General features: G+C 68.8%; 32 protein-coding genes (1 of these 32 running past the window's edge). 20 read left to right on the forward strand and 12 right to left on the reverse strand.

What is annotated here, in order from left to right; all coding sequences use genetic code 11:
* On the reverse strand, window positions 1-387 hold the 5' portion of the coding sequence (locus ASC95_RS25370) for an IclR family transcriptional regulator (protein ID WP_235538048.1). It extends 456 nt beyond the left edge of the window; 387 of the gene's 843 nt are visible here — the first part of the coding sequence; its start codon is at window positions 385-387; the stop codon falls past the left edge of the window.
* Window positions 388-489: 102 nt separating this feature from the next.
* Here ASC95_RS25370 and ASC95_RS25375 point away from each other — a divergent pair, with 102 nt between their 5' ends.
* Genes ASC95_RS25375 through ASC95_RS25400 form a run of 6 tightly spaced genes read left to right on the forward strand, consistent with a single transcriptional unit; the run spans window position 490 to window position 6,432 of the window.
* Entirely contained in the window at window positions 490-1,449 is a 960-nt protein-coding gene (locus tag ASC95_RS25375; protein ID WP_057300523.1) for an MBL fold metallo-hydrolase, read from the forward strand.
* A 2-nt stretch (window positions 1,450-1,451) separates the two neighbouring features.
* On the forward strand, window positions 1,452-3,158 hold the full coding sequence (locus tag ASC95_RS25380; RefSeq protein ID WP_057300406.1) for an FAD-dependent oxidoreductase: 1,707 nt from the start codon (window positions 1,452-1,454) through the stop codon (window positions 3,156-3,158).
* An 11-nt stretch (window positions 3,159-3,169) separates the two neighbouring features.
* Complete coding sequence (locus ASC95_RS25385) at window positions 3,170-3,379, forward strand: DUF2783 domain-containing protein (protein ID WP_057300524.1); 210 nt, start codon at window positions 3,170-3,172, stop codon at window positions 3,377-3,379.
* Window positions 3,376-4,668 carry a homogentisate 1,2-dioxygenase gene (hmgA, locus tag ASC95_RS25390; protein ID WP_057300407.1) on the forward strand — a complete coding sequence of 431 codons (1,293 nt, stop codon included), beginning with the start codon at window positions 3,376-3,378 and terminating at the stop codon, window positions 4,666-4,668. Before ASC95_RS25385 ends, hmgA begins: the two co-directional genes overlap by 4 nt.
* Window positions 4,665-5,939 (forward strand): fumarylacetoacetase, encoded by a 1,275-nt coding sequence (gene fahA / locus ASC95_RS25395; RefSeq protein ID WP_057300408.1) that lies wholly within the window; start codon window positions 4,665-4,667, stop codon window positions 5,937-5,939. The genes hmgA and fahA overlap by 4 nt, the downstream gene beginning before the upstream one ends.
* 40 nt (window positions 5,940-5,979) lie before the next feature.
* A complete protein-coding gene (locus ASC95_RS25400) occupies window positions 5,980-6,432 on the forward strand; it encodes a MarR family winged helix-turn-helix transcriptional regulator (RefSeq protein ID WP_057300409.1) in 453 nt (150 codons plus the stop codon).
* Window positions 6,433-6,435: 3 nt separating this feature from the next.
* Here ASC95_RS25400 and ASC95_RS25405 read toward each other — a convergent pair whose 3' ends face one another.
* The 10 genes from ASC95_RS25405 to ASC95_RS25450 all read right to left on the reverse strand — a co-directional run bounded on the left by ASC95_RS25405 (window position 6,436) and on the right by ASC95_RS25450 (window position 20,529).
* Window positions 6,436-7,794: a glycoside hydrolase family 27 protein gene (locus ASC95_RS25405; protein WP_057300410.1), complete on the reverse strand. Its 1,359-nt coding sequence runs from the start codon at window positions 7,792-7,794 to the stop codon at window positions 6,436-6,438.
* A gap of 118 nt (window positions 7,795-7,912) precedes the next feature.
* Entirely contained in the window at window positions 7,913-8,845 is a 933-nt protein-coding gene (locus ASC95_RS25410; protein ID WP_057300411.1) for an alpha/beta hydrolase, read from the reverse strand.
* A 38-nt stretch (window positions 8,846-8,883) separates the two neighbouring features.
* Window positions 8,884-9,987 carry an ABC transporter substrate-binding protein gene (locus tag ASC95_RS25415; protein WP_057300412.1) on the reverse strand — a complete coding sequence of 368 codons (1,104 nt, stop codon included), beginning with the start codon at window positions 9,985-9,987 and terminating at the stop codon, window positions 8,884-8,886.
* Entirely contained in the window at window positions 9,984-11,570 is a 1,587-nt protein-coding gene (locus ASC95_RS25420; RefSeq protein ID WP_057300413.1) for a methyl-accepting chemotaxis protein, read from the reverse strand. The genes ASC95_RS25415 and ASC95_RS25420 overlap by 4 nt, the downstream gene beginning before the upstream one ends.
* A gap of 60 nt (window positions 11,571-11,630) precedes the next feature.
* Window positions 11,631-14,075, reverse strand: a complete 2,445-nt coding sequence (locus ASC95_RS25425; protein WP_057300414.1) for an RND family transporter — start codon at window positions 14,073-14,075, stop codon at window positions 11,631-11,633.
* A gap of 8 nt (window positions 14,076-14,083) precedes the next feature.
* Entirely contained in the window at window positions 14,084-15,109 is a 1,026-nt protein-coding gene (locus ASC95_RS25430; RefSeq protein WP_057300415.1) for a YCF48-related protein, read from the reverse strand.
* The gene (locus ASC95_RS25435; RefSeq protein ID WP_057300416.1) at window positions 15,109-16,467 is read right to left on the reverse strand and encodes a DUF1329 domain-containing protein; all 1,359 of its coding nucleotides are present in this window, start codon (window positions 16,465-16,467) and stop codon (window positions 15,109-15,111) included. Before ASC95_RS25435 ends, ASC95_RS25430 begins: the two co-directional genes overlap by 1 nt.
* A 20-nt stretch (window positions 16,468-16,487) precedes the next feature.
* Entirely contained in the window at window positions 16,488-18,221 is a 1,734-nt protein-coding gene (locus ASC95_RS25440; RefSeq protein ID WP_057300417.1) for a DUF1302 domain-containing protein, read from the reverse strand.
* Window positions 18,222-18,269: 48 nt separating this feature from the next.
* A complete protein-coding gene (locus ASC95_RS25445; RefSeq protein ID WP_057300418.1) occupies window positions 18,270-19,037 on the reverse strand; it encodes a coniferyl-alcohol dehydrogenase in 768 nt (255 codons plus the stop codon).
* 28 nt (window positions 19,038-19,065) lie between these two features.
* Window positions 19,066-20,529: a benzaldehyde dehydrogenase gene (locus tag ASC95_RS25450; RefSeq protein WP_057300419.1), complete on the reverse strand. Its 1,464-nt coding sequence runs from the start codon at window positions 20,527-20,529 to the stop codon at window positions 19,066-19,068.
* Window positions 20,530-20,811: 282 nt separating this feature from the next.
* On the opposite strand from ASC95_RS25450, the gene ASC95_RS25455 reads away from it, so the two are divergent.
* From ASC95_RS25455 to mmsB, 12 genes are all read left to right on the forward strand, one after another.
* Window positions 20,812-22,614 (forward strand): sigma-54-dependent Fis family transcriptional regulator, encoded by a 1,803-nt coding sequence (locus ASC95_RS25455; protein ID WP_057300420.1) that lies wholly within the window; start codon window positions 20,812-20,814, stop codon window positions 22,612-22,614.
* Between the two features lie 212 nt (window positions 22,615-22,826).
* The gene (locus ASC95_RS25460) at window positions 22,827-24,068 is read left to right on the forward strand and encodes a thiolase family protein (RefSeq protein ID WP_057300421.1); all 1,242 of its coding nucleotides are present in this window, start codon (window positions 22,827-22,829) and stop codon (window positions 24,066-24,068) included.
* Window positions 24,065-25,633 (forward strand): acyl CoA:acetate/3-ketoacid CoA transferase, encoded by a 1,569-nt coding sequence (locus ASC95_RS25465; RefSeq protein WP_057300422.1) that lies wholly within the window; start codon window positions 24,065-24,067, stop codon window positions 25,631-25,633. Before ASC95_RS25460 ends, ASC95_RS25465 begins: the two co-directional genes overlap by 4 nt.
* Window positions 25,630-26,445, forward strand: a complete 816-nt coding sequence (locus tag ASC95_RS25470) for a crotonase/enoyl-CoA hydratase family protein (RefSeq protein WP_057300423.1) — start codon at window positions 25,630-25,632, stop codon at window positions 26,443-26,445. The genes ASC95_RS25465 and ASC95_RS25470 overlap by 4 nt, the downstream gene beginning before the upstream one ends.
* Window positions 26,442-28,292, forward strand: coding sequence for a feruloyl-CoA synthase (locus ASC95_RS25475; RefSeq protein WP_057300424.1), 1,851 nt, complete (start codon window positions 26,442-26,444; stop codon window positions 28,290-28,292). The genes ASC95_RS25470 and ASC95_RS25475 overlap by 4 nt, the downstream gene beginning before the upstream one ends.
* Before the next feature lie 5 nt (window positions 28,293-28,297).
* Window positions 28,298-29,071, forward strand: coding sequence for an SDR family NAD(P)-dependent oxidoreductase (locus tag ASC95_RS25480; protein ID WP_057300425.1), 774 nt, complete (start codon window positions 28,298-28,300; stop codon window positions 29,069-29,071).
* A gap of 20 nt (window positions 29,072-29,091) precedes the next feature.
* Entirely contained in the window at window positions 29,092-30,120 is a 1,029-nt protein-coding gene (locus ASC95_RS25485; RefSeq protein WP_057300426.1) for an aromatic ring-hydroxylating dioxygenase subunit alpha, read from the forward strand.
* Complete coding sequence (locus tag ASC95_RS25490; protein ID WP_057300427.1) at window positions 30,117-31,064, forward strand: PDR/VanB family oxidoreductase; 948 nt, start codon at window positions 30,117-30,119, stop codon at window positions 31,062-31,064. Before ASC95_RS25485 ends, ASC95_RS25490 begins: the two co-directional genes overlap by 4 nt.
* 474 nt (window positions 31,065-31,538) lie before the next feature.
* Entirely contained in the window at window positions 31,539-32,051 is a 513-nt protein-coding gene (locus ASC95_RS31250; RefSeq protein ID WP_162250851.1) for an ROK family protein, read from the forward strand.
* 27 nt (window positions 32,052-32,078) lie between these two features.
* Window positions 32,079-33,140 (forward strand): multiple monosaccharide ABC transporter substrate-binding protein, encoded by a 1,062-nt coding sequence (chvE, locus tag ASC95_RS25495; RefSeq protein ID WP_057300428.1) that lies wholly within the window; start codon window positions 32,079-32,081, stop codon window positions 33,138-33,140.
* Window positions 33,141-33,386: 246 nt separating this feature from the next.
* Window positions 33,387-34,931: a multiple monosaccharide ABC transporter ATP-binding protein gene (mmsA, locus tag ASC95_RS25500; RefSeq protein WP_057300429.1), complete on the forward strand. Its 1,545-nt coding sequence runs from the start codon at window positions 33,387-33,389 to the stop codon at window positions 34,929-34,931.
* An 11-nt stretch (window positions 34,932-34,942) separates the two neighbouring features.
* Entirely contained in the window at window positions 34,943-36,112 is a 1,170-nt protein-coding gene (gene mmsB, locus ASC95_RS25505) for a multiple monosaccharide ABC transporter permease (protein WP_082568095.1), read from the forward strand.
* A gap of 74 nt (window positions 36,113-36,186) precedes the next feature.
* Here the strand turns inward: mmsB and ASC95_RS25510 are convergent, their stop codons facing one another.
* Window positions 36,187-36,894, reverse strand: a complete 708-nt coding sequence (locus ASC95_RS25510) for a FadR/GntR family transcriptional regulator (RefSeq protein ID WP_057300431.1) — start codon at window positions 36,892-36,894, stop codon at window positions 36,187-36,189.
* Between the two features lie 129 nt (window positions 36,895-37,023).
* Between ASC95_RS25510 and ASC95_RS25515 the strand changes: the two genes are divergently transcribed.
* Window positions 37,024-37,308, forward strand: coding sequence for a hypothetical protein (locus ASC95_RS25515; RefSeq protein ID WP_057300432.1), 285 nt, complete (start codon window positions 37,024-37,026; stop codon window positions 37,306-37,308).
* A gap of 97 nt (window positions 37,309-37,405) precedes the next feature.
* Window positions 37,406-39,895 (forward strand): glycoside hydrolase N-terminal domain-containing protein, encoded by a 2,490-nt coding sequence (locus tag ASC95_RS25520; RefSeq protein WP_200960199.1) that lies wholly within the window; start codon window positions 37,406-37,408, stop codon window positions 39,893-39,895.
* Window positions 39,896-42,479: the final 2,584 nt, after the last annotated feature.

The following is a 42,479-nucleotide window of genomic DNA, read 5'->3' on the forward strand; positions in this document are numbered from 1 at the left end:
GCGGATAACCGTCGGCCCCAGATTGCCCCACAGCGCCAGCGCCACCGCAAAGCCGGTGGAGGACGCCAGCTCTTCGGCCACCGGCCCGGCCACGCGCACAGGGTCGAGCTGGCTCAGGCTGGCTAGCCCCACCTGCAGCGCAGCGGGCCCGAGCGCATAGCGGCCAGTGGCCTTGTCCTGCTCGATCAGCCCGAGCTTGCCGAAGCTGACCAGGTAGGGATGAGCGCGTGCAGGCGCCAGGCCGCCCTGGGCGGCGAGGTCCTTCAGGTTCATCGGGCCGTGGTGGGCCGCCAGCGCAAGCAGCAGGCGGCCGCCGACTTCGACCGACTGCACGGCGCGTTGCCCGGCGTCTTTCTCTGGCTCGTCATGCATGGGAAGTGAGGCCATCCGTGGAATGGCGAGATTTTGCCTTAGGCAAACTTGTTTGCCAAACGCAAATGGCAGACATACACTGCAAACTCATTTGTCTATTACGAATATGAGGCGATCATGACGACCCCGAAGAAGTTCGCATCCCAGGCCGACCTTGAAGAGAAACAGGTCAGCTTCACCCAGCTTTCGGAGCACGCCTGGGCGTACACCGCCGAGGGCGACCCGAACACCGGCATCGTCATCGGCAACGACGCGGTGCTGGTGGCCGACACCCAGGCCACGCCGGCCATGGCCGCCGACGTGATCCGCCGCATCCGCGAGGTGACCGACAAGCCGATCAAGTACGTGGTGCTGACGCATTACCACGCGGTGCGTGTGCTGGGCGCCTCGGCCTACCAGCCGCAGCAGATCCTCGCCAGCCAGGACACCTACGACCTGATCGTCGAGCGCGGCGAGGCCGACAAGGCCAGCGAGATCGGCCGCTTCCCGCGCCTGTTCCGCAACGTCGAGACGGTGCCTGCCGGCATGACCTGGCCAACGATGACCTTCACCGGCAGGATGACGCTGTGGCTGGGTAAGCTCGAGGTGCAATTGCTGCAGCTCGGCCGCGGCCACACCAAAGGCGACACGGTGGTCTGGCTGCCGCAGGAGCGCACACTGCTGTCCGGAGACCTGGTCGAGTTCGACGCCACGCCGTACGCTGGCGATGCCTACTTCAGCGACTGGCCGCAGACGCTGGCCAACATCGCCGCGCTGCAGCCGCTCGCGCTCGTGCCCGGTCGCGGCCCCGCGCTCAAGGGCGAGGCCCAGGTGCAGCAGGGCCTGGAGGCCACGCGGGCCTTCGTCAGCGACCTGTACGCCAACGTCAAGCAGGGCACCGCCGCCGGCAAGGACTTGAAGACGGTCTACAAGGAAACCTACGCCGCCCTGCAGCCGAAGTACGGCTCCTGGGTCATCTTCGACCACTGCATGCCCTTCGACGTGACGCGCGCCTTCGACGAGGCCACCGAGTTCCGCGACCCGCGCATCTGGACGGCCGAACGCGACCGCCAGATGTGGGAAACGCTGGAGGGTTGAGCATGGCCTGCGCCACCCTTGGCTACGGATCGGACGGCAAGACGATCCAGGCCTTCGAGTTCGACTACCGACGTTCGCCCGACCAGGATGCCGCCGCCCCGGTGCGGCACCGGGTGGTGGTGGTCGGTGGCGGGCCGGTCGGCCTGAGCCTGGCCATCGACCTCGCCCAGCGCGGCCAGCGCGTGCTGCTGCTGGACAACGACAGCCGGCTGTCCACTGGCTCGCGCGCGATCTGCTTTGCCAAGCGCACGCTGGAGATCTGGGACCGCCTGGGCGTTGGCAATGCGATGTGCGCCAAGGGCGTGGGCTGGAATGTCGGCAGAGTCTTTTTCGGCGACGAACAGCTCTACCGCTTCGACCTGTTGCCGGAAGAAGGCCACGAGCGGCCGGCCTTCATCAACCTGCAGCAGTACTACGCCGAGGCCTTTCTCGCGGTGCGCGCCGCCGATTTGGCGAACCTGGAGATCCGCTGGAAGAACAGCGTCGTCGCCCTGGAGCAAGACGCCGACGGCGTGCGCCTCGGCATAGGCACGCCCGACGGCCGCTACACCATCGCCGCCGACCACGTCATCGCCTGCGACGGGTCCCGGTCGCCGCTGCGCGCGCTGCTGGGCCAGGAGAGCAAGGGCCGCACCTTCCGCGACCGCTTCCTGATCGCCGACATCCGCATGCAGGCCGAAGCGGCCGCCTTCCCCGCCGAGCGCTGGTTCTGGTTCGACCCGCCCTTCCACCCCAATCAAAGCGTGCTGCTGCACCGCCAGCCCGATGGCGTCTGGCGCATCGACTTCCAGCTCGGCTGGGACGCCGATCCCGAGGAGGAAAGGAAGCCGGAGAAGATCAAGCCGCGCGTCGACGCGATGCTGCGCCAGGCGCTCGGGCGGGAGGTGCCGTTCGAGCTGGAATGGGCCAGCGTCTACACCTTCGCCTGCCTGCGCATGGAGCGCTTTCGCCTCGGCCCAGTGCTGTTTGCCGGCGACTCGGCCCATGGCGTGTCGCCGTTCGGCGCGCGCGGTGCGAACTCGGGTGTGCAGGACGCCGAGAACCTGGCATGGAAGCTCGATGCGGTGCTGCGCGGCGCCGCCGGCGATTCGCTGCTGGACAGCTATGCCGAGGAACGCGAGTACGCCGCCGACGAGAACATCCTCAACTCCACGCGGGCGACCGACTTCATCACCCCCAAGAGCGAGATCAGCCGGCTGTTCCGCGACGCGGTGCTGCAGCTGTCCAAGAGCCACCCCTTTGCACGCACGCTGGTCAACAGCGGCCGGCTGTCGGTGCCAGCGACGCTGCACGGCTCGCCGCTCAACACGCCGGATGGCGACGCCTTTGCCGGCCTCATGGTGCCCGGTGCGGCTGCAGTCGATGCACCGGTGCGCCTGCCGAACCAGCAGCGCGGCTGGCTGCTGCGCCAGCTGGGCTCGGGCTTCACGCTCTTGCTCGCGGCCGGCGAAGGCAGCGCCGCGCTGGCCGCCCAGCCGTCCGACCGCCAACTGCCGGTGCGACTGGACGTGCTGACGATCGCTCTGCCCGCCGCCGTTGACGGCAGGGCCGCGCTGGCCGACGTGGACGGGCTCGTCGCGCAGCGCTACGACCTGCAGCCCGGCAACGCGGTGCTGCTGCGCCCCGACCACCATGTCTGCGCACGCTGGCGCCGCCCCGACGCCGCTGCCGTCGCGCGTGCCGTCACGCGCGCCCTCGCGAGCCATTAATGGAGCCGGCCATGCCCCTCATCACCACGCCGAACCTGAGCGCGCCCGACGATTTCTACGAGGCCTTGATCGACGCCCACAAGGACTTGCCGAGCGAGGAAAGCCACGCGCTCAACGCACGGCTGATCCTGCTGCTGGCCAACCACGTCGGCGCCATCGACGTGCTGCGCGAAGCGCTGCAAGCCGCGCGACACGGCGCCGACAACCTGACCCAGCCATGAACGACAACGCACGCCCCTACCAAGCCGGCTTCGGCAACGAGTTCGCCAGCGAGGCGGTGCCCGGCGCCCTGCCCGTGGGTCGCAACAGCCCGCAGAAGGTGGCCCATGGCCTGTATGCCGAACTGCTCTCGGGCACGGCATTCACTGCACCGCGCCATGCCAACCTGCGCAGCTGGCTGTACCGCCGCCAACCGTCAGTGGTGGTCGGCGGCTTCGCGCCGCTCGCGCATGCTTGGCTGAAAACCGGCGCCCGCGATGGAGCGGTGGCGCCGCCGAACCCGATGCGCTGGCAACCGATGGCGGTGCCCGACGCGCCGACCGATTTCATCGAGGGCCTGCGCACCGTCATCGTCAACGGCGATGCCGACGCCCAGACCGGCATGGCCGCGCACCTCTACCTTGTGAACCGCTCGATGACCGATCGCGCCTTCGTCAATGCCGACGGCGAACTGCTGCTGGTGCCGCAACAAGGCAGGCTCACCATCACCACCGAGCTGGGTGTGCTGGACGTCGCACCCGGCGAGCTGGCCCTGCTGCCGCGCGGCATGGCCTTCAAGGTGGCCGTCGACGGGCCGTCGCGTGGCTACGTCTGCGAGAACTACGGCGCGCCGTTCCGGCTGCCCGAGCTTGGCCCGATCGGCAGCAACGGCCTGGCCAACCCGCGCGACTTCCTCGCACCCGTGGCCTCCTTCGAGGCCTCGGCCGGCAGCTACGAAATCGTGCGCAAGTTCGGCGGTGCGCTTTGGCAGGGGCGGTCACCAACGACGCCCTTCAACGTGGTGGCATGGCATGGCAACCTGGCGCCTGTGAAGTACGACACCGCGCGCTTCATGACCATCGGCTCGATCAGCTTCGACCACCCGGACCCGTCGATCTTCACGGTCCTCACCAGCCCGAGCGACACCCCGGGCACGGCCAACGTCGACTTCGTGATCTTCCCGCCGCGCTGGATGGTCGCCGAAGACACCTTCCGGCCGCCCTGGTACCACCGCAACCTGATGAGCGAGTTCATGGGCCTGGTGCACGGGCAGTACGACGCCAAGCCCGAGGGCTTCAAGCCCGGCGGCATGAGCCTGCACAACTGCATGGTGCCGCATGGCCCCGACACCGAGGCCTTCGACAAGGCCACGAGCGCCGAACTGGCGCCGCACAAGCTGGACGACACGCTCGCATTCATGTTCGAGAGCCGCTGGCGTTTCCACCCGACCGAGTTCGCGCTGCGCAGCAGTGCCTTCGATGAGGGCTACGCCGGCTGCTGGGGCGGACTGAAGGACCGTTTCGCACCATGACCATCGACGCCAGCCATGACCCGGCGCTGCAAAGCTGGGTCGAGTCGGCCAACGCGGCCGACACCGACTTTCCGATCCAGAACCTGCCCTTCGGCCGGTTCAGGCCTGCAGGCCATGACGAATGGCGCATCGGCGTGGCCATTGGCGACCAGGTGCTCGACCTGCGCGCCACCGGGCTGACGGACCACACCGACATGAATCGCCTGATGGCGCTCGCGCCGGACGAGCGGCGTGCCTTGCGCCGCTCCCTGTCGGCGGGGCTGCAGTGGGGCAGTGCGCAAGAGAAGGCGTGGCGAGCGGCCCTGTTCGTGGCCAGCAGCGTCGAGCTGGGCCTGCCCTGCCGCATCGGCGACTACACCGACTTCTACGTCGGCATTCACCACGCCACCACGGTCGGCACGCTGTTCCGGCCGGACAACCCGCTGCTGCCCAACTACAAGTGGGTGCCGATCGGCTATCACGGCCGCGCGTCGACCATTCTTGCGAGCGGCCAGCCCTTCACGCGCCCTCGCGGCCAGCTCAAGGCGGCCGACGCAGCGCCGCGTCTGGCGCTCACGCAGCGCCTGGACTTCGAACTTGAGCTGGGCCTGTTCATCGGCCGGGGTAACCGTCTGGGCGAGGCCATTCCGATCACCAGTGCCGAGGAGCATCTGTTCGGCATCGCCCTCTTCAACGACTGGAGCGCGCGCGACATGCAGGCCTGGGAGTACCAGCCGCTCGGTCCTTTCCTGTCGAAGAACTTCGCGTCGACGGTCTCGCCATGGATCGTGACGATGGAGGCACTCGCTCCCTTCCGGCGGCCCTTCGTCCGGCCAGAGGGCGACCCGCAGCCCCTGCCGTATCTGGACAGCGAGGCCAACCGCCATGCGGGGGCCATCGACATCGAACTGGAGGTCAGGCTGCAGAGCCGCGCGATGCGCGAGTCGGGTATCCCGGCGCATTGCATCAGCCGGTCGAACTTCGCGGATGCGGCCTACTGGACTGCGGCGCAGCTGGTCGCGCACCACACGGTCAACGGCTGTGCGCTCACCAGCGGTGACCTGTTCGGTTCGGGCACGCTGTCGGGACCACGCCCCGATCAGGCCGGTTCACTCCTCGAGCTGACCCAGGCCGGCAAGCAAACCATCACCCTGCCTGGCGGCGAGGTGCGCAGCTTCCTGGAGGATGGCGACAGCATCGCCCTTGTCGGCAACTGCTCGCGCGCCGGCTTCCGCCGCATCGGCTTTGGCCGTTGCGAAGCCACCGTCGAACCATCACCGGCAATGGGTTGAGCATGCGCGAGCCTGCGGGCCATGGTTATCCTGCGCACCCATGAGCCCGACCCGCGAGAAGTCCCCTCCCCTCGATCAGTCCCGCCTGGCCCACACACTGGGCTACGCCATCGCCCGCGCGGCCGTCACCACCAACCAGTTGTTCAGCCAGGGGGTGGGCGAGCCCTTGGGGCTACGGCCGGTGGAGTTCACGCTGCTACAGCTGATCTTCTCCAACCGCAACACCACACAGAAGCGCCTGTGCGACCTGCTGCGCGTACCGGCGCCGCAGATGACGCTCATCCTCGACCGCCTGCAGGAGCGCGGCTGGGTCGAGCGCGAACGCGACGTCAACGACCGCCGCGCGCTGCACCTGCGGCTCACGCCGGAGGGCGAGCGCCTGGCCGAACAAAGCCTGGCCGCGCTGCGTGAGAGCGAGCAGGCGCTGGACCATGTGCTGAGCAGCGGCGAGCGCCTGCTGCTGCAGGAGCTGCTCGCCAAAGTCGCCCGTTGAACGTCAGCTGAGCCGGTAGAGCCCGGCGCCATGCGACGGCAGGTGCTGGGCGAACCGGCCCGATGCCGTGTCGAGGGATTTACCCGCCCACAGGTCGCGCACCTGGCGCACGCCGTCCAGCCCCAGGTCGCGCAGCGCGATGGAAACCTCGCGTGCCTTGTCCGTGGCGTTGAACAGCGCAACGTAGCGGCCCTTGCCATCACTCGGCCGGGCCGACCAGATGCGTACGAAGTCCTCGACGAAATGCGGCCGGTTGTCCGAACTGGTCTGGTCGACGGCCAGCACCTCGGGGTTGGTCAGCAGCGCCAGCGTTGGCTCGTCCAGGTGGCGCAGGTCGCCACCCATGATCAGCGGCGAGCGGGTGATGGCCCACAGCGTCATCAGTGTGCGCTGCTCGTCGGCGGTGAACTTGGTGTTGCGCTCACCCAGCGCCAGGCGGCCCAGCGGCAGCATGTCGGGGTCCGGCCAGGCGCCGGGCTGACGCCAGGGGTTCCAGTTCTCCAGCCGGGTGAACTGGGCTTCCAGCATGTGCCACTCGTCCCAGAAGTCGTCGGAGATGCGCCACATCTGCGCGAACCGGCGCACATGCTCGGCGCGGCTCACTGGGGTCTCGCCGGGCGACAGGCTGAGTGCCATCGGCCGCTTCGTGCGCACGATGGCGCGGTGGGCGGCCTCGATCTCCGGCGCGTGGGCGTCGTAGGGCCGGCTCATGTCGTCCATCTTGATGAAGTCCACGCCCCAGGAGGCGTAGAGCGCGAACACGCTGTCGTAGTAGGCCTGGGCGCCGGGCTTCGTCATGTCCACGCCGTACATGTCGGGGTTCCAGGTGCAGACGCTGCGCGTGTCGGCGACGTCGGCGGCGTGGTAAGGCGTGCCCAGGATGGGCAGGTTGCGCTTCACAGCCAGGCGAGGAATGCCGCGCATCAGGTGGATGCCGAACTTCAGGCCCATGGCGTGCACGTCAGCCGCCAACGGCGCGAAGCCCTTGCCGCCGGCACTGGACGGGAAGCGGTTCTCGGCCGGGATCAGCCGGCCGTAGCCGTCCATGGCGGGCTCGGGGTTGGCGCTGTAGCTGTAGCTCGACGCCCCGGGCTCGTACCACTGGATGTCGATGGTGAAGATGTTGTAGCCGGCCGGCAGCAACTTGTCCGCCATGATGCGGGCGGTCTCGCGGGCCTGGGCTTCGTTGATGGTGGTGGCGAAGCTGTTCCAGCTGTTCCAGCCCATCGGCGGCGTGGGGGCCAGCAGGCCTTTGGCCGGCCTTACGCTAGCAGTAGCGGTGGTGGCGGCCTCGGCGGGCAGCGTGGACGCCGCGATGCCGGTGAGGCCTGCGCCGATCAGGCCCCTTCGATTCAATGCCATGGGATGTCTCTTGTCTCGTTTGTCGTGGCTACGGGGTGTACGGCATTGCGCGACAACAATCCAATGGCGATTTCCTCTCAATCCATGCCGGTTTCGATATGGCTAGGGCGCCAGCAGGTCACGGCTGCAGGGCCTGCCGCAAGGCCGCCGCCATCTGTCCCAGCGCCAGCCGCGCCGCCGGCACGGCGCCCGCCATGCTGATGAAGCCGTGCGCCAGGCCGTGGTACTCGACGATCGTGACGGCATTGCCGGCCGCGCCGAGCGCCTCGCCGTAGGCCATGCCTTCGTCGCGCAGCGCGTCATGGCCTGCCAGCAGCAGCAGCGTCGGCGGCAGGCCGGCGAGGCTGGGGGCGAGCAGCGGCGCGCCGCGCCAGTCGGGTGCCTTGCCGCTGGCGCCGAAGTAGTGGCGGCTGAAATAGTCCATGGTCCGCTTCGTCAGCGTCGGGCCGGCAGCGTGCTGCTCGCGGGACGGGTAGTCGCCTTCATGGCCACCGGCGGCCGGCGGGTAGACGAGCACCTGCAAGGCAATGGCCGGCCCGCCCGCATCTCGCGCCAGCAAGGCGGAGGTGGCGGCCAGCGCGGCACCGGCGCTGTCGCCCATCACGGCCAGGCGGGTCGGGTCGCCGCCAAAGCCGCGGATGGCTTCGGCCACCCAGCCGAGCGCGGCGAAGCTGTCCTCGATGGCAGCGGGATAAGGATGCTCGGGCGCGAGGCGGTAAGCGGCGCTGACGACCATCACGCCGCTGTCGGCGCAGAGCTGACGGCAGACGGCGTCGTAACCGTCGAGGTCGCCGAGCACGAAGCCGCCGCCGTGGAAGTACAGCGTCACGGGCAAGGCACCGGCCGCGCCGTGGGGCTTGTAGATGCGCACGTCCACAGCCTGGCCGCCAAAGCGGGTCTGGTGCGGCGTCACGCTGACGTCGGCGGGCGGCACTGTGGCCAGCGTGCAGATCTGCCGGTACAAGCCGCGGCAGGCTTCGGGCGGCAGGTCGCAGAGGTCGGGAGCGCCGGCCGCCTGGGCGAGCATGTGCTGGAGGTGCAGGTCGAGCATGGGTATCTCCTTTTGAGGGTCAGGCAAGAAAGGGAAAGTCAGCGGCGCAGGCGCCCGTCGCGGCCGCGCAGGCCGATCTCGACGTGCTCGGAGCCACGGTGCTGGCGGGGGCTGAAGCGCACGCTGAAGCCGCCGAGGTCGAGCAAGCCCAGGTTCTCCAGCGCGGCCGCCACCGCGGGCCCGTCAACCCGGCTGCCGACGCGGCGCAGCGCCTCGACGCAGACGCGCAGATGCAGATAGGCGGCCAGGCCCTCCAGGCTGATGGCCTCGGGGCCGACGTGGCCTTCCGCATCGCGCTCGAACTCGCGCACCAGCGGCAGCTGCGAGATCTCGGGGTTGGGCACGACGCTGGTGAAGCCGATCAGCCGGTCGCGCAGCAGCCGCGTCAGCTGCGTGAGCCCGGGGGACGACAGCGCCGCCACCGTCAGGGGCAGGGCGGCGCGCCAGGCGGCCTCGTGGCGGGTCAGCAGCTCCAGCGACTCGGGGCCGAGATTGAGCACCAGGGCCTGCGGCGAGGCGGCGGCCAGTTCGCGCAACGTGGCCGAGCTGTCCGACTGCATCGCCACCGCGTGGAAGCGGATGCCCGCCGCCTGCAGCGCCGCCGCCAGCGCGTGCTCGCGACCCGGTTCGTCGCCATCGCCCAGCAGCACGGCCTGTTCGATGCCGATGGCCCGCAGTTGCGCGGCGAGCGCCTCGGCCTCGCGCCGGTCATCGGGCCGCAGGCTGAACACCATGGGCTGGGCCGGCTGGTGCAAAGCGGCGGCGCCGGAGAAGGGGCCGACCAGCGGCACATTCAACTCGCGCGCCAGGGCGGCGGTCTGCAGGCAGGCGCGCTCGCCCAGGCAGTTGACGAAGGCGACGGCATGGTGCTCGCGGGCGAGTTTGCGCAGGTTGGCCGCGCGGCGCTGGCTGTCGCCGGCGTCGTCCAGGCTCACCAGCTCCAGCCGGCGCCCTGCTATGCCGCCATTGGCGTTGACCCGCTCCACCAGCGCCTTGGCCCCGGCCTGCACGCGGTTGCTGATCGGGAAGGCGGGGCCGGACAGGGGCAGCGACTGGCCCAGCACCAGCGGCGCCTGCTCGGCCGCCGCGACGGCGCACAGCAGGCCAAGCACCAGAGTGGCCAGTAACCGGAACAAGCTCATGAGTTCGCTTCTAGCCGGAACACCGCCACCAGCGACTTCAACCGCCGCGCCTGGTCACCCAGCGCAACGGCCGACGCGGCACCCTGCTCCACCAGCGCGGCGTTCTGCTGCGTCACCTGCTCCAGCGCCTGCACGGCGCCGTCGACGGCGGCCACCTGGCTGGCCTGGCCGGGCATGGCGGTGGCGATGCCACCGAGGAAGTCGGTGAGCCGCTGCACGGCCGCGACCGTCTCCTGCATGGCGCCACCGGCCTGCAGCACCAGCGCCTGGCCGGCCTTGACCTCGTCGGCTGAAGACTCGACCAGCCGGCGGACGTCGCGCGCCGCGTCGGCCACGCCCTTGGACAGCAGGCGCACCTCGCCCGCCACCACTGCAAAACCTCGGCCATGCTCGCCCGCGCCGGCCGCCTCGACGGCGGCGTTGAGCGCCAGGATGTTGGTGCGAAAGGCGATGTTGTCGATGACGCCGACGATGCTGGCGATGCGCTCGGAGCTGCGGCCGATGGCGCTCATCAGCGCCTGAGCCTGGCCCATCGCCGTGTCGCCGGCCAGGGCGGCCTGCGTGGCGGCGTGCGTGACGGCGCCCGCACTGGCGGCCGAGTCGGCCAGGGCCTGCACGCCGACGGCGAGCTGGGCGGTGGCGGCGGCGGTGCGCTGCAGTTCGGCGGCGGCAAGCTCGGTGCGGTGGGAGAGGTCCGAGATGCCCGACGAAACCTCGCCGGCCGAGACGTCGATCTGCTCCGCGGCATCCCGTGCCGAGGCCACCAGGCGATGCAGGCCGCCTTGCATGTCGCCGAGCGAGCGCAGCAGCTGGCCGATCTCGTCCTGGCCGCCTGGTGGAACAGCCTCGCGCAGATTGCCTTCGGCGACGCGCGAGGCGACGGCCACGGCCGCGCGCACCGGCCGCGTGAGGCTGCGCGCCACGCCGAAAGCCACGGCCAGGCCGATGACCAGGCCCGCCACCACCACGCCCGCCTGCGCCCAGCGCCCCCAGCGCGCGGCGGCCGAGGCCTGCGCGCTGGCCGCCTCGCTGGCCTCGGCGGCTGCGGTGTCCAGCGCGTCGATGGCACGCAGCCATTGATCGAACAGCGGCTTCAGGCTGCTGACCACCAGCTCCTGGATGGCCGAGTCATGCTGGTAGTCGGCCCCCGCGTCGCCCGCCGCCCGCTGCAAGCGGCTGACGGAGCTGGCCAGCATCGGCGCCAGTTCGGTCTCGGTGCGACGCAGTTCGTCGGCGCGCTGTGCCATGGCCTCGGTCGGCTGGTTGAAGACCTCGTCGAACTGCGTCCGGTAGGCGGCCATCGCCTTGTCCAGGCTGCCCAGCTCGAACTTCAGGTCCTCCGGGTCGTCGACCATCGTCGCCAGCAAGGTGGCCAGGTAGGCGTCGGTCACGCGGTCATGCATGCGCCGCCCGGCCGCCGTCAGTCGCTGCGCCTCGGCCTGGGCCGACAGCAGCCGGGTCTCGACGGCCTGCGACTGGTACAGGCCGATGCCGGCGATGACCAGCATCAGCGCGAGCAGGCCACCCATGCCGAGCCAGATGCGGCCGACCAGGCTGGCAAACCAGCGATGCCATAGCCTCATCTCAGTTGTCCAAGGCGACATGCGCCAGGAGAACAGAGCCACAGAGCCACAGAGGGACCTTCATGCCGCTGCCTCTGTGCCTCTGTGCCTCTGTGGCTTTGTTTGGTTTTCACTCAGGCGCTGCGGGGGCGTCGGCTTGAGCAGCCAATGCGCCAGCGCGGGAACCAACACCAGCGCCCCCACCATGTTCCACACGAACATGAACGCCAAAAGGATGCCCATGTCGGCCTGGAACTTGATCGGCGACAGCGCCCAGGTGCCGACCGCGAGTGCCAGCGTCACGCCGGTCAGCATCACGACGCGACCCGTGAACTGCAGCGCTTGCAGGTAGGCGGCCGACAGGCTTTCACCCGCGCGCAGCTTGGCCAGCATGACGCTGAGCACATAGAGCGCGTAGTCCACGCCGATGCCCACGCCCAGCGCAATGACGGGCAGTGTCGAGACCTTGACCCCCATCCCCAGGCCCACCATCAGTGCCTCGCAAAGAATGGACGTCAGCACCAGCGGCAGTACAGCCACGACGACGGCGCGCCAGGAGCGGAAGGTCACCCAGCACAGCACGACGACGGCGCCGTAGACCCACCACAGCATCTGGTTCATCGCCTGCTTGACGACGATGTTGGTGGCCGCTGCAATGCCGGCCGAGCCGGCCGCGAGCATGAAGCGCTCGTCCTTGGTCGAGTTCTTCGCTATGAAGTCCTCGACCGTCGCGACGACCGTGCTCAGCGTCTCGGCCTTGTGATCCTTCAGGTAGACGTAGAGCGACAGGAAGGAGCAGCCCTGGTTGAACAGCTCACGCGGCGCGCGGGTCTGCACGCCGCCCAGGGCGCTGTCGTTGGGGATCAGCTCGTACCACTTCAGCTGGCCCTCGTTGTAGCCCACCATCGCGAGCTTGGAGAGCGCCGCCATGGAGTTGGTGGACTCGACGCCTGGCAACTGCTCCAGCTGCCAGGCGAGCTGGTCGACCTTGGCCAGCGTGCCGTAGCGGGTGCACTGGTCTTCCGGCGTGGAGACCATGACGACCAGGATGTCGCTCGAAGCGGCGTAATGCTGGGTGACGTAGTCGTTGTCGCGGTTGTAGCGCGAGTCGGCGCGCAGCTCGGGCGCGCCGGGGTCAAGGTCGCCGACGTGCAGCCGAGTACTGACGGCATAGCCCGCGACCGCCAGCGCGGCCGACACGCCGAGGGCCACCAGCGCCGGGCCGCGCTGCGTGAAGCGGTCGAGCTGGCGCCACATCCACGAGTTGCCAGCCTTGGGGTTGAACTCGGGGTCGTCACGCAGGCTGCGCTTGGCTGCCGCCGCGCCCACGCCCACATAGGACAGCAGGATGGGCAGCAGCACGAGGTTGGTGAAGATCAGCACCGCCACGCCGATGCTGGCCACCAGCGCCAGGTCCTGGATGGCCTGGATCTTGATCAAGGCCAGCACCGCGAAGCCGACGGCGTCGCACAGCAGCGCCGTGAGGCCGGCGACGAACAGGCGCCGGAAGGTGTAGCGCGCGGCCACCACGCGATGCGTACCGCGGCCGACGTCCTGCATGATGCCGTTCATCTTCTGCGCGCCATGGCTCATGCCGATGGCGAAGACGAGGAAGGGCACGAGCACCGAATACGGGTCCAGCGCATAGCCGAGCAAGGCCAGCAGGCCGAACTGCCACACCACGGCGATGAGCGAGCAGGCGACCACGAGCGCCGTGCTGCGCACGCAGCGCGTGTAGGCCCACAGCACACCGGCGCAGATCACCAGCGCGACCGCGAAGAACACCAGCACCTGCTGCAAGCCCTCGATGAGGTCGCCCATGACCTTGGCGAAGCCGGTCACATGCAGCGCGATGGCGTCGCTGTCGTACTTGGCGCGCAGCGCCTCGACCTGGCGGCCGAGTTCGCCGTAGTCCAGCGCCTGGCCGGTCTTGGGGTTCACGTCCAGCAGCGGCACGAAGACGATGCTGGACTTGGCATCACCGGCGACGATCTGGCCGATCTCGCCGGAGCGCTCGACATTGGCGCGCACCTCGGCCAGCGCGGCGGGCGAGCCGTCGTAGCTGTCGCCCATGACGGTGTTGCCGTCCAGCCCCTCCTCGGTCACGGCGACCCAGCGGGTGTTGGCCGTCCACAGCGACTTCATGAAGGGCCGGTCCACGCCCGGCATCAGGTAGATCTCGTCGCTGATCTTCTGCAGCGTGTCGAGGTAGTGCTTGTCGTAGATCGTGCCCTTGCGGGCCTCGACCACGATGCGCAGCGCATTGCCCTGGCCGCCCAGGTCGGCCTTGTGCGCCAGGTAGTTGGCGATGTAGGGGTGCGACGTCGGGATGGTCTTCTCGAAGCTGGCGTTGAGCGTCAGCTTGAAGGCCTGTTGGCCCAGCCACAACGTGGCCAGCAGGCACAGCAGCATGACCCACGGGCGGTGGTTGAACAGCAGCCGCTCGGCCCAGGAGCCGGATCGGGTGTCGAAGTCGTCGAGCTGGGTGATGACCGGTTGGGCGCCCAGCGTGTCGGTGGCGTGCATGGTGGAGTTCAGGGCTGTGCGTTGGCGCGGCGGGTGCCGCGCAGGCTGGCGATGACCCAGGCGCCATCGGGTGCGGCGGCCAGGCCGGCGGCCGGCAAGGGACCAGCGGGTGGCGGGCGGCGCGTGAAGCTGAGACCGTCGTCGGCGCTGACGAAGAGTTCGCCGGTCTGGGTCAGCAGCGTCAGTTCACCGCGCCGCTCAATACCGGCTTGCAGGCTGAGCGGCGTGCCGAGTTCGACCTTGGTCCAGCTGTTGCCGGCATCGGCCGAGCGGTAGACGCTGCCGCGCAGGCCATAGGCCAGCAGCGTGCCCTTGTCCGACACGAGCAGGCCGAAGAAGCTGCCCTTGTAGGGCGAGGCCAGGGCCGTGAACGTGGCGCCGCCGTCGCTGGAGCGCAGCAGCAGGCCTTGCTCGCCGGCGATCAGCCATTGGCCATCGACAACACGCACGCCGTAGAGATGCAGGCCGCGCGGGTTGGCGGCGCGCGTCGGCAGTGGCTGCCAACTGGTGCCGCCGTCACGGGTGACCATGGCCAGGCCATAGGCGCCGACGGCGATGGCCTGGCGCGCATCGATCACGTCGATGTCGAACCAGGGCTTGTCGGCGCCCTCCTCCACCAAGCGCTGGGCAGCGCGGCGACCAGCGTCATCGGTGGCCGCAGAGAGCAGGGCTTGCGCGGCCTGCAGGCCCTCCATCTGCCTGACCCAGGTCTTGCCGCCGTCGCTCGTCTTCAGGATGACGCCCAGGTGGCCGGCGGCCCAGCCGGTCTGCGCGTCGACGAAGCGCAGAGCCGTCAGGCCCGCACGCACCGGCACCTGCGCCTGCTGCCAGGCCTTGCCGCCGTCGTCGGACCACAGCACCGTGCCGCGCTCGCCCACCGCTACCAGCCGATCCCCGGCGCGGGTGACCGCGAGGGTCGCCGCGCCGAGGGCCTTGGGGCTGATGAGCGCGGACTCGGCCAGCGCGGCCGGCGCGGGCGTGGCAGCCCGGGCGGCGGCCACGCAGGCCAGCGTCAAAGCCGCCAGCCAGCGCATCAACGCGCTCCTTCGTTCGCGAGCTCTTCAGGGCTGAAGAAGTTGCGCGGCAGCGGTGCGACGACCTTGTACTGGCTGGCCAGCTCGTTGCTGGCCATGTTCAGGTAGTAGGCGCCGGTCTGCAGGTCGTAGCCGCCCCAGAACATGCTGCCGATGACGGCCGGGATGTCCGGCGCCAGCAGGGTCAGCGTGTAGTTGGTGCGCCAGAGTTCGCCCTTGGCGTCCCAGCCGTCGAACAGGATGATCTGCCAGCTGTCCTCGTCGATGTAGTACTTGCGCTTGGGCACGACGTGGCGCTTGCCCTCGGCCAGCGTGGCTTCGACTTCCCACACGCGATGCAGCTCCCAGCGCACGACGCTGGGGTTCAGCGTGTTGGGCGTGACGAGGTCGGCCACCTTGGCCGATGCCGCGCGGTTGTTGTTGTAGGGGATGAAGAGCTCGCGTTTGCCGACCAGCTTGAGGTTGTGCTTGTCGCTGGGGCCGAACAGCATGAAGGCTTCGTCGAACAGGCCGATGCCCGAGGTCACCGAGTCGGGCGTGTCGTAGGCCACCGACGGCGCCTTGCGCACGCGGCGCTGGCCCACCAGGTATTGCCACAGACCGCGCGGGTTGCCGGCGTTGAGGTTGTCGTGCGCCAGGATGGCCTCGCCTGCCTTGGAGCCGGGCTCGCTGACGACGAACTTGCCGAGACCCGAATAGCCGTCGAACTTCTCCAGGCTGCCCTCGGGGTCGTAGAACTGCCTGCGAAAACTCTGCGTGCCACCCGAGGCCATCGCGCGCTTGCCGTCGGCCGTGACGACCCAGACCCGCACCGGCGCCTGTGCATAGGTGCCGACCCAGGCGAGGCGGTGGTTCTGGAACACCTCGTAGCCGTCCTTGGGGATGGGGAACGGCGTGCCGCCATAGGCGCCTTCGGTGCCCTGGCCGTTGTCGACGAGCTTGGCGCGCGTGGCGTTCTTGAAGGTGTTGTCGTAGACCCATTGCGGCGCGGCGGCCGTGCGGTGGGTCGGGTAGACGTCGATGCGGAAGTCGGGGTACTTCTTCATCAGCGCCTTGACGCCGTCACTGAGCTTGGCGTCGTACTGCGCCATGTTCTTGGCGTTGATGCTGTACAGCGGCTTCTCGGCGGCGAAGGGGTCCGGCCGGGCATCGCCAGGCTTGAAGCCGGCGGGCGCCTTGGTCAGGCCACCGTCCCACGCGGGGATCGTGCCGTCCTTGTTGGCGGCGCGCTCGGCGCCCAGCGGGGTCAGTGTGGTCTTGAGCTTGGCGGCTTCGTCGGCCGACACGGCGGCGAGGGCCGGGCCAGCGAGCAGCAGGGCGGTGGCCAGCAGCGTGGCCTTGAGATGGGTGCGGTTCATGTGACGTGCTCCGTGGGGCTTCAGAAGGTGCGCGAGACGGTGAAGCTGACGTTGGCGCGGTCGCGCAGCGACTGGCCAAACGTGAGCTGGCGCGGCGAGCCGCTGCCGGCCACAAGGGTCTCGGTGAAGGTCTTGGCGGTGCCGAAGAAGTCGCTGTAGATCAGCGCAAAGGTCCAGGCGTTCTGGTACTTGCCCTTCAGGCCGATGCTGTAGTCGCCCGCGCTGGAGGCGCCGCCCGCGAAGTTGGCGATGGCGGACGAGCGGCCGCCAAAGTTGACCCCCAGGCCGATGGGCACAGAGAGGTCCAGCCCCGCGAGCACCTGGAAGTACTGCGGCTCGAACAGCATGCGCAAGGCGAACGCGCCCTTGGTGCTGTTCGGGTCCAGGCCGCCGATCCCCATGCTGGCGCCTGTCGGCGTCGCGAAGATGTCCTTGCTGATACTGAGCCGGTGGTTGTAGGCCAGCTCCGCCACCAGGGAGCCGCCCTGCCACAGCGCGCCGGGTTGCAGCACATAGATGCCCGAGGCCTGCAGATGGGCCGTGCGGCCGACGGCGAAGCAGGGCTTGTCGCTGCCGCCGCAGGCCAGCACGGGCCCCAGGCCCAGCACGGCGGGGTCGCTGTTCAGCGGCGCGTTCCAGCGCACCGAGCCTTCGACGGCCCAGTTCAGCTGGCCGATCGACGAGGTGACGCTGGCGCCCACCGCCTTGATGTCGTCGCCATAGGCCAGGTGCACATTGCCGTTGACGAAGTCGAACACCGGCACGGCGGGCGTCTTGTCGTGGTACTGGGCGGCGTAGAGGCCGAACTCGTAGTCGCTGCCCGTCGGGCTCAGGCGCAGCTGCACGCCACCCTGCCCCGAGTTGCGTGGCCGCAGGTCCTTGCTCTTGTCGTAGCTCAGCAGGATCGGAGCGCCCTGCGGGGTCTGGCCGAAGTTGACGGTGCCGGTGCCGACGTAGTCCTGGTTGGAGAAGAAGCTGCCGACGCCCGGGATCTTGCTGGGCCGCCACTTGAGCTGGTAATAGGCGCCCAGCGAAATGCCTTCGGCGATCTGCAGCGAGGCCGACACCTGCTCGACCGGCAGTAGCACTTCCTTGAACTGCCAGCCGGGCACGGAGACGACCTTGGCAACGTCGACCGGCCCTTGCGCGTTGGCGATGCCGTTCTGGCCGAAGAACAGGCTCTCGCCCCACTGCAGCGTGTGGCGGCCGATGCGCACGGTGCTCTTCATGCCGCCGACCTCGCCCTTCACGTAGACGAAGGCGTCTAGGAACTCGCCGCTCTGGCCATGCTGGCGGCGGGTGTCGGGCAGGAACTCGTTGGGGGCCTGGCCGCCGAAGGTGTTGGACGTCGGGATCACCGGGCCCAGTGCATTGCCGCCGGCATACAGCGCGGTGCCGGCATAGCTGTTCTTGCGCAGATAGACCGAGTCGCGCCAGGCGTTGCCGCTCACCCGCGCGCCCCAGCCGGGGCCGGCCAGGTCGATCTCGGCCAGCAGGTCGAAGCGGTTGGAGATCTGGCCGCGCTTGAAGTTGTGGTCGCCGTCGTCCTCGTTGACGGTGCCGGGGTCCTTGGCCACGTCGAGCCGCGTCAGCGCGTCGGACGGGCTCTTCGTCCGCACGGCGGTGCTGTATTTGGGCGTCAGGTCCAGGCGCAGCTTGTAGTCGCTGCTGGGCAGCTCGATGTCGAAAGCGTGGGCGGCCGGCAGGGCGAAGGCTGCCGCCACCGCCAGCGCAAGGCGGGTGGGTCTTGTCATGTTGTCTCCTCGGGTTGTGGGTGCGGGCTCGGCGGCCCGCTTCGGAACTCAGTAGTACGTCGAGGCCAGCCCGCCGTCGACCGGCAGGTTGATGCCGCTGACCCAGCGCGACTCATCCGCGCACAGGAAGGCGACGACTGGCGCGACCTCGTCGGCCAGCGCGGGGCGCTTCATGCGGTGGGAGTCCTTCTGCACGCGCTCCTCGCCGAGCATCTGCACGAAGTCGCCCAGGATGGGCGTCAGCACGGGGCCGGGCGCGACGCAGTTCATGCGCACGCCGTTGTTGAGGAACCATTTCTGCGACTGCGTCAGGGTCCAGACGATCAGCGCCTCCTTGAAGTACTGGTAGCAGGTCTCCTGCGCCACCGGCTTCTTCGCGAGGAAGGCCAGGCCGGCCTCGAAGGTGGGCGTCTCGGCCAGAGCCTTGTGTAGGTCCAGCCGCGCCGGCCATTCGGCGCCCAGGATGGAGGCGATGTTGACGATGGCGCCGCCCTGGGGGAGCCGCTCGATGGCGCGCGTGCAGAGGTGGCGGAGGCCCAGGTAGTTGACGCGGGCCACCAGGTCCACCGGCGCCGTGCCGGGCACGCCGGCGATGTTGCACAGCGCATCGAAGCGTTCGGGCAGCTGCTTGAAGGCGGCGTCGACGGCGGCCTGCTCGGACAGGTCGGCCTTGATGAAGCCGTCCAGCGTCAGCAGCGGCTCGTTGCGGTCCACGCCGATGACGCGGGCGCCCTTGAGGCGCAGGAAGCGCGCCGTCTCGGCGCCGATACCGGAGCTGGCGCCGGTGATGACGATGGTCTTGCCTTGGAAGTTCATGCTTGTCTCCTGATGGTTTGTTGTGGGTTCAGAAGGGGAACTGGGGGGGCGTTTCCTTGACGGTCAGCCACTGCCAGGTGCTGAACTGCTCCCAGTCCCCAGGGCCGCCATGCGAGTTGCCGTTGCCGGCGATGCCGGGGCCACCGAAGGGGTTGACGGCGTCGTCGTTGACGGTCTGGTCGTTGATGTGGACCATGCCGGCGCGCAGCTGGTTGCCGATGGCCAATGCGCGACCGACCGATTTGGAGATCACGCCGGCCGCCAGGCCGCCATGGCCGGTGTTGGCCAGGGCCACGGCTTCCTCGTCGGTCTTGAAGGTGACGAGGTTGACGACCGGGCCGAAGGTCTCGTCGTCGAAGGTCGGCATGCCGGGCTTGACGCCGCCCAGCACGGTGGGCTTGTAGAAAAGACGGTCATAGCTGCCACCGGCCAGCAGCTGGGCGCCGGCCTGGACACTGGCCTGCACGGCGGCGTGTACGCGGTCGCGCTGGCGCTCGTCGATCAGGGGCCCCAGGGCGACCTGGCCGGTGGCACCGTCGCCCACCGGCAGGTGCTGAGCCTTGGCGACGAGGCGCTCGGTGATGGCCGGCGCGATGGACTCATGCACCAGCACGCGGTTGCTGGCCATGCAGATCTGGCCCTGGTGTAGCCAGGCGCCCCAGGCAATGTTGCTGGCGGCAAGGTCGAGGTCGGCGTCGTCGAGCACGACGAGGGCATTGCTGCCGCCGAGTTCCAGCGAGACCTTCTTCAGGTGCCGGCCGGCCAGCTCACCGATCCGGCGGCCCACGCCGGCCGAGCCGGTGAAGGAGATCATCGCGACGGCCGGGTCGGTCACCAGCGCCTCGCCCACGTCGGCACCGCCGGGCAGCACATGCAGCAGGCCCGCGGGCAGGCCGGCAGCCTCGAAGACCTGGGCGATCATGAAACCGCCGCTGACCGGCGTGCGCGGGTCAGGCTTGATGATGACGGCGTTGCCGGCGGCCAGCGCCGGGGCGACGACGCGCAGCGTCAGGATGAGCGGGAAGTTGAACGGCGAGATGACGCCGACGACGCCCAGCGGCACGCGCCGGGCGATGGACATGCGGCCCGGCGTGCTCGGCAAGACCTGGCCCTGCGATTGCAGCGGCATGGCGGCGGCGATCTGGCAGAAGGCAATCGCCTCGCGCAGCTCGTGCTGGCCCTTGGGCAGGATGGCGCCGCTCTCGCGGGTGACGAAGAGCGCCAGCTCGTCGAAGTGCTGCTGGAAGAGCTGGGCGGCGCGCAGGAACACGCCAGCGCGCTCACGCGGCGGCAGCGCGGCCCAGGCGGCTTGGGCGGCGGTGGCCGCAGCGGTGGCGGGTGCCACGTCGGCAGCCACGGCGCGGCCGGTGCGCACCAGCACGGCGCCCGTCGCGGGTTCGATCACATCGGCAGCCTGCGAGGCGGCGCGCCAGCCGCTGCTGTAGAGGTGTTCACGCCACAGGGTGGGGTCGAGTAGGGGCTGAGTGCTCATGGCGGGGCTGCTGAGGTGGGTTGCGAAAAGCGCGAACTCGGTGCTCGCTTGCCCTGATGCAGTGCAACGCCTGTGCCATGCCCTGCCATGCACCGCGCCAGCCCTGCCCACGGCCACGCCACGGCGGATCGTTTTCAGAGTGAAGGACCCACCTCGCCCTGGGACTTTCCCTGGCCCCGATGTAGAGGCCACCGTCGCGGGTTATCCCTGGACCTGGATATTTATGAATTGAAAACAATTCAAGGACTCGACGGCCCGCCGTGTTGCTCAATTCATCACTACATGACCAAATCGCCCCGCATCTCCCTGGCCGAGGTGGCCCGCCAGACCGGCACCATGTTGAAGCGCGGCGACAGCAAGCACTTCGTGCAGGACCAGGCGCCCACGATGGGCGACCTGACCGAGTCGCTGTTCTTCTCGCCGGGCGATGGCCGCATCTGGCTGAACGATCAGCGCATGCTGCTGCTGCACAGCTCCTCCGTCGGGCATCTGCGCCGCGAACTGATCGACACCCTTGGCATGGAGCGCGCCCGCGGCCTGCTGACGCGCGCCGGCTATGTCTCGGGCGCCCGCGACGCCCAGCTCGTGCGCGAGCGCTGGCCCAATGCCGACGCGGCCACCGTCTTCATGGCCGGCACGCGGCTGCATGCGCTCGAAGGCGTCGTCAAGGTGACGCCGCTGGCCTTCGATTTCGACATCAACCGAGGCACCTACGAGGGCGAGTTCCTGTGGGAGCACTCCAGCGAGGACGACGAGCACATCAGCGCCTACGGCGTCGGCACCGAGGTGGCCTGCTGGTCGCAGGTCGGCTATGCCACCGGCTATGTGACCAGCCTGTTCGGCCAGCTAGTCATCTTTCGCGAGGTCGACTGCCGCTCCATGGGTGCCAGCGTCTGCCGAGTCGTCGGCCGTCACGCGGCCGCCTGGGGTGACATCAGCGAAGACCTGAGTTACCTGGAAGCCAAGGAATTCCGCCGCCTGAGCGCCAGCGAGCCCGCAGCCGCCGAGGCGCCGACGGCGGCCACACCCGCCGCCGCCGAAGAACAGCCCGGCATCGAGCGCCACGACATCGTCGGCGCGTCGTCGGCCTTCACGTCCGCCTGCCACCAACTGGCCCGGGTGGCTGGCACGCGCGCCACGGTGCTGTTCACGGGTGAATCGGGCGTTGGCAAGGAGGCCTTCGCGAGTCGGCTGCACCGCATCAGCCCGCGCGCCGCCCGGCCCTTCGTGGCCGTGAACTGCGCGGCCATCCCCGAGACGCTGATCGAGAGCGAGCTGTTCGGCGTCGAACGTGGCGCGTTCACCGGCGCCAGCCAGTCACGCCCCGGGCGCTTCGAGCGGGCCGACGGCGGCACGCTGTTCCTGGATGAGATCGCGACGCTCAGCCTGGTCAGCCAGGGCAAGTTGCTGCGCGCGCTGCAGGAGGGCGAGGTCGAGCGGGTGGGCGGCACGCGCACGCTGCAGCTGGACGTGCGCGTCGTCGCCGCGACCAATGTGGACCTGCAGGCCGAGGTGCGCGCCGGGCGCTTCCGCGAGGACCTCTTCTACCGCCTCAACGTCTACCCCATCCACCTGCCGCCACTGCGCGAGCGGCGCGACGACATCCCGCTGCTCATGGCGCATTTCCTGCGCCGCGAGGCCCAGCGGCACGGCCGCCACCCGACCGGCTTCACGCCCCGGGCCGTGCGGGCCATGCTGCACTACGCCTTCCCCGGCAACATCCGCGAGCTGCAGAACCTGGTGGAACGCGGCGTCATCTCGGCCGAGGACGATCAGGCCATCGACGTGGCCCACATGTTCCGCCGCGAGCAGCTCAGCGACGAGGCGCTGCTGACCATCGGCGCCCATGGCACGCTGCAGAAAGCCGCCGCGCCGCCGCCGCGCCTGCTGGACCTGCTCGGCGAGGCACTGCAAACCGGCGGCGCCGGCCATGTCGAGCTGGACGCCATCGAGCGCCAGCTATTGCAGGAAGCCACCGAGGCCGAGAACGGCAACCTGGCCGCCGCCGCACGGCGCCTGGGCATCACGCGGGCGCAGTTGGCTTATCGGCTGCAGCGCGCTGCCCAACCGCCCTCACAGGGCTGAGACGCGTCAAACAGTTATTTTATCAAATCACTTTGTCACCAGCACGGCGAGCCGACATCCCAGGACCATCAAGCCAACATCCGCCATTAACAATGGCCAGTTGTCGATTCAAGGATCAATTTATCGGTGCAAACCCTAGCTGTATCAACGATGATTTAGTTAATACTGTTAATCATCAACAGCCTTGAAGCTGGCTTCCGCCGGCCGGATCCATGCCCGACTTCTCCGCCCGATTCGACGACCACTGGCTGCTCGGTGGCGCACGCACACCCTGGGTTGACTACTGCGGCGCGCTCGCCGAGGTCTCGCCCATTGACCTCGGCATCAAGGCGGCCCGCGCCGCGCTGGAACGCACCGGCGTGCCGGGCAGCGACGTCGACTCGGTCGTCACCGCCTCCATGGCCCAGGCGTCGTTCGACGCCTACATGCTGCCGCGCCACATCGGCCTGTATGCCGGCGTGCCCGTCGAGGTGCCGGCCATCGGCGTGCAGCGCATCTGCGGCAGCGGCTTCGAGATCATTCGTCAGGCGGCCGACCAGATCACGCTGGGCTACGCCAGCCTGGCGCTCGTGGTCGGCGCCGAGTCGATGTCGCGCAACCCTATCTGCGCCTACACCCACCGCAGCGGTTTCAAGCTCGGCGCGCCGGTCGACTTCAAGGACTTTCTGTGGGAGGCGCTCGACGACCCGGCCGCGAAGGTCTCGATGATCCAGACGGCCGAGAACCTGGCCAAGAAGTACGGCATCACACGCGCCGAGGTCGACACCTATGCCGCCGCCTCCTTCGAGCGTGCGCTGCGTGCGCAGGCCGAGGGGTTCTTCGCCGGCGAGATCGCACCGGTGACGAGCGAGCGCTTCGAGCTGGACGGCTACGAGGCGCGCAGCATCAAGCTGCCACGCAAGGTGGCCGCTGCGGACCGCGACACGCATCCCCGCCCCTCCTCCTTTGAGGCGCTGTCCGCGCTGCGCACGGTCTACGACGGCGGCGTACAGACGGCTGGCAACTCTGCAGCCCTGGTCGACGGCGCAGCAGCCGTCGTCGTGGCCTCCGGCGCGCAGGTCCGCGACCGCGGCCTGACGCCACTCGCCCGCCTGCGCGGCGCGGCAGCGGCGGGCGTTCCGCCCGAGATCATGGGCATTGGCCCCGTGCCGGCCATCCGCGCGCTGCTGGCACGCTGCGAGCTCAAGCTGTCGGACATCGACCTCTTCGAGATCAACGAGGCCCAGGGCGCGCAGACCCTGGCCTGCGTGAAGGAACTCGGCCTGGACCTGGCCAAGCTCAACGTCAACGGCGGCTCCATCGCGCTGGGCCATCCGCTCGCCGCCACCGGCGTGCGCCTCACCCTCACCGCGGCCCGCGAGCTGCAGCGCCGCGGCGGCCGCTACGCCGTCGTCTCCGCCTGCGTCGGCGGCGGCCAGGGCATGGCACTGCTCATCGAGAACACACCAGCATGAAGATCATCACTGCCGACCAGGTCGGCCTCCTCGTCAAGGACGGCGCCACCCTCTTCCTCGGCGGCCTGGCCATGATGGGCCTGGCCGAAGAAGCGCTGCAGGGGCTGGAGCGCCACTTCCTGGCCACCGGCCACCCGCGCCAGCTCACCACCTGGGCCTGCGGCGCCATCGGCAATGCCGGCAGCGGCGGCATGGCCCACTTCGCCCACGCGGGCATGGTCAAGCGCGTCGTCGCCGGCCACTTCGGGCAGACCGGCAAGGCCATGATGGCCATGGTGCATGCCGGGGAGGTCGAGGCCTACAACTTCCCGCAGGGGTGCCTCTCCAGCCTCACGCGCCACATCGCCAGCCGCTCGCCAGGCCTGCTGACCAAGGTGGGCCTGGGCACCTTCGTCGACCCGCGGCTGGAAGGCGGCAAGCTCAACGCCGCCGCGCAGGAAGACCTCGTTCGCCTCGTCGAATTCGAGGGCGAGGAGTGGCTCTTCCATCCCTCGCCGCGCATCGACGTCGCCTTCATCCGCGCCACCTATGCCGACGAGCGCGGCAATCTCAGCCTGGACAAGGAAGGCATCCTGCTCGAGCAGCTGTCCATCGCCCAGGCCGCGCGCGCCTGCGGCGGCATCGTCATCGCGCAGGTCGAGGCCGTGGTGGCCGCCGGCAGCCTGCATCCCAAGAGCGTCAAGGTGCCCGGCCTGGTGGTGGACTACGTCGTCGTCGCCAAGCCCGAGAACCATCTGCAGACCATCACGACGGCCTTCAACCCGGCCTTCAGCGGCGACGTGCGCGTGCCGCTGGGCAGCATGCCGGCCATGCCGCTGGACGAGCGCAAGGTCATCGCCCGCCGTGCCGCCATGGAATTGCAGCCGGGTGCCGTCACCAACCTGGGCATCGGCATCCCGGCCGGCGTCCCTTCGGTGGCCGCCGAGGAGGGCGTGTCCGACCTGCTCAACCTCAGCGTGGAGTGCGGCGTCAACGGCGGCGTGCCGGCCCAAGGCGGCGACTTCGGCATGGCCTACAACCCCGAGTCCATCATCGAGCAGGGGTCGCAGTTCGACTTCTACGACGGCGGCGGGCTGGACTGCAGCTTCCTGGGCCTGGCCCAGACCGACCGCCACGGCAACGTCAACGTCAGCAAGTTCAACGGCCGGCCGGTCGGCTGCGGTGGCTTCATCAACATCACCGCCTCGACGCCGCGCCTCGTGTTCTGCGGCAGCTTCACCGCAGGCGGCGTGGACCTGGCCGTGGCCGATGGCCGCCTGCACATCCGCCAGGAAGGCCGCGCGCGCAAATTCGTCGAGCAGGTCGAGCAGATCACCTTCAACGGCCGCGATGCCGCGCGGCGCGGCCAGGAGGTGCTGTTCATCACCGAACGCGCCGTGTTCGCGCTGCGCCCGGACGGCCTGGAGCTGACCGAGATCGCGCCCGGCATCGACCTCGAACGCGACGTGCTGGCCCATATGGACTTCCGCCCGCTGATGCGCGACGTGAAGACCATGGACGCCGGCCTCTTTAGTGAACACTGGGGCGGCCTGGCCGCCGCTCTCTCCAAGCAGACCCACGCATGAACGCCGCCACCGACTTCCTTCCCGCCAGCGGCCTGCTGGCCCAGCTCGACCTGCTGCGCATCGAGCATGCCGGCGCCGTCACACACCTGTGCCTGAACCGCCCGGCCAAACGCAATGCCATCAACGAAGAGCTGATGCGCCAGCTGCACACCGCCCTGCTCAACCTGCCGGCGTCGACCAAGGCCCTGGTCATGAGCGGCGAAGGCAGCCACTTCTGCGCCGGGCTGGACCTGTCGGACCTCAGCGAGCGCAGCGTGGCCGAGGGCGTGCTGCATTCGCGCGGCTGGCACGTCGTCATGGACGCCATCCAGTTCTGCCGCGCGCCGGTCGTCGCTGCACTGCATGGCGCAGTGGTCGGCGGCGGCCTGGAGCTGGCGGCTGCGGCCCACATCCGCGTGGCCGACGAGACCGCCTACTTCGGCCTGCCCGAAGGCCAGCGCGGCATCTTCGTCGGCGGCGGCGGCTCGGCGCGCATCCCGCGCCTGGCCGGCGTGGCCTGCATGACCGACATGATGCTGACCGGCCGCGTGCTGGACGCGGCCGAGGGCGAGCGGCGCGGCCTGGCGCAGTACGTCGTGCCCGCCGGCCAGGCCGTCGTCAAGGCCATCGCGCTGGCCGGCCACATCGCGCAGAACGCGCCGCTGTCCAACTTCGCCGTGACGCAGGCGCTGCCGCGCATTGCCGACCTGTCGCAGGCCGACGGCCTCTTCATGGAGTCGCTGATGGCGGCCATCGCCCAGGGCGACGATGAGGCCAAGCGAAGGCTGGACGACTTCCTGCAGAAACGCACACCCAAGATCGTCAAGTCATGAAGCCGCGCTACCGCCCCGTCGCCATTGGCGGCTGCCTGAACAATGCCAGCGTCGAGCCCCTCGCCGACGGCGGCTTCGTGCTGCGCTCGACGGAGCCGCTGGCAGCCTACCCCGGGCACATGGGCGAGCGCCTGGCGCACTGGGCCGGCGCGGCGCCGGACCGGCTGCTGGCGGCCCAGCGCGGGGCGGATGGCGCGTGGCGCCGCGTCAGCTACGTCGAGATGGCCGGGCGCGCCCGCTCCCTCGGCCAGGCCTTGCTGGACCGGGGCTTGAGCGTCGAGCGGCCGCTCGTCATCCTGTCCGACAACGACCTCGAACACCTCAGCCTGATGCTCGGCGCGATGTGGGCGGGCATTCCCTGCGTCAGCATTTCGCCGGCCTACTCGCTGGTCTCGACCGACCACGGCCGCCTGCGCCACATCCTCGCCAAGGCCACGCCAGGCGCCGTCTACGCGGCGGACGCGAGCTATGCGCGCGCCATCGAAGCCACCGTCACGGCGGACTCCCGCGTCATCCTCGGTGAAGGCCGGCTCGAAGGCCGAGCCGCCGAGCGCTTCGCCGACCTGCTCGACACGCAGCCCGGCCCGGCGCTGGACGCCTCCCACGCCGAGGTCGGCCCCGACACCATCGCCAAGCTGATGTTCACCTCGGGTTCGACCAAGGCGCCCAAGGGCGTGGTCATGACCCAGCGCATGTGGTGCGCCAACCAGCAGATGACGCTGCAGGCCATGCCCTTCCTGGCGGAGCAGCCGCCGGTGGTGCTGGACTGGCTGCCGTGGAACCACACCTTCGGCGGCAACCACAACCTCGGCATCGTCCTCTACAACGGCGGCAGCCTCTACATCGACGAGGGCAGGCCGGTGCCGGGCCGCTTCGAGGCCACGCTGCGCAACCTGCGCGAGGTGGCGCCGACCATGTTCTTCAACGTGCCCAAGGGCTTTGACGAACTCGTCTCCGCGCTGCAGGCCGACACCGCCCTGCGCGACCATTTCTTCAGCCGGCTGCAGTTGGTCGAGTGCGGCGGCGCAGGGCTGTCGCCGAAGACGCTGGACGCCTTCAACCAACTCGCCGAAGCCGCCATCGGCCAGCGCATCCGCCTCGCGGCCGGTCTGGGCATGACCGAGACCGCACCGACCTGCACCTTCGCCATTCCCGAGGAGGCCCGCGCCGGCTTCATCGGCTGGCCCGTGCCTGGCGTGGACGTCAAGCTCGTACCCATGGGCGACAAGGCCGAGGTGCGCTTTCGCGGGCCCAACGTCATGCCCGGCTACTGGCGCGAACCCGAGTTGACGCAGCAAGCCTTCGACGACGAGGGCTACTACCGCACCGGCGACGCCGCCAAGCCCTGCGACCCCGCAGACCCCACGAAGGGCCTGATGTTCGACGGCCGCATCGCCGAGGACTTCAAGCTCTCCACCGGCACCTTCGTCAGCGTCGGCCCGCTGCGCGCCCGCGTCATCGCCCTGGGCTTCCCCTGCGTGCACGATGCCGTCGTCACGGGCCTGGGGCGCGACGAGATCGGCCTGCTGATCGTGCCGCGCGTGAACGAAGCGCGCCGCCTGGCCGGCCTGCCCGACACCGTCCCCGCCGAAGAAGCGCTGGGCCACGCAGCCGTACGCGGCTTCTTCCAGGCGCTGGCCAACCAGCTCTGGGCCGAGGGCACCGGCAGCGCCACCCGACCGGCCCGGCTGCTGCTGCTGGCCGAGCCGCCGTCCATCGATGGCGGCGAGATCACCGACAAGGGCTCGATCAACCAGCGCGCCGTGCTGAGCCGCCGCGCGGCCCTGGTCGAACTGCTGCACGAGGCCCCCGTGGGCCACCCCGACGTCATCACCCCGCACCGCTGAACACCATGAACATCTCTGGACAAACCGCCCTCGTCACCGGCGCCGGCTCCGGCCTCGGCGAAGCCGTGGCACGCGCCCTCGCGGCCCAAGGCGCCCGCGTCGCCCTGCTCGACATCAACGAAGCCGGCGCCCAGCGCGTGGCCGCCGACATCGGCGCCGACCGCGCGCTGGCGCTGCGCTGCGACATCACCGATGCGGCATCCGTCACCGCCGCGTTGGACGCAGCAGCCGCCGCCTTCGGCCCGGCCCGCATCCTGATGAACGTTGCCGGCATCGGCAGCGCCAAGCGCATCGTGCAACGCGACGGCTCGCCCGCGCCGCTGGAGGACTTCGAGCGCGTCGTGCGCATCAACCTCATCGGCACCTACAACATGACGCGCCTGGCCGTGAGCCGCATCGTGGCCCTCGCACCGTTGGCCGATGGCGAGCGCGGTGTCATCGTCAACACCGCCTCGGTCGCGGCCTTCGACGGCCAGGTCGGCCAGGAGGCCTACTCGGCGTCCAAGGGCGGCATCGTCGGCATGACCCTGCCGCTGGCACGCGACCTCGCGCAGTTCGGCGTGCGCGTCTGCACCATCGCGCCGGGCCTGTTCGCCACGCCGCTGATGAAGGAGCTGCCCGAGGAGGTTCAGGCATCGCTGGCCGCGTCCATCCCCTTCCCCAAGCGCCTGGGCCTGCCCGAGGAGTTCGCCGCGCTGGCGGCGCACATCGTCGCCAACGGCCACCTCAACGGCGAGGTCATCCGCCTCGACGGCGCCCTGCGCATGGCACCCCGCTGAACCGGCCAGGAGCCAAGCCCATGTTCATCACCAACACCTGGTACGTGGCCGCCCGCAGCGACGAGATCGGCAGCGACAAGCCGCTGGGCCGCAAGGTCTGCAACCATGCAATGGCCTTCTTCCGCAACAGCGCCGGCAACGTCAGCGCGGTGGAGGATTTCTGCCCTCACCGCGGCGCGCCGCTGTCGCTGGGCAGCGTGCAGGGCGACACCCTCGTCTGCGGCTATCACGGCCTGGCCATGGGCGGTGACGGCAAGACCGTCTCCATGCCCTGCCAGCGCGTGCGCGGTTTCCCGGCCATCCGCAGCTTCCCGGTCCATGAGGCCCACGGCTTCATCTGGGTCTGGCCGGGCGATGCCGCCAAGGCCGACGTGGCCAAGCTGCCCGCCTTCGAATGGCTGGGCAACCAGGCCTTCGGCTATGGCGGCGGCCTGTACCAAATCGCTTGCGACTACCGCCTGATGATCGACAACCTGATGGACCTGACGCACGAGACCTACGTGCACGCCACCAGCATCGGCCAGAAGGAAATCGACGAGATCCCCTGCACGACACGCGTCGATGGTGACCACGTCATCACCGAGCGCCACATGCAGGGCATCGAGGCGCCGCCATTCTGGAAGATGGCCCTGCGCATGAACGGCCTGCCCGACGACCAGCCCGTGGACCGCTGGCAGATCTGCCACTTCACGCCGCCCAGCCACATCATGATCGAGGTGGGCGTCGCACTGGCCGGCCAGGGCGGCTATGAGGCACCCGACGCCGTCAAGGCCGCGAGCTGGGTGGTGGACTTCATCACGCCGGAGACCGACACCTCCATCCACTACTTCTGGGGCATGGCGCGCAAGTTCAAGCCGCAGGACGAGGCGCTGACGGCCCAGATCCGCGAGGGCCAGGGCAAGATCTTTGCGGAAGACCAGGAGATGCTGGAGCGCCAGCAGCAGAACCTGCTCGCCTGGCCGCAGCGCCAGCTGCTGATGCTCAACATCGACAGCGGCGGCGTGCAGTCGCGCAAGGTCATCGAACGAGTGCTGGCGGCGCAGCCATGATCACGGTCCGCATCGAGGCCAAGACCGCGGTCGCTCGGGGCGTCTGCGCCCTCACGCTCGTTGCGGCCGATGGCGGCGCCCTGCCCGCCTTCGCAGCCGGCGCTCACCTCGACGTGCACTTGCCAGGCGGCATCGTGCGGCAGTACTCGATCAGCAATGCCCCCACCGAGGTCCACCGCTATGTGCTCGGCGTGCTGCTCGACGCTCAATCGCGCGGCGGTTCGCGGGCCGTGCATGAGCTGCTGGCTGCGGGGCAAACGCTGCAAGTGAGCGCACCGAAGAATCACTTCCCGTTGGCCGCGCAGGCCACCCGCAGCCTGCTGATCGCCGGCGGCATCGGCATCACGCCCATCCTGGCGATGGCCCGCCAGCTCTCGGCCGACGGCGCGGACTTCGAGCTCCACTACGCGTCGAGCAGCGCCGAGCGCATGGCCTTCCGGGCGGAGATCGAGGCGAGCGCCTGGGCTGGTGCTGCGCGTTTTCACGTCGGTGGCGACCGCCTCGATGTGCAGGCACTGCTGGCCGCTCCCGATGCCGGCACTCACGTCTACGTCTGTGGCCCCAGGCGGCTGATCGACGCGGTGACCGACGCCGCGAAGCGCCATGGCTGGTCAGCCGGTCAGGTCCACCACGAGTTCTTCGCAGGCGCGCCGATGGCTGCGACCGGTCAGGACGGCCCCTTCGAGATCGAACTGGCGCGCAGCGGCCGCGTGATCCTTGTTGGTGCCCATCAGACCGCCGCCCAGGCCCTCATCGCCGCAGGCGCTCCCCTGCTGACCTCCTGCGAGCAAGGCGTCTGCGGCACCTGCCTGACGCGGGTGATTGGCGGCGAGCCCGAGCATCGCGATCTCTATCTGACGCCCGAGGAGCAGGCCGCAAATGACCAATTCACGCCTTGCTGCTCGCGCGCGCGCAGCAGTCGCCTGGTGCTCGATTTAGGTTGAACCGCCCGGCATTCGATTGACGACTTCCTCATCTCGGGGCGCTGGCCATCCACGTCCAACCGCCAGCCGCGCAGCGCACTCTCGCTGACCTGCGCCGTCTAGGGGCCTACCCTTGCGTCTGGCCGCGCCACGCGCCACGACACTGCCGTCCGCGCTCACAACCGACCGCGAAGGTCGTTCAGCCAAGTGATTGCCGTTTCCGCTTTACTTTGTGCGTCGCTCAAATTAATATTTGGTCTGACCGCATTTGACAAGCAAATAATACCGGTCCGACCAAGCAAACGGAGGAGACAAACACGTGCTGGCCGAAGCGACGGGGAGCCAAGAGCTGCTCAAGACCGATCCCACAAGCCCGCTGCTCATCGGCGCAGAGGTGGGGAGGGAGTCCGTGCGCACCGTCACCACGTCGCTGGCGGGCGAGGTTCAAGGTTGCGTGACTGCTTGCTATGGGACCGGTCGACCGTCGCGGCCTGCGTGGCCAATCTCGGGCCTGTACGTTCCTGCGGTTGGCACGGTTGTGCTGAAGCCATGACCGTGACACGCGCCACCCAGCGCGGCAGCGCCAGCACCGCCGTTCGACGCTCGCTCGGCGAGGTGCGCGAACACCTTGCCGCGACGGATCGTGAAACACTGAAAGCGGCCGACTCCTCCGGCCACCATCTAGGCATGGTGCTGAACCTGGCGACCGCCTACCGCCCGAGCTGCATCGTCCTGGGTGACTCCGTCATCGAACTGGGTGCGCCATTCCTGCAGCCGGCGCTGGATGTACTGGACGCTCACGCGACTTTCGGCGGTTCCCGCCGTCCGAAGGTCCGCACCTCCCGGTTTGGTCAGAATGCCCGTTGCCATTGGCGCGGCTGCGCTGGTTCGCTACCGCCTGACCGCCGCCTGCGGCGCCTGACCCCGAGTTATAACGAGCCAGTTCCACTCTCTTCCCGTTCGATCAACCTTTATCACTCGCTCAGCACAACGTTCGCTGAGCAATGACCGCCCTCAAAGACACACGGAGACATCATGCGTCGCACTACTTTTCTCGCACTGAGCGCTTTGTTGACGCTCGCACCTTGCGCACCGCTGCTGGCACAGGGCAAGGGCACCATCGGCATCTCGATGCCGACCAAGGGCTCGCAGCGCTGGATCGCCGACGGCGACAACATGGTCAAGAGCTTCAAGGCGCTGGGCTACCAGGCCGACCTGCAATATGCCGATGACGAGATTCCCAACCAACTCGCCCAGCTCGAGAACATGGTCACCAAGGGCGTCAAGGCCCTGGTCGTCGCCTCCATCGACGGATCCACGCTGTCGGGCGTGCTGCAGAAGGCCGCCGAGAAGGGCGTCAAGGTCGTCGCCTATGACCGCCTGATCCGCGGCTCCAAGAACGTCGACTACTACACCACCTTCGACAACTTCCAGGTCGGCGTGCTGCAGGCCGAGTCCATCGTCAACCGGCTCGGCCTGAAGCAGGGCAAGGGGCCTTTCAACCTGGAGGTGTTCGCGGGCTCGCCCGACGACAACAACTCGGGCTTCTTCTACGACGGCGCCATGAGCGTGCTCAAGCCCTACCTGGACAGCGGCAAGCTCGTCGTGCGTAGCAAGCAGATGGGTGCGATGAAGGTCGGCATCCTGCGTTGGGACACCGCCACCGCCCAGGCGCGCATGGACAACCTGATGTCTGCCTATTACGGCAAGGAGAAGCTGCATGCCGTGCTGTCCCCCGCGGACATCCTGTCGATCGGCATCATTTCTTCCTTGAAGAGCCTCGGCTACGGCAGCGCAAGCCAGCCCATGCCGGTGATCACCGGGCAGGACGCCGACCTGCCGTCGGTCAAGGCCATCCTCAGAGGTGACCAGACTTCCACCGTCTTCAAGGACACCCGCCAGCTGGCCAAGGTCACGGCGGAACTCGTCGATGCGGTGCTCAGCGGCCGCGCACCGCAGGTGAACGACACCAAGACCTACAACAATGGCATCAAGGTCGTGCCGTCCTATCTGCTCAAGCCCGTTGCCGTCGACGCCACGAACTGGAAGCCCGTGCTCGTGGACAGCGGCTACTACAAGGAAAGCCAGCTGAAATGAACCCGCCCCTCGCCCAACCTCGCGTCGCTGAACGCGAGCAAGTCTGGTCGGTCCTGCAGACCGCGCAGCCGACGGAGCGGCTGCTCTTCGGCAGGCACGACAAGTCCACAGGACTTGCCGTGTCCGGCCTCAGCCCCCGCGGGGACGGCGATGCTTGCGGCGTCGAGCCGCAAGAACATCGCCAGTGCGGGCCGGCTAGGGAGCGGCCCGGCGCTCGTCCCGCTGTGTACCCAACGGGCAACTGAAATGGAAACCGCAGGCAATCAGCCGAGCGCGCTGCTGGAGATGCGCGGAATCGGCAAGAAGTTCCATGGCGTGGTCGCGCTGAAGCATGTCGACCTGGCCGTCCAGCATGGGCACATCCATGCCGTGGTCGGCGAGAACGGTGCCGGCAAGTCCACGCTGATGAAGATCCTGTCGGGTGTCTACCCGCACCCGGACTACGAAGGCGAGATCCGGTTCGGCGGCCAGCCGCAGCGCTTCGCCGACATACGCCAGAGCGAAGCGCTCGGCATCGTCATCATCCACCAGGAGTTGGCGCTGATTCCGCAGCTCTCCATCGCCGAGAACCTCTTCCTCGGGCACGAATGCGCCCGGCGCGGCGTGATCGACTGGACGCGCACGCACGAGCGGGCCGTCGAGCTGCTCAGCCAGGTCGGGCTTCAGGAGTCGCCGAATACGCTGGTGGGAGATATCGGCGTCGGCAAACAGCAGCTCGTGGAGATTGCCAAGGCACTCGCCAAGGACGTGAAGCTGCTGATCCTCGACGAGCCCACGGCCAGCCTCAACGAGGATGACAGCGCCGCGCTGCTCGAATTGCTGAAGCGGCTGCGCGGCCGCGGCGTCAGCTGTGTGCTGATCTCCCACAAGCTCAACGAGATCGCCGAAGTGGCCGACGCCGTCACGGTGCTGCGCGATGGCTCGACCATCACCACGATGGACTGCAGCGCCGCGCCGCCGTCGGAGGCGGCCATCGTTCGCGCCATGGTGGGACGCGACATGCAGGACCGCTACCCCAAGCGGCAGCCCAACCCGGGTGAAGTCCTGTTCGAACTGCGCGACTGGTGGGTCGAGCACCCGCTTCACGTGGGCCGCGAAGCCATCAAGGGCGTCAATCTGAATGTTCGCCGCGGCGAGATCGTCGGCATCGCGGGCCTGATGGGCGCGGGCCGAACCGAGCTCGCGATGAGCGTGTTCGGCCGCTCCTGGGGCCGGCGCATCCGTGGTTCCGCCTGGATGGACGGGCAGCAGGTCGACGTCTCCACCGTCCGGCGGGCCATCAAGTCAGGGCTGGCCTATGTCACCGAGGACCGCAAGGCCCTGGGGCTGGTGCTGCAGGAAAGCATTGCCCGCAACACCAGCCTGTGCCGGCTGGAAGGCGTCTCCCGCTTCGGCATCATCGACGAGGCCCGGGAGAGCACGGTGGCCAATGACTTCAGGCAGCGGCTGGCCACCCGCTGCGCGAGCGTCCAGCAGCCCGTCGGCGACCTGTCCGGCGGCAACCAGCAGAAGGTGGTCCTGGCCAAATGGCTGTTCACCGACCCCCAGCTGCTCATCCTCGACGAACCCACCCGCGGAATCGACGTCGGCGCCAAGTTCGAGATCTACAGCCTGATTGCAAGCCTGGCCGCCCAGGGTCGGGCGATCCTGATGATTTCGTCGGAACTGCCCGAGCTGCTGGGCCTGTGCGACCGCCTCTACATGATGAACGAGGGCGAACTGGTGGCCGAAATGCCGGCTGCCGGCGCCACCCAGGAAACCGTCATGCACGCCCTCTTGGGCACCCATTGAAATCCATCCTCATGTCTTCCTCTTCCCTGCGCAATTTCCTGGCATCGCACCTGCGCGACTACGGCATGCTGCTGTCGCTGGTCTTCATCATGGGGTTCTTCCAGGTGCTCACCGACGGCACGCTGTTGCAGCCGCTCAATCTGACCAACCTGTTTCTGCAGAACAGCTACATCGTGGTCATGGCCCTTGGGATGCTGCTCGTGATCGTCGCGGGCCACATCGACCTGTCGGTCGGTTCCATCTGCGGCTTCATCGGCGCCCTGGCCGCCATTTTGATGGTCGAGCGGGGTTGGCCCGTGCTGCCGGCCGCAGCCGTGTGCCTGGTCGCCGGCGCCCTCATCGGCTGCCTGCAGGGCTGGTTCGTCGCCTACCTGAAGATCCCTTCCTTCATCGTCACCCTCGCTGGCATGCTGGTGTTCAAGGGGCTGGCACTTGCGCTGCTGGGCGGCCAGTCCATCGGCCCCTTCCCGGAGTCTTTCCAGCTCCTGAGCAGTGGCTTCCTGCCCGACTGGGCGGCGGGCGAGGAGCGTCATCTCAGCTCCCTTGTCATCGGCTTCGGCCTGGTGGCATGGCTGGCCTGGCGGGAGCTTGCCATGCGCCACAAGTCCGCAGCGCTTGGCGTGGCGTCCGAGCCGGCGGCGCTCTTCGGCCTGCGGCTGCTGACCCAGTCGGGCGCCCTGGCCGCGCTGGTCTGGCTGCTGGCCTCGTACAAGGGCCTGCCCAATGTGCTGCTGCTGATGGGCGTGCTGATCGCCGCCTACGTCTTTGTGACCCGGCGCACGACGCTTGGCCGGCGCATCTACGCACTTGGCGGCAACGAACGCGCCGCCCGGCTGTCCGGCGTCCCGACCGAGAAGCTGACGTTGCTGTGCTTCGCCAACATGGGCGTCATGGCGGCACTCGCCGGCCTGGTTTTCGCGGCCCGCCTCAACACGGCCACGCCCAAGGCGGGCCTGGGCTTCGAGCTCGACGTGATCGCCGCCTGCTTCATCGGCGGGGCCTCGGCGTCCGGCGGCGTCGGCAAGGTGCTTGGCGCGGTGATCGGCGCCTTCATCATGGGCGTCATGAACAACGGCATGTCCATCCTCGGCGTGGGCATCGAATGGCAACAGGTCATCAAGGGCGTCGTGCTGCTGGCCGCCGTGGTTTTCGACGTCTACAACCGCCGAAAAGGTGCGTGACGCCAAGGTCGCTGGTCGATGACCGGCGCAAAGCCAGCCGCGGCGTCCGCTGCGAGCTGGCAATACAGCGGGCATCAGGCGGCGCTGGTGCCCTCGCCGACCCAGCGGCCCATAGAGGCCAGCAGATGTGAGCACATGGCCGCAGCTGCGGCCTGCGGGTTGCGGGCTTCCAGCGCGTGATAGATCGCCTCGTGCTCCCCGAGCGCGGCCTGCCAGGTGTGCGTGGACTCGGCCTGGCCGCTCATGCGGGACGCGATGGGGCTGTGACGGCCGTCGAAGAGCGTTCCCACCACGCCGATCAGGACGGAGTTGCCAGCCATCTCGGCAATGCTCAAATGAAAGCGCCGGTCCGACTCGACAGGCTTGCGGCCACTGGCATGGTCCTCGCGCATGGCGTTCAACGCGTCCTCGACGCGTTGCAAGGATGCCTTGCTCACCCGCGCTGCCGCGAGCGTGATGATCGCGCTCTCCAGCACGACACGCGCTTGCGCCAACTCGGCAGGGCTTTCGCCCAGTGACGAGGTTGCGACTTGGCCATTCATCGGCGGCGCGCAGGCGTACACACCCGAACCGCCGCGGATCTCCACGCGGCCGTCGATCTCCAGCGCGATCAGCGCCTCGCGCAGCGAAGGCCGCGAAACGCCAAGCTGCAGCGCCAATTCCCGCTCTGCTGGAAGCCGTCCCCCCGCTGGGATCCCCTGTTCGTCGATCAGCACACGGATCTTGTCGGCGACCAGCTGATATTGCCGACGCACTTCGCCGGCGCGGTGTTGGTTGGGCATCGACCAGCGCTCGTTGTTAATTGGACAGACCAAATGGTATCGCAATCAATCGCGTGCGCTGCACCGCTCTTGACCGACCCCGGCGAAACGATATTGGGGAATACACCGGTAAGACCAATAAGAGCAGGTATGGCAAAGTGGCTTGACCAAATTGGTTTGACCAGACATCGTGCCGACAGCGCCGAAATCGGACGCGATGACAGCGCTGCCACTGCGGAGCCGCTCGAAGTGCCAAGGCAAGAAGGCGGACGTCGGAAAGGGAGGAACAAGCAGGGCCGCAGAGCCCTCGAGAGCAACCACCAGAGACAAGACGAACATGCACCGATCAAAACCGACGCCGACGAAGTGGTCGACTCCATCGTCGCCGAAGACATCGGCAAGCTCCCCGACAAGGCGATCGGTGAAATGCTGTAGCGGCTCGCTGACATGAGCGTCGACCGCACGATGTCCAGCATCAGTTCGCTCAACGTCATCGTCGGCGGCCGTTGAAGTCCCTTCCTTGCGAATGAGCATGAACAACAGCACCCCCACGTCCCGCCGCCGGTTCGTCACCTCGGCCGCGCTGCTGCCGATGCTCAGTGCCCTGCCCCACTGGGTGCAGGCCGGCGCGGCCGCCGTCGGCGCCGATGCACTCAGCCTGTGGTACGACCAACCCGCCGGCCCGTGGATCGAGGCCCTGCCGGTCGGCAACGGCCGCCTGGGCACCATGGTCTTCGGGCGCCCGGCGCAGGAGCGGCTGCAGTTCAACATCGACACGCTGCACGGCGGCGGGCCCTACGTCCAGGACAACCCGAAGTTCCGCGGGGCCCTGCCGCAAGTGCGCGCCCTCATCGACCAGGAACGCTGGAAGGAGGCCAACGACCTCGTCTCCGAGGCGCTGATGGGCAAGCCCATCAAGCAGATGCCCTTCGGCGCCGCCGGCGACCTGCTGCTCAACTTCCCCGGCGTGAAGGCCGCTGCGCGCTATCGGCGCAGCCTGGACCTGGACAGCGCCATCGCCACCACCAGCTTCATCGACGGCAGCGGCCGCCACCGGCGCGAGACCTTCTGCAGCGTGCCGGACCAGGTGACGGTGATCCGGCTGGAGATCGAAGGTGACGGCACGATCGACCTGGACCTCGGCTATCGCCATCCCGACTACCAGCCCTATGGCGGCTTCGGCGACACCAAGTACGACAAGGATGGCGTCGTCTTCGTCGGCGCGCCCTGGGACCACCGTGAATCTCTCTTTGCAGAGAAGCGGCCCGGGTCGCTGGCCGTCCGCGCCGACGGCAGCGACGCGTTGCTGATCGAGGGCCGAAATGTGCAGGCCTTCGGCATCCCGGGCCAGCTGCGCTATGCGCTGCGCGTGCAGGCGGTGGGCGATGGCCACATCGAGGCCAGCGGCGACCGGCTGCGCGTGCGCGGCGCGCGCCAGCTGACGCTACTTGTCTCCGGCGAGACCAGCTATGTGAACTGGCAGGACACCAGCGGCGACCCCGTGGCCGCCGTGCGCCAGCGCACCGCCGCTGCCGCGCGCAAGCCGTTCACCAAGCTGCGCGACGACCATCTCAAGGCCCACCGCGCCTTGTTCCGCCGCCTGCACATCGACCTCGGCGGCCACGAAGCCAATGCCCGCTCCACCGACGCCCGCATCAAGGGCGTGCCCCGGCAGCCCGACGCCGCGCTCGCCGCGATGTACGTCCAGTACGCGCGCTACCTGCTGCTGTCGTCCTCGCGCCCGGGCAGCCAGCCGGCCAACCTGCAGGGTGTGTGGAACGAAGTGCTGCACCCGCCCTGGGAAGGCAAGTACACGATCAACATCAACACCGAGATGAACTACTGGCCCGCCGGGCCGGCGAACCTGGGCGAGTGTGTCGAGCCGCTGCTGAAGATGGTGGAGGACCTTGCCGTCACCGGCGCGCGCACGGCCCGCAACAGCTACGGCGCGCGCGGCTGGGTCGCGCACCACAACACCGACCTCTGGCGCGCCACCGCGCCCATCGATGGCCCGCTGTGGGGCATGTGGCCCACGGGCGGCGCGTGGCTTTGCACGACGCTGTGGCAGCACTACCAGTACAACCCGAGCTCGGCCGTGCTGCGCCGGCTCGTGCCGCTGTTCAAGGGCGCCTCGCTGTTCTTCCTCGACACGCTGGTCGAAGACCCCAAGGGCCGCGGCCTCGTCACGTCGCCCTCGCAGTCGCCGGAGAACAACCACCATACCGACATCGCACTGTGCGCCGGGCCGGCAATGGACCGCCAGATCCTGCGCGACCTGTTCGACGCGGCCATTGCGGCGCAGGCCCAGCTTGGCGAGGACGACCCGGCATTCACCGCTGCCGTGCGCAAGGCGCGAGCCCGCCTGCCGGCCGATCGCATCGGCGCGCAGGGCCAACTGCAGGAATGGCTGGAGGACTGGGATGCGTCGGCCACCGACCAGCAGCACCGCCATGTGTCCCATCTCTACGCCGTCTATCCAAGTGGGCAGATCAACGTGCGCGACACGCCCGAGCTGGCGCAGGCCGCGCGCGTGACGCTCGACGCCCGCGGTGACGAGAGCACCGGCTGGGCCACTGCCTGGCGGCTGGCGCTGTGGGCGCGGCTGGGAGACGGCGAGCGCGCCTACAAGATCCTGCAAGGTTTGCTGGGACCGGCGCGCACCTATCCCAACATGTTCGACGCCCACCCGCCTTTCCAGATCGACGGCAACTTCGGCGGCGCGGCCGGCATCCTGGAAATGATCGTGCAGTCCTGGGGCGGCGAGGTCCACCTGCTGCCCGCCCTGCCCAAGGCCTGGCCAGCAGGCAGCCTGCACGGCGTGCGTGCGCACGGCGCCTTGACGCTGGACGTGGACTGGAAGGACGGGCAACTCAGCCGCCTGCAGCTGCGTGGCCCCGCGCGCGCCAAGGTCGCGCTGCGCTACCGCGGCCAGCACCTCCAACTCCGGCTGGACAGCCAAGGCCGCGCCCGCGTCAGCGCGGCCGACTTCCAACCCCGGATCGTTCGCACGACAACGCAATGAAAACACTCGCCACTGTGTCATCGGGATGTAGGCCCACGTGTTGAGCCAAGTCCTACATACCGCTCGTGTCCGGAGGAGACAACCGGCCGAGCACTTTCAACCTTGAAAGGTAAAACATGAAAACCCGGATACCCCTCCTCCTCCTCGCGCTCGGCGCGGGCGCGGGATCAGTCGCGCAGGCGCAGAGCTGCGGCAGCGGCGGCGGCGCCACCGTCTGCCTGACGGCCACCGGCACGGCCAGCAACGTCCAGCTGGGTTGGACAGTCAGTGGCACCGTCACGTCGCTGGAGATCTTCCGCGACACCGACGCCGACCCCAACGGCCGCACCCGCATCGCCGTGCCGGGCAGCAGCGCCAGGAGCTACACCGACGCCGCGGGCAACATCGGCACGCGCTACTGGTACTGGGTCAAGTTCACGACCAACGCCGGCAGCTACAACTCCGGCTCGGCCAACGCCACGCTTGGCGCCGCCTGCAAGCCGACGGCCATCACGCCCTACATCAACGCCAACGGCGCGTGGACGCAAACGGCATCGGCCACCATCAAGACCGGCGCGTCGGCCATCCTAGGCCCGCAGCCGACATCCGGCGGCATGTGGAGCTGGAGCGGCTGCGGCACCGCCGGTGCGGCGCGCGAGCAGACCATCCAGCCGCCTGCGGCCTGCACGGCCACCGCCACTTACACCAATAGCTGCGGCGCCAAGACCCAGCAGACGTTCTCCATCAAGGTGGGAACCTGGAACAGCGCGAAATGGGGCGGTGGCGGCTACGTCACCGGCCTGGTCTTCCACCCGACCACCGCCAACCTGCTGTACGCACGCACCGACATCGGTGGCGCCTACCGCTGGAACCAGCCGACCTCGTCCTGGGTGCCCATCACCGACGGCCTGGGCTTCGGTGCGGCCGAGGCCAGTTTCCACGGCGTCGAGAGCATCGCTGTCGATCCGAACAACGACCAGCGCGTCTACATGGGCGCCGGCATGTACACGTCCGGGGGCAACGGCCGCCTGTATATCTCCAGCAACCGCGGTGACCAGTGGACCTATGTCGCCCTGCCCTTCCCGCTGGGCGGCAACAACCCCGGCCGGGCCATCGGCGAGCGCCTGATGGTCGACCCCAACAAGCCRTCGACGCTGTTCTACGGCTCGCGCACGGCCGGCCTGTGGAAGAGCGCCGACTCCGGCCTCACCTGGGCGCAAGTCACGTCGCTGTCCAGCGCCAAGCTGACCCAGGACCAGGTCAATGCCTTGGGCGGCGGCAGCGCAATGGGCGTCGAGACGGTCGTCTACGACACCGGCACCAAGGGCAGCGGCACGGCCACGCAGACGATCTACGTGCCCATCGCGCCGGACTATGTCCAGACCGCAGGCCTGGCCTCGAACCTGTACAAGTCGACCAACGGCGGCGCCTCGTGGACCCCGGTCACGGTGCCGATCTCCGGCTATCACATTCCGCACATGGTGCGTGCCGCKGACGGCATGTTCTACGTGGTCTTCACCAGGGAYGCCGGTCCCGGCTCCGCGGGTCCYGCCCGTCTGTACAAGTTCGACGGCAGCAACTGGACCTTGCTCAGGAGCGACGACTCGGTCGGCTACGGCGGCGTGTCCGTCTCCGGCACSGGYGCGACCACGCGCATTGCGCTGGGGATCACCAACACCTGGGGCAACTTCCCCGGCCAGCGAATCCTCCAGCTGTCCGACGATGCCGGCCGGAACTGGCGNGCGACCACGCGCATTGCGCTGGGGATCACCAACACCTGGGGCAACTTCCCCGGCCAGCGAATCCTCCAGCTGTCCGACGATGCCGGCCGGAACTGGCGCGAGATCGAAGCGATGACGCCGGGCGAGGTCTCCTGGGGCTGGATCGACGATGTGGAGATCGATCCCTTCAACCGCGATCACATCCTGCACGTCTCCGGCGGCGTCATGCAGACAAGCAACGCCTCCTCGGCCACGCCAACCTGGGCCATGACGGTCGACGGCCTTGAGGAGACGGCCGTGCTGGGCCTGGCCACGCCGCCGGCCGGCGCCACCTACACCGTCATCAACAGTTCGGGCGACGTCGGCGCCTGGGTGCACACCAACCTCACGACCAAGCCGACGCTGACGCCGGCCACCGACTGGAGCAACAGCTTCGCCGCCGACATGGCGTGGTCCGATCCGCAGTACATGGCCACCATCGGCGTCTACCTGGGCAACAACACCGCCTACGGCATGTGGTCGGGCGACGGCGGCAAGACCTGGGCGAAGTTCGCCACTTACCCGACGGGCGCGGCGCAAAACACGGGTGGGGAAGCGAGCATCGCCATCACCGCGCGCAACAAGGCAGTCTGGGCACCCGGCTACTCGGTGCCGTCCTACACCACGGACAACGGTGCCACCTGGGTGCCGACCAATCTGCCCGCGATCAACAGCGTCTTCCCCCGCGCCTACCACCTGGTTGCCGATCGCAAGAACCCGAACAAGGTCTATGCCTACGATTCCGGTGGCCACTGGTGGGGCACGCCGGGCAAGGTCTACACGTCGACCGATGGCGGCCACACGTTCACGCTGAGCCAGGGCTCGGTGAACGCCGGGCTGGCGCC

Origin of the sequence: Pelomonas sp. Root1217, from assembly GCF_001425705.1 — a bacterium.
Taxonomy (GTDB): Bacteria; Pseudomonadota; Gammaproteobacteria; order Burkholderiales; family Burkholderiaceae_C; genus Pelomonas.

Excerpts from the sequence above, each read along its gene's own strand:
- ASC95_RS25375 (WP_057300523.1), top strand. The coding sequence starts at position 490 with ATGACGACCCCGAAGAAGTTCGCATCCCAGGCCGACCTTGAAGAGAAA.
- ASC95_RS25380 (WP_057300406.1), top strand. The coding sequence starts at position 1,452 with ATGGCCTGCGCCACCCTTGGCTACGGATCGGACGGCAAGACGATCCAG.
- ASC95_RS25385 (WP_057300524.1), top strand. The coding sequence starts at position 3,170 with ATGCCCCTCATCACCACGCCGAACCTGAGCGCGCCCGACGATTTCTAC.
- hmgA (WP_057300407.1), top strand. The coding sequence starts at position 3,376 with ATGAACGACAACGCACGCCCCTACCAAGCCGGCTTCGGCAACGAGTTC.
- fahA (WP_057300408.1), top strand. The coding sequence starts at position 4,665 with ATGACCATCGACGCCAGCCATGACCCGGCGCTGCAAAGCTGGGTCGAG.
- ASC95_RS25400 (WP_057300409.1), top strand. The coding sequence starts at position 5,980 with ATGAGCCCGACCCGCGAGAAGTCCCCTCCCCTCGATCAGTCCCGCCTG.
- ASC95_RS25405 (WP_057300410.1), bottom strand. The coding sequence starts at position 7,794 with ATGGCATTGAATCGAAGGGGCCTGATCGGCGCAGGCCTCACCGGCATC.
- ASC95_RS25410 (WP_057300411.1), bottom strand. The coding sequence starts at position 8,845 with ATGCTCGACCTGCACCTCCAGCACATGCTCGCCCAGGCGGCCGGCGCT.
- ASC95_RS25415 (WP_057300412.1), bottom strand. The coding sequence starts at position 9,987 with ATGAGCTTGTTCCGGTTACTGGCCACTCTGGTGCTTGGCCTGCTGTGC.
- ASC95_RS25420 (WP_057300413.1), bottom strand. The coding sequence starts at position 11,570 with ATGAGGCTATGGCATCGCTGGTTTGCCAGCCTGGTCGGCCGCATCTGG.
- ASC95_RS25425 (WP_057300414.1), bottom strand. The coding sequence starts at position 14,075 with ATGCACGCCACCGACACGCTGGGCGCCCAACCGGTCATCACCCAGCTC.
- ASC95_RS25430 (WP_057300415.1), bottom strand. The coding sequence starts at position 15,109 with ATGCGCTGGCTGGCGGCTTTGACGCTGGCCTGCGTGGCCGCCGCCCGG.
- ASC95_RS25435 (WP_057300416.1), bottom strand. The coding sequence starts at position 16,467 with ATGAACCGCACCCATCTCAAGGCCACGCTGCTGGCCACCGCCCTGCTG.
- ASC95_RS25440 (WP_057300417.1), bottom strand. The coding sequence starts at position 18,221 with ATGACAAGACCCACCCGCCTTGCGCTGGCGGTGGCGGCAGCCTTCGCC.
- ASC95_RS25445 (WP_057300418.1), bottom strand. The coding sequence starts at position 19,037 with ATGAACTTCCAAGGCAAGACCATCGTCATCACCGGCGCCAGCTCCGGT.
- ASC95_RS25450 (WP_057300419.1), bottom strand. The coding sequence starts at position 20,529 with ATGAGCACTCAGCCCCTACTCGACCCCACCCTGTGGCGTGAACACCTC.
- ASC95_RS25455 (WP_057300420.1), top strand. The coding sequence starts at position 20,812 with ATGACCAAATCGCCCCGCATCTCCCTGGCCGAGGTGGCCCGCCAGACC.
- ASC95_RS25460 (WP_057300421.1), top strand. The coding sequence starts at position 22,827 with ATGCCCGACTTCTCCGCCCGATTCGACGACCACTGGCTGCTCGGTGGC.
- ASC95_RS25465 (WP_057300422.1), top strand. The coding sequence starts at position 24,065 with ATGAAGATCATCACTGCCGACCAGGTCGGCCTCCTCGTCAAGGACGGC.
- ASC95_RS25470 (WP_057300423.1), top strand. The coding sequence starts at position 25,630 with ATGAACGCCGCCACCGACTTCCTTCCCGCCAGCGGCCTGCTGGCCCAG.
- ASC95_RS25475 (WP_057300424.1), top strand. The coding sequence starts at position 26,442 with ATGAAGCCGCGCTACCGCCCCGTCGCCATTGGCGGCTGCCTGAACAAT.
- ASC95_RS25480 (WP_057300425.1), top strand. The coding sequence starts at position 28,298 with ATGAACATCTCTGGACAAACCGCCCTCGTCACCGGCGCCGGCTCCGGC.
- ASC95_RS25485 (WP_057300426.1), top strand. The coding sequence starts at position 29,092 with ATGTTCATCACCAACACCTGGTACGTGGCCGCCCGCAGCGACGAGATC.
- ASC95_RS25490 (WP_057300427.1), top strand. The coding sequence starts at position 30,117 with ATGATCACGGTCCGCATCGAGGCCAAGACCGCGGTCGCTCGGGGCGTC.
- chvE (WP_057300428.1), top strand. The coding sequence starts at position 32,079 with ATGCGTCGCACTACTTTTCTCGCACTGAGCGCTTTGTTGACGCTCGCA.
- mmsA (WP_057300429.1), top strand. The coding sequence starts at position 33,387 with ATGGAAACCGCAGGCAATCAGCCGAGCGCGCTGCTGGAGATGCGCGGA.
- mmsB (WP_082568095.1), top strand. The coding sequence starts at position 34,943 with ATGTCTTCCTCTTCCCTGCGCAATTTCCTGGCATCGCACCTGCGCGAC.
- ASC95_RS25510 (WP_057300431.1), bottom strand. The coding sequence starts at position 36,894 with ATGCCCAACCAACACCGCGCCGGCGAAGTGCGTCGGCAATATCAGCTG.
- ASC95_RS25515 (WP_057300432.1), top strand. The coding sequence starts at position 37,024 with ATGGCAAAGTGGCTTGACCAAATTGGTTTGACCAGACATCGTGCCGAC.
- ASC95_RS25520 (WP_200960199.1), top strand. The coding sequence starts at position 37,406 with ATGAACAACAGCACCCCCACGTCCCGCCGCCGGTTCGTCACCTCGGCC.